This is a genomic window from Massilibacteroides sp., assembly GCF_028705895.1.
In the GTDB taxonomy this organism is placed as follows: domain Bacteria; phylum Bacteroidota; class Bacteroidia; order Bacteroidales; family Tannerellaceae; genus Massilibacteroides.
On record NZ_JAQWCQ010000029.1, the window covers coordinates 1 to 44,730 of the forward strand.

70 protein-coding genes are annotated in these 44,730 nt (G+C 34.1%); 9 read left to right on the plus strand and 61 right to left on the minus strand.

Annotated elements, in window-relative coordinates; genetic code table 11:
* Positions 1-279: 279 nt before the first annotated feature.
* The 7 genes from PHT93_RS08660 to PHT93_RS08690 all read left to right on the plus strand — a co-directional run bounded on the left by PHT93_RS08660 (position 280) and on the right by PHT93_RS08690 (position 3,840).
* The gene (locus PHT93_RS08660) at positions 280-531 is read left to right on the plus strand and encodes a hypothetical protein (RefSeq protein ID WP_300241850.1); all 252 of its coding nucleotides are present in this window, start codon (positions 280-282) and stop codon (positions 529-531) included.
* Positions 532-869: 338 nt separating this feature from the next.
* On the plus strand, positions 870-1,436 hold the full coding sequence (locus PHT93_RS08665; RefSeq protein WP_300241852.1) for a hypothetical protein: 567 nt from the start codon (positions 870-872) through the stop codon (positions 1,434-1,436).
* Positions 1,433-1,741, plus strand: a complete 309-nt coding sequence (locus PHT93_RS08670) for a hypothetical protein (RefSeq protein ID WP_300241854.1) — start codon at positions 1,433-1,435, stop codon at positions 1,739-1,741. The genes PHT93_RS08665 and PHT93_RS08670 overlap by 4 nt, the downstream gene beginning before the upstream one ends.
* Complete coding sequence (locus tag PHT93_RS08675) at positions 1,731-2,288, plus strand: D-Ala-D-Ala carboxypeptidase family metallohydrolase (RefSeq protein WP_300241856.1); 558 nt, start codon at positions 1,731-1,733, stop codon at positions 2,286-2,288. The genes PHT93_RS08670 and PHT93_RS08675 overlap by 11 nt, the downstream gene beginning before the upstream one ends.
* A gap of 125 nt (positions 2,289-2,413) precedes the next feature.
* Positions 2,414-2,662 (plus strand): hypothetical protein, encoded by a 249-nt coding sequence (locus PHT93_RS08680; RefSeq protein WP_300241858.1) that lies wholly within the window; start codon positions 2,414-2,416, stop codon positions 2,660-2,662.
* 193 nt (positions 2,663-2,855) lie between these two features.
* On the plus strand, positions 2,856-3,512 hold the full coding sequence (locus PHT93_RS08685) for a hypothetical protein (protein WP_300241860.1): 657 nt from the start codon (positions 2,856-2,858) through the stop codon (positions 3,510-3,512).
* Positions 3,513-3,579: 67 nt separating this feature from the next.
* Positions 3,580-3,840 carry a hypothetical protein gene (locus tag PHT93_RS08690; protein ID WP_300241862.1) on the plus strand — a complete coding sequence of 87 codons (261 nt, stop codon included), beginning with the start codon at positions 3,580-3,582 and terminating at the stop codon, positions 3,838-3,840.
* A gap of 324 nt (positions 3,841-4,164) precedes the next feature.
* Here the strand turns inward: PHT93_RS08690 and PHT93_RS08695 are convergent, their stop codons facing one another.
* From PHT93_RS08695 to PHT93_RS08995, 61 genes are all read right to left on the minus strand, one after another.
* Positions 4,165-4,977: a hypothetical protein gene (locus PHT93_RS08695; RefSeq protein WP_300241864.1), complete on the minus strand. Its 813-nt coding sequence runs from the start codon at positions 4,975-4,977 to the stop codon at positions 4,165-4,167.
* A gap of 50 nt (positions 4,978-5,027) precedes the next feature.
* Complete coding sequence (locus PHT93_RS08700; protein ID WP_300241866.1) at positions 5,028-5,372, minus strand: hypothetical protein; 345 nt, start codon at positions 5,370-5,372, stop codon at positions 5,028-5,030.
* Between the two features lie 15 nt (positions 5,373-5,387).
* Positions 5,388-5,837: a hypothetical protein gene (locus PHT93_RS08705; RefSeq protein ID WP_300241868.1), complete on the minus strand. Its 450-nt coding sequence runs from the start codon at positions 5,835-5,837 to the stop codon at positions 5,388-5,390.
* Positions 5,834-6,364, minus strand: a complete 531-nt coding sequence (locus PHT93_RS08710) for a hypothetical protein (RefSeq protein ID WP_300241870.1) — start codon at positions 6,362-6,364, stop codon at positions 5,834-5,836. The genes PHT93_RS08705 and PHT93_RS08710 overlap by 4 nt, the downstream gene beginning before the upstream one ends.
* A gap of 7 nt (positions 6,365-6,371) precedes the next feature.
* Positions 6,372-6,950, minus strand: a complete 579-nt coding sequence (locus PHT93_RS08715; protein ID WP_300241872.1) for a hypothetical protein — start codon at positions 6,948-6,950, stop codon at positions 6,372-6,374.
* On the minus strand, positions 6,950-8,536 hold the full coding sequence (locus PHT93_RS08720) for a collagen-like protein (protein WP_300241874.1): 1,587 nt from the start codon (positions 8,534-8,536) through the stop codon (positions 6,950-6,952). The genes PHT93_RS08715 and PHT93_RS08720 overlap by 1 nt, the downstream gene beginning before the upstream one ends.
* Positions 8,536-8,901, minus strand: coding sequence for a hypothetical protein (locus PHT93_RS08725; protein ID WP_300241876.1), 366 nt, complete (start codon positions 8,899-8,901; stop codon positions 8,536-8,538). The genes PHT93_RS08720 and PHT93_RS08725 overlap by 1 nt, the downstream gene beginning before the upstream one ends.
* Positions 8,902-8,929: 28 nt before the next feature.
* Complete coding sequence (locus PHT93_RS08730) at positions 8,930-9,394, minus strand: hypothetical protein (RefSeq protein WP_300241878.1); 465 nt, start codon at positions 9,392-9,394, stop codon at positions 8,930-8,932.
* 9 nt (positions 9,395-9,403) lie between these two features.
* The gene (locus PHT93_RS08735; protein WP_300241880.1) at positions 9,404-9,838 is read right to left on the minus strand and encodes a hypothetical protein; all 435 of its coding nucleotides are present in this window, start codon (positions 9,836-9,838) and stop codon (positions 9,404-9,406) included.
* Positions 9,835-11,601 (minus strand): hypothetical protein, encoded by a 1,767-nt coding sequence (locus PHT93_RS08740; RefSeq protein ID WP_300241882.1) that lies wholly within the window; start codon positions 11,599-11,601, stop codon positions 9,835-9,837. Before PHT93_RS08740 ends, PHT93_RS08735 begins: the two co-directional genes overlap by 4 nt.
* Positions 11,598-12,740, minus strand: a complete 1,143-nt coding sequence (locus PHT93_RS08745) for a hypothetical protein (protein WP_300241884.1) — start codon at positions 12,738-12,740, stop codon at positions 11,598-11,600. The genes PHT93_RS08740 and PHT93_RS08745 overlap by 4 nt, the downstream gene beginning before the upstream one ends.
* Before the next feature lie 38 nt (positions 12,741-12,778).
* On the minus strand, positions 12,779-15,535 hold the full coding sequence (locus tag PHT93_RS08750) for a hypothetical protein (RefSeq protein WP_300241885.1): 2,757 nt from the start codon (positions 15,533-15,535) through the stop codon (positions 12,779-12,781).
* Entirely contained in the window at positions 15,504-16,439 is a 936-nt protein-coding gene (locus PHT93_RS08755) for a hypothetical protein (protein ID WP_300241888.1), read from the minus strand. Before PHT93_RS08755 ends, PHT93_RS08750 begins: the two co-directional genes overlap by 32 nt.
* Positions 16,420-16,920, minus strand: coding sequence for a hypothetical protein (locus PHT93_RS08760; RefSeq protein ID WP_300241890.1), 501 nt, complete (start codon positions 16,918-16,920; stop codon positions 16,420-16,422). Before PHT93_RS08760 ends, PHT93_RS08755 begins: the two co-directional genes overlap by 20 nt.
* Positions 16,921-16,967: 47 nt before the next feature.
* Positions 16,968-17,195, minus strand: coding sequence for a hypothetical protein (locus PHT93_RS08765; RefSeq protein ID WP_300241892.1), 228 nt, complete (start codon positions 17,193-17,195; stop codon positions 16,968-16,970).
* Positions 17,196-17,205: 10 nt separating this feature from the next.
* Positions 17,206-18,090 carry a hypothetical protein gene (locus PHT93_RS08770; protein ID WP_300241894.1) on the minus strand — a complete coding sequence of 295 codons (885 nt, stop codon included), beginning with the start codon at positions 18,088-18,090 and terminating at the stop codon, positions 17,206-17,208.
* Between the two features lie 13 nt (positions 18,091-18,103).
* Entirely contained in the window at positions 18,104-18,634 is a 531-nt protein-coding gene (locus PHT93_RS08775) for a hypothetical protein (protein ID WP_300241896.1), read from the minus strand.
* Complete coding sequence (locus tag PHT93_RS08780; RefSeq protein ID WP_300241898.1) at positions 18,634-19,158, minus strand: hypothetical protein; 525 nt, start codon at positions 19,156-19,158, stop codon at positions 18,634-18,636. The genes PHT93_RS08775 and PHT93_RS08780 overlap by 1 nt, the downstream gene beginning before the upstream one ends.
* Positions 19,158-19,757: a glycosyltransferase family A protein gene (locus PHT93_RS08785; protein ID WP_300241900.1), complete on the minus strand. Its 600-nt coding sequence runs from the start codon at positions 19,755-19,757 to the stop codon at positions 19,158-19,160. The genes PHT93_RS08780 and PHT93_RS08785 overlap by 1 nt, the downstream gene beginning before the upstream one ends.
* Positions 19,730-20,083, minus strand: coding sequence for a hypothetical protein (locus PHT93_RS08790; protein WP_300241902.1), 354 nt, complete (start codon positions 20,081-20,083; stop codon positions 19,730-19,732). Before PHT93_RS08790 ends, PHT93_RS08785 begins: the two co-directional genes overlap by 28 nt.
* Before the next feature lie 30 nt (positions 20,084-20,113).
* On the minus strand, positions 20,114-21,169 hold the full coding sequence (locus tag PHT93_RS08795) for a hypothetical protein (protein ID WP_300241904.1): 1,056 nt from the start codon (positions 21,167-21,169) through the stop codon (positions 20,114-20,116).
* A gap of 11 nt (positions 21,170-21,180) precedes the next feature.
* The gene (locus tag PHT93_RS08800; protein ID WP_300241906.1) at positions 21,181-22,095 is read right to left on the minus strand and encodes a hypothetical protein; all 915 of its coding nucleotides are present in this window, start codon (positions 22,093-22,095) and stop codon (positions 21,181-21,183) included.
* A 66-nt stretch (positions 22,096-22,161) separates the two neighbouring features.
* Positions 22,162-22,398 (minus strand): hypothetical protein, encoded by a 237-nt coding sequence (locus PHT93_RS08805; protein ID WP_300241908.1) that lies wholly within the window; start codon positions 22,396-22,398, stop codon positions 22,162-22,164.
* On the minus strand, positions 22,385-24,133 hold the full coding sequence (locus tag PHT93_RS08810) for a hypothetical protein (RefSeq protein ID WP_300241910.1): 1,749 nt from the start codon (positions 24,131-24,133) through the stop codon (positions 22,385-22,387). The genes PHT93_RS08805 and PHT93_RS08810 overlap by 14 nt, the downstream gene beginning before the upstream one ends.
* A gap of 389 nt (positions 24,134-24,522) precedes the next feature.
* Positions 24,523-24,738, minus strand: coding sequence for a hypothetical protein (locus tag PHT93_RS08815; protein ID WP_300241912.1), 216 nt, complete (start codon positions 24,736-24,738; stop codon positions 24,523-24,525).
* A 59-nt stretch (positions 24,739-24,797) separates the two neighbouring features.
* Entirely contained in the window at positions 24,798-25,028 is a 231-nt protein-coding gene (locus PHT93_RS08820) for a hypothetical protein (RefSeq protein ID WP_300241914.1), read from the minus strand.
* A gap of 9 nt (positions 25,029-25,037) precedes the next feature.
* A complete protein-coding gene (locus PHT93_RS08825; protein ID WP_300241916.1) occupies positions 25,038-26,330 on the minus strand; it encodes a phage terminase large subunit in 1,293 nt (430 codons plus the stop codon).
* Positions 26,314-26,724 carry a hypothetical protein gene (locus tag PHT93_RS08830; protein ID WP_300241917.1) on the minus strand — a complete coding sequence of 137 codons (411 nt, stop codon included), beginning with the start codon at positions 26,722-26,724 and terminating at the stop codon, positions 26,314-26,316. The genes PHT93_RS08825 and PHT93_RS08830 overlap by 17 nt, the downstream gene beginning before the upstream one ends.
* 10 nt (positions 26,725-26,734) lie before the next feature.
* A complete protein-coding gene (locus PHT93_RS08835; protein WP_300241919.1) occupies positions 26,735-26,983 on the minus strand; it encodes a hypothetical protein in 249 nt (82 codons plus the stop codon).
* A 3-nt stretch (positions 26,984-26,986) separates the two neighbouring features.
* On the minus strand, positions 26,987-27,754 hold the full coding sequence (locus PHT93_RS08840; RefSeq protein ID WP_300241921.1) for a glycosyltransferase family A protein: 768 nt from the start codon (positions 27,752-27,754) through the stop codon (positions 26,987-26,989).
* Entirely contained in the window at positions 27,751-27,942 is a 192-nt protein-coding gene (locus PHT93_RS08845; RefSeq protein ID WP_300241923.1) for a hypothetical protein, read from the minus strand. Before PHT93_RS08845 ends, PHT93_RS08840 begins: the two co-directional genes overlap by 4 nt.
* Positions 27,939-28,532, minus strand: coding sequence for a hypothetical protein (locus PHT93_RS08850; RefSeq protein WP_300241925.1), 594 nt, complete (start codon positions 28,530-28,532; stop codon positions 27,939-27,941). Before PHT93_RS08850 ends, PHT93_RS08845 begins: the two co-directional genes overlap by 4 nt.
* The gene (locus PHT93_RS08855) at positions 28,522-30,408 is read right to left on the minus strand and encodes a hypothetical protein (RefSeq protein WP_300241927.1); all 1,887 of its coding nucleotides are present in this window, start codon (positions 30,406-30,408) and stop codon (positions 28,522-28,524) included. Before PHT93_RS08855 ends, PHT93_RS08850 begins: the two co-directional genes overlap by 11 nt.
* A 299-nt stretch (positions 30,409-30,707) precedes the next feature.
* Positions 30,708-30,893 carry a hypothetical protein gene (locus PHT93_RS08860; RefSeq protein ID WP_300241929.1) on the minus strand — a complete coding sequence of 62 codons (186 nt, stop codon included), beginning with the start codon at positions 30,891-30,893 and terminating at the stop codon, positions 30,708-30,710.
* Positions 30,894-30,971: 78 nt separating this feature from the next.
* Positions 30,972-31,616 (minus strand): hypothetical protein, encoded by a 645-nt coding sequence (locus PHT93_RS08865; RefSeq protein WP_300241931.1) that lies wholly within the window; start codon positions 31,614-31,616, stop codon positions 30,972-30,974.
* Between the two features lie 31 nt (positions 31,617-31,647).
* Entirely contained in the window at positions 31,648-31,896 is a 249-nt protein-coding gene (locus PHT93_RS08870) for an HNH endonuclease (protein ID WP_300241933.1), read from the minus strand.
* Entirely contained in the window at positions 31,877-32,077 is a 201-nt protein-coding gene (locus PHT93_RS08875) for a hypothetical protein (RefSeq protein WP_300241935.1), read from the minus strand. Before PHT93_RS08875 ends, PHT93_RS08870 begins: the two co-directional genes overlap by 20 nt.
* 1 nt (position 32,078) lies before the next feature.
* Positions 32,079-32,336, minus strand: coding sequence for a hypothetical protein (locus PHT93_RS08880; protein ID WP_300241937.1), 258 nt, complete (start codon positions 32,334-32,336; stop codon positions 32,079-32,081).
* Between the two features lie 115 nt (positions 32,337-32,451).
* Positions 32,452-32,673, minus strand: a complete 222-nt coding sequence (locus PHT93_RS08885) for a hypothetical protein (protein ID WP_300241939.1) — start codon at positions 32,671-32,673, stop codon at positions 32,452-32,454.
* Between the two features lies 1 nt (position 32,674).
* Complete coding sequence (locus PHT93_RS08890) at positions 32,675-32,905, minus strand: hypothetical protein (protein ID WP_300241941.1); 231 nt, start codon at positions 32,903-32,905, stop codon at positions 32,675-32,677.
* Positions 32,902-33,285: a hypothetical protein gene (locus PHT93_RS08895; RefSeq protein ID WP_300241944.1), complete on the minus strand. Its 384-nt coding sequence runs from the start codon at positions 33,283-33,285 to the stop codon at positions 32,902-32,904. The genes PHT93_RS08890 and PHT93_RS08895 overlap by 4 nt, the downstream gene beginning before the upstream one ends.
* A gap of 99 nt (positions 33,286-33,384) precedes the next feature.
* A complete protein-coding gene (locus PHT93_RS08900; RefSeq protein WP_300241946.1) occupies positions 33,385-35,235 on the minus strand; it encodes a BT4734/BF3469 family protein in 1,851 nt (616 codons plus the stop codon).
* Positions 35,235-35,891: a hypothetical protein gene (locus PHT93_RS08905; protein ID WP_300241947.1), complete on the minus strand. Its 657-nt coding sequence runs from the start codon at positions 35,889-35,891 to the stop codon at positions 35,235-35,237. The genes PHT93_RS08900 and PHT93_RS08905 overlap by 1 nt, the downstream gene beginning before the upstream one ends.
* A gap of 35 nt (positions 35,892-35,926) precedes the next feature.
* Complete coding sequence (locus PHT93_RS08910) at positions 35,927-36,130, minus strand: hypothetical protein (protein WP_300241950.1); 204 nt, start codon at positions 36,128-36,130, stop codon at positions 35,927-35,929.
* Between the two features lie 197 nt (positions 36,131-36,327).
* Positions 36,328-36,633 (minus strand): hypothetical protein, encoded by a 306-nt coding sequence (locus PHT93_RS08915; RefSeq protein ID WP_300241952.1) that lies wholly within the window; start codon positions 36,631-36,633, stop codon positions 36,328-36,330.
* Positions 36,630-36,899 (minus strand): hypothetical protein, encoded by a 270-nt coding sequence (locus PHT93_RS08920; RefSeq protein WP_300241955.1) that lies wholly within the window; start codon positions 36,897-36,899, stop codon positions 36,630-36,632. Before PHT93_RS08920 ends, PHT93_RS08915 begins: the two co-directional genes overlap by 4 nt.
* 262 nt (positions 36,900-37,161) lie before the next feature.
* Positions 37,162-38,559 (minus strand): hypothetical protein, encoded by a 1,398-nt coding sequence (locus PHT93_RS08925; RefSeq protein WP_300241957.1) that lies wholly within the window; start codon positions 38,557-38,559, stop codon positions 37,162-37,164.
* The gene (locus PHT93_RS08930; protein WP_300241960.1) at positions 38,556-38,777 is read right to left on the minus strand and encodes a hypothetical protein; all 222 of its coding nucleotides are present in this window, start codon (positions 38,775-38,777) and stop codon (positions 38,556-38,558) included. The genes PHT93_RS08925 and PHT93_RS08930 overlap by 4 nt, the downstream gene beginning before the upstream one ends.
* 1 nt (position 38,778) lies before the next feature.
* Positions 38,779-39,396 carry a DUF5758 domain-containing protein gene (locus tag PHT93_RS08935; protein WP_300241962.1) on the minus strand — a complete coding sequence of 206 codons (618 nt, stop codon included), beginning with the start codon at positions 39,394-39,396 and terminating at the stop codon, positions 38,779-38,781.
* A gap of 48 nt (positions 39,397-39,444) precedes the next feature.
* On the minus strand, positions 39,445-39,699 hold the full coding sequence (locus PHT93_RS08940; RefSeq protein ID WP_300241964.1) for a hypothetical protein: 255 nt from the start codon (positions 39,697-39,699) through the stop codon (positions 39,445-39,447).
* Positions 39,696-40,076, minus strand: a complete 381-nt coding sequence (locus PHT93_RS08945; RefSeq protein ID WP_300241966.1) for a helix-turn-helix domain-containing protein — start codon at positions 40,074-40,076, stop codon at positions 39,696-39,698. The genes PHT93_RS08940 and PHT93_RS08945 overlap by 4 nt, the downstream gene beginning before the upstream one ends.
* Positions 40,076-40,498, minus strand: a complete 423-nt coding sequence (locus PHT93_RS08950; protein ID WP_300241968.1) for a hypothetical protein — start codon at positions 40,496-40,498, stop codon at positions 40,076-40,078. Before PHT93_RS08950 ends, PHT93_RS08945 begins: the two co-directional genes overlap by 1 nt.
* Positions 40,495-41,157: a hypothetical protein gene (locus tag PHT93_RS08955; protein WP_300241970.1), complete on the minus strand. Its 663-nt coding sequence runs from the start codon at positions 41,155-41,157 to the stop codon at positions 40,495-40,497. Before PHT93_RS08955 ends, PHT93_RS08950 begins: the two co-directional genes overlap by 4 nt.
* Positions 41,144-41,716, minus strand: a complete 573-nt coding sequence (locus PHT93_RS08960; protein WP_300241972.1) for an ERF family protein — start codon at positions 41,714-41,716, stop codon at positions 41,144-41,146. Before PHT93_RS08960 ends, PHT93_RS08955 begins: the two co-directional genes overlap by 14 nt.
* A gap of 19 nt (positions 41,717-41,735) precedes the next feature.
* Positions 41,736-41,897, minus strand: coding sequence for a hypothetical protein (locus PHT93_RS08965; RefSeq protein ID WP_300241975.1), 162 nt, complete (start codon positions 41,895-41,897; stop codon positions 41,736-41,738).
* 5 nt (positions 41,898-41,902) lie between these two features.
* A complete protein-coding gene (locus tag PHT93_RS08970; RefSeq protein WP_300241977.1) occupies positions 41,903-42,238 on the minus strand; it encodes a hypothetical protein in 336 nt (111 codons plus the stop codon).
* The gene (locus tag PHT93_RS08975) at positions 42,238-42,456 is read right to left on the minus strand and encodes a hypothetical protein (RefSeq protein WP_300241979.1); all 219 of its coding nucleotides are present in this window, start codon (positions 42,454-42,456) and stop codon (positions 42,238-42,240) included. The genes PHT93_RS08970 and PHT93_RS08975 overlap by 1 nt, the downstream gene beginning before the upstream one ends.
* A complete protein-coding gene (locus PHT93_RS08980) occupies positions 42,453-42,641 on the minus strand; it encodes a hypothetical protein (RefSeq protein WP_300241981.1) in 189 nt (62 codons plus the stop codon). Before PHT93_RS08980 ends, PHT93_RS08975 begins: the two co-directional genes overlap by 4 nt.
* 10 nt (positions 42,642-42,651) lie before the next feature.
* Positions 42,652-43,005, minus strand: coding sequence for a nucleoside 2-deoxyribosyltransferase (locus PHT93_RS08985; RefSeq protein WP_300241984.1), 354 nt, complete (start codon positions 43,003-43,005; stop codon positions 42,652-42,654).
* Positions 43,002-43,355: a hypothetical protein gene (locus PHT93_RS08990; protein WP_300241986.1), complete on the minus strand. Its 354-nt coding sequence runs from the start codon at positions 43,353-43,355 to the stop codon at positions 43,002-43,004. Before PHT93_RS08990 ends, PHT93_RS08985 begins: the two co-directional genes overlap by 4 nt.
* A gap of 11 nt (positions 43,356-43,366) precedes the next feature.
* A complete protein-coding gene (locus tag PHT93_RS08995) occupies positions 43,367-43,768 on the minus strand; it encodes a hypothetical protein (protein WP_300241988.1) in 402 nt (133 codons plus the stop codon).
* 329 nt (positions 43,769-44,097) lie between these two features.
* Between PHT93_RS08995 and PHT93_RS09000 the strand changes: the two genes are divergently transcribed.
* Complete coding sequence (locus PHT93_RS09000; protein ID WP_300241990.1) at positions 44,098-44,280, plus strand: hypothetical protein; 183 nt, start codon at positions 44,098-44,100, stop codon at positions 44,278-44,280.
* A gap of 67 nt (positions 44,281-44,347) precedes the next feature.
* On the plus strand, positions 44,348-44,608 hold the full coding sequence (locus PHT93_RS09005; RefSeq protein ID WP_300241862.1) for a hypothetical protein: 261 nt from the start codon (positions 44,348-44,350) through the stop codon (positions 44,606-44,608).
* Positions 44,609-44,730 lie beyond the last annotated feature (122 nt).

Consider the following 44,730-nt stretch of genomic DNA (forward strand, 5'->3'; position numbering starts at 1 on the left):
GCTAACGTAAATAATAAATGCAGTAATTATGGAACAGAAGATATTTAACATACTGGCACGAATGCTTAATAAACGTACTAACATTGATGATGCAACAGACCAATTATTGCATTTATTTAGTGTTAGCAAACGTTTTAATTTTCCAAACTTCATCGCAGGGGTAATGGTTGGCATACTGATATACACTCTAATATTAGAGTTAGCTTCCTAAATGTTTGCTAACGGTACGCAAGTATGTTGTCGGTTTTTTACGAATTTGAAACACTAAAAATTAATTATATGACAAAAGATGAAATTATAGACCAAATGATTGACGAGATGCCATTCAATTTGAGTGAAAATATTAGACCTTATGTAAAAGAGGCAATGGATATTTATGCACAACAGGAAGTAAAAAACTGCAATATACTTGCTGTTAGCAAACGAAGTGAACTGTTGTTTGCTTTTATCAAAGAGTGGAAAGAAGAGTTTAAAGACGAAAATTGGGATTACCTTGATTTTGTTGCAGAACGTGTTTTAAGCAAACAATAGTTGCTAACGTAAATAATAAATGCAGTAATTATGGAACAGAAGATATTTAACATACTGGCACGAATGCTTAATAAACGTACTAACATTGATGATGCAACAGACCAATTATTGCATTTATTTAGTGTTAGCAAACGTTTTAATTTTCCAAACTTCATCGCAGGGGTAATGGTTGGCATACTGATATACACTCTAATATTAGAGTTAGCTTCCTAAATGTTTGCTAACTATTGTATATATGCAGTTTTTATTTTTGCTACTAATATACTAATCTATTAACGTGTATTATACATATTCATAAATATAAATAAATACTAATTGTGTAACATATACCGTACAAAATGAAAAATATCTTAATTTATATCGTTGGCTTGGCCGTCATTATCCTGCTTATTTTGGCTTTAATCGGAATGTTTCACCGTGTCAATCGGATAACAGATAATTTTGAAACCGCAATCCAAAATCAGAATTCACAATATTACCACCTGACAAAAAAAGAGTTCAAGGAATTGGAGTCAACTTTATCGAATGCACTTTACGAAAAGATTAAAGACTCACTAAATTTAAAAGTAAAGCATATAGAGCGAACGATAACGCATGAGTATAGGTATGTATATGATTCTACACAATCATTGCTTATAACGCACGAAAATAGCCCTTATTTATATTTCTCAAAAGATTTTGATGATTGCCTTCATATTGAGGGACGGGTTAAAGATACCATTATCTATTGGGATGTGCCTGTAATTGATTATAAAGCAGAAACGGTGTTTTACTGGAAGCGGGTAAATAAGCACGACAAAGTGAGGCCGTGGCCGTGGCCTAAAAAGAACTTTATGGTTACTTTGAATAAATGCAAGGGTGCTAATGAATCGGAGGTTATTGAAATCGAAATAAATAAGAAATGAAATTATTTAAAAGAAAAATAAAAAGATGTGTTATTTTTGCCGAATATAATGACGGCATAATGACTTTGAAATATAATGATAATACCGAAGAACAATATAAAGGTAGTTCTACTGTTTGGTTTAAATTACCGTATATGATAAGACAGGGCACTATGATGGAATATTATTTGCATCAAATTTTTGAATACATTCAATATTGGAATGGTACATTTCCAAATGCTCATTTAAATAACCAACAGCCCGCCGGCGATATTGCCAACCAAGTCGAAAATGGGGCGGGCTTAAATTTAATCAATGAAAACTAAACAACTGCCGATACCGGCACGGAAAATATTAACCCAAATAATTAACGAAATGAAAATATCGGATCACATCTCATTGGCCGAGGCCACGAAAAGCATCACGGCGCAAAGGTTAGGAATTGACAATACCCCTGACGATAAGACAATAGATCGCATGAAACTTGTGGCAAATCACATCTTTGAACCACTAAGAAATTATTTTGGAGTGCCTATAAAGATTGAATCTTTCTACCGTTGTGAAACATTAAATAAAGTAATCGGAGGGGCTGTCGGAAGTCAGCATCTTATAGGTGAGGCAATGGATATAGATGATGATTTTGGTGAAATATCAAACCGTCAGATATTTGTATATATTGCACAATATCTTGAATTTGATCAATTGATTTGGGAGTTTGGGAATGACAATAGCCCGGATTGGGTACATGCCTCTTATTCTACTAATAACCGGCATAAATTGTCGGTTGCATATAAAAAGAATGGATATACAAAATATGAACATTTTACAAGTTTGGAATCATTATACATGTTTCTTGACGATTTATATAATTAACAAGGCCGCAAAAGGATTGCTAAGTTTCACGTGAAAGCGATTGAAATGGTAGTTAATGAGTTATATTAACGTTATGCTGGTATGACATCGGTTTTTTGCGGTATTAATAACTAAAACTTAAATATATGACAACAAATAATGAAATAACAGACAAAGAATTGAGAGAATTGTATGAACTACTCACAAAGGAACAATTAATTGAAGCACTTATTAAAAAGCACAAAGAATGTAGGGACATAGAAAAAAACTGTGTTATACCTGCCATTCAAGGCAATGAGCAAAAAAAGAAGAAATGTCGAGATTTAAAAATACCAAAAGGAGAGAATTGTCGTAAAGTGGATTTCCGTTGTGATGTGTATACTTTCTATAAATAGACATTTATTTTTTTTGCGGCGGTTTTCACGGCATTGCCTTGAACGTAGCGAGGCTACCCGCATTTGGCGAATAGCGGGCGTATTCACTTTATTACTTAGTATTAACTTTAAGCGGGCTGCACACGTCCAAAATCGCACTATTTCGCCAATTGTCGGGTAGGCGTGTGTTAGTAGCCGTTTATTCTTTATTCAAATGAAACAAAAATCAGATTTTAAAATACTTATCGCTTGCGAGGAAAGCCAAACGATATGTAAAGCGTTCAGAAAACAAGGGTTTGAAGCCTTTAGCTGTGATTTGTTACCGTGCTCAGGCGGACATCCTGAATGGCACTATCAACAAGATATTTTTGAAGTTCTTGAAAACGGAACAAAATGGGACTTAATGATAGCACACCCGGAATGTACACGTCTTACAGTAGCTGCAAATAAATACTATAAGCCTGAATATGCTGAACGTTTCCCGACTATTCACGAAGATAGAGAAAAAGCAGTAGAATTTTTCATGAAACTTGCAAATGCAAATGTTTATCATATTGCTATTGAAAATCCTATCGGAATAATGAGCAGTCGTTGGAGGAAGCCGGAACAAGTAATACAGCCTTACCAATTTGGAGACCCTGAACGTAAAGGAACTTGTTTGTGGCTTAAAAATTTACCGAAACTAATACCGACAAACATTGTCGAACCTGATATAATAACTCACAAATCTGGTAGAACAGATTCTAAGTTACATTTTGAAACTCTTAAACTTCCAAAAGAGGAGCGTAGAAAAGCAAGGTCAAAAACCTTTGAAGGTATCGCAGAAGCTATCGCAACGCAATGGGGGTCGTTTCTTTTAAATGGCTACTAACGTTGACGGTTGGCGAAGTTGCCGACTTAAAAGCACTTAATTATCAAACTATAAATAACTTAATAAAATGGAAGAAACTTTAAATACCAACGAAAACGGCAATTGCGCCAACCGTGTGTTAGCCACCGTTTTTAATAATGATGCTAAAATTGGATTTGCTAATTTCATGGCAGATAATACGTTTTTAGGTATGTCTGAATGTGAAAGATATGGAATGACATGGGGATGTGATACTGGATGTCCAGTGTTGAGGGATGGTAAATGCGAACTTCAAAACGATGATAATAAAGAATTGTATGCGGAATGGCTGTCTGAAAATGGTGGCTAACGTAAATAATAAATGCAGTAATTATGGAACAGAAGATATTTAACATACTGGCACGAATGCTTAATAAACGTACTAACATTGATGATGCAACAGACCAATTATTGCATTTATTTAGTGTTAGCAAACGTTTTAATTTTCCAAACTTCATCGCAGGGGTAATGGTTGGCATACTGATATACACTCTAATATTAGAGTTAGCTTCCTAAATGTTTGCTAACTAATGTATATATACAGTTTTTATTTTATTGATAACAGTATATTGTTATCATTCTACTGTATATAAATGTTAATATTTAGATAATTGCTATTTATGTAATAAATACCTTACAATTTAAAATAAGGATTCATTGTCATAAACCTATGTCTGTTATTTGGTCTGTCAATTTCAGGTGCTAATTTAAATTCAATAATTAAACCGCCAATAGGGCACATTCCAAGTGCCTTGTTTTGTTCAAACGTATCCCCTTCTTTAGCTTCATCGGCTGCCTTGTACGTTATACCGTTGGCAAAGAATTTATTTACATATTTCAAAGTGTGTACGTTGGTCAATTCTGCCGCCTTTATCGGAACGATAGTTCCCCTATGTGAATGCTCTGTAATCCACATGTCGGCTGTAGGATGCTCCCCGGCTAAAAGGTCAGCGGCAAGTGACCCTTTAGACCGCTTGCCGTTACTGCCTGAATTATGCTGAAAGTAAATCTTTTGTGAATGAGCATGCGGTTTTCCGCTGTCAAAGTTAAACACATAATACCCTCTCATTCCTAAACGTGGCGGGTTTATCCCTAATATCTGACAAACTAAATCGGTCAAATCCACATCGGAAAACTTCCCAAATGAAAGTTCATGATTGCCACCGTTCCACCCGATTATCTTATCTTTAAACGGGGTCAAAACTTTTACACCCAATTCTATCAATCCGTTAATGTAGTGCTTTCTTATTTCAGGGTCTTTTGAACTTGCCCGCCTGTCTCCGAATCCTTCCATGCAATCCCAAAAATCGCCACTGATGATTATCTTGTCCGCTTCTTTGCAATCCCTTATAAACTGCTCCCTTTTACAGTGAACCGAATCCATGTGAACATCGTTAGCCCATAACAGTTTGAATGGTTCAGCCTTTAATTGAATGACATTTATCATTTTTATAAATTTGCAAACAAAATTAATATAATAATTTGATTTTCACAAATTTATTTTTTTAATCCGACTAAATAATTACTAAATTCTTTAAAAGCCACCGTGTTATTTATTACAACGTCTTTCAATTCAACTGCCATGTCCACAAGTTTCTCGTTGGTTATGGCTATTGTTCCGATTTGCTCTTCATATTTTTCTTGTAATTTCTCGAACTTTTCATCCTGAGTTTTTCGGAGTATTTTATCATATTCCACCCGGTCGGATTCCCGTTTTGAAAACCAACGGCCAAAAATAAGGATTCCGATAATGAGAAGAATAATAATAGCACCAGGCGCGCCCCATTGTTGTAAGATAGTTTGTGCAGGTGCATCGATGTTTGGAGTTTGTAATAATAGCATAATAGTAGTTTAAGGTTATGAAATTCCTGTTGAGTTGTTATACATATTTTTAAGGTTGTCAAATTCAAATGCATTCAGGCAGTGATTTTTTCCGAAGACTTTATCCAAAAGTTTTCTAAATCTTTCGCCTTTTTTATTCAAAAAACCGTGCTTTTGCAAATGTCCGAATGAAGCGGATATAGTGACTTCAGAATTAAAGAAAAGTGTCTTATCCCTGAACGGTTTAAAGACAAAGAAGCGGCAAAACATATTACCTAAAATGACATTTCCTAATCGATCGATAATTACGGCTAACTTTTCAAACACGTCAAAAATAAGTTGAAAGATTTCAATCACAAAAAGCCATATAAATTGGTCAAGTTTCTTGAATCCTATGATTACATTATATATTAATGCAATCGGAAATAAAACGGCACTCAACACAAGGGCTGCAATCAGTTCAAAGAGTTTCTTGATGTGTTTCATTTTTCAATCATTACATTTGAATCAGCGGCTAAAAGTGCTTCATGTTCCTGAAGTAAGGCTACAAAATAAAGGTAAACAAGCCCATTTTTTACATAATAATAAGCCCTGTTTAATTCCATCAATCCCTTCACATGACTTACTAATCCGATATAGTTCATATTTGAGAAAACAACACCCTGCGGAATTGTAACCCTAACCGGTAAATTCAATCCGTTATCATGCCAAGTCAAATCCGACATAATCTCAAAATCGCTATCTGTTAATCCGTGTTTTTCTTTCAGATAGTTTACAAATTTTGTCAAATTAATAATCGGGTTATCATTGAAATCTGATTGAAAATCCCTGAATGTTTCATCTATAACGTACATAGGACTTTCGTTTGCCTGCAACTTTTCGTAAAAGTCCGCAAAATTAAACGTCATTGCGTTGTTATTTTCTAATACTATCAATAAATCATCGGCATTTCTTGACAATTTATTCAGCTTAATTCCTTTGCCTTCATTGGCATTTTTTATTTTTATATACATATTATTTTTATTGAATTGTTTCAGATAATGAACCTAATCTATCTTTTTTTATATGACAGTCTATAAAGGTAATATATACCTCGCTTGCGTATTCGTTTGCCGAAGCTGCTATTCTTGTAAGCCTACATTTATAAACGGTTGAAACGGTTGTATTGACTGCCGGTATTGAGCCTACCTCAAAATATCTGTGATAAGTGTTATCGTTAGTTGCTACGGTATGCTCATGACTGAACGGGCTGCCGGTCGGAACCGCAAAAGCCGCATCGATAGGGGCTGCAATAACATCCAATTTAAATTTAAATTTATCCCCGATATTGGTCGTATTCGGTAAGGTATAATGAAAATGCACATCTAAAGTTGATGAAAGTTTCATTGAATGGGTACTTTGAATATCAAAATCAATGTAATTATTCAAAGCGAATCCCAATGTGTTAAACGTAATTCCACCACCTACTCCAAATGCATACGCGCGCGCGTTAGGATAATTTGCAGCCGGTAATTTTACGGTATTAATCCCGATTTGCAAATCATCGTAAACCGTATCAGGTAATAGAATTTGTCCAAATTTCTCTATTTTTTGAGCCATTATTTTTGCCTCCAAATTTTAGCCGTATTATCGGCCACGATTGTTAATACTTCATTTAAAGCTGAGAAAGTGAATGTCCCGGTGCCGTTGTCAAACACATCTGAGCCGGTGCAAATCAATGTCGGTACGTTTGCAAAGTTAATTACTTTGAAATAATATTCCTGTCCGTCATTGGTTGCAGATATTGCCGGCAAAGTTCCATCCACGCCGGTAGAAGTGCAATCAATCCAAAAGCCGTCATCTATTGCTGTTATTGTGTAATCGGCTGTTTTGGTTGAGTATGCTTTTCGGTTTCCGAAGGTTCGCAAAGCCCCGTTTATTTGGAGCGTTTGTGATGCTTTGGTTGCGTCAAATGTGCCTACAATAAGGGAGTTTGCAAGTTCACCGGATGTATTAGTACGCCCTTGATTGTCAATTATCAATTTATTACCTGTTGATGGTGTTTGATATCTACCACTATAATATCCGATAAATACATTACCGCTTCCTGTTTGTATAGAATTACCGGATTGCCTTCCCAAAAAAACATTATTATTTCCAGAAATTAAATTTAATCCACAATTTCCGATAATTGTATTTGACGTCCCGTCTTTAATTGTACCCCCTGCATTTATACCTACAAAACAATTATATTGTTCGGTTGTTGCAGCAGTATGTGAGTTCATAGTCCCTACATAAGTTGAATTTCTGGAGTTATTATATAAAGCATATAGGTTATTATACTTAATTGCCCCGTTCCCATCCACATGAAAACACTTTACCGGTGTTCCAGTCCCCTCAAACAGCTGAAAAATATCGTTTGTCCCTGTTTGGGTTGACTTGCCTTTTATCACCCCCGCAACCTCGTCAGTATCTACATAGGTAGTGCCGGCAGTATCTTTTATTTCGGCATGTGAATGGCTTGTGATCGTTCCGGTCAACACGCTTTCAATTGCCGCTTTAGTGACGTAATCGGTAATGAGAAAAAGGTTTGTCCATGCAATATCGGTATCGTATTTCCATTGAACATATCCAGAATCTACCCGCAATTGTACTTCTTTTCCGTCCGTTCCGTTAGTCCCGTCATCCCCTTTTAAATCAATTTTGGCATTTAGAATTGTGATCGTGCTTGAATCATCTTTTACAAAAACCAAATCATCCCCAACAAATGAAGCACTGACAGGGGTCGCCCCGTCATCTCCATCCGTTCCGTTGGTTCCATCCGTGCCATCCGTACCGGGATCACCTTTTAAATCTATCTTTGCATTTGTTAAGGTTACCGTACTCGAATCATCCAAAACAAATACCATATCATTTGAAACGAAAGAAACAGAAACGGCTTGCGCACCCGTATCACCTTTATCTCCGGTATCGCCTTTATCACCTTTATCTCCGGTATTACCTTTTACTCCCTGTATTCCTTGTATTCCTTGAATGCCTTGTATACCCTGAATACCTTGATCGCCTTTATCACCTTTGGCACCGGTTGCACCGGGATCACCCTTTACACCCTGATTAGCCACGACAATATTAACTTCTTCCTGAGTTTCGGTTACTCCGATATTGACCTGAGCGGGTTGCGTTATTTGAATGATTACTTCTTCCATTATAGTTTAGATGTATCGTTTACGACATTCATCGTGCCCCCAAAGTAGGTATGCACTTCACCGCTTGCAAAAGTAATCTGACAATCATAATAATATACTCCTACCGGAAATGAGCAAAGAAAAGCAGAAATAGTGAATTTCCCGCCGGCTGCATCCGTTACCGTCATTCCTGAGGTTGTAGTGATTGTCTTTATTACCGTTCCGTTCGCATTGCCAACCCTGAATTGAATCAAAAAGGTGGCACTGACCAAAGATATTGCAACCCCGTCCTCATCGGTCAAAGCGAATTGCCGAGCCGAAAAAGTATCGCCTTTAAGTTGGTTAGCGAAGTTATAAATCTTGAAATATTTAGTTTCTTGTATCATAGCCTGTCTGTTATTGTAGTTGTTGCCATTATCCTAAATTAGTAGATGAAAATATTATCCATTTTTTTATGGAATTAATTGCCACAAATAAATGCGATGAATGCCCTGTAATACTATATGTGTTTACATTTGATGTTTCAAATATAACATCTGACCCAGTACGATTTACCGTTATAGTACCTGCATTAGCATTTTTAAAATATAATTGCATACCGTCATTAGATTCTGAAATTGCCGGTAATGTTATTATTACCTCATGCGCTGCTAAAATATGATAATATCCTGATGTACTGGGTGTAAATGATTCATCATTTATATAATTAACTGACATTGATGAATCACTACCTCCGATTAATAATTGCAATTGGCTCAAAAGCAGCCCGTAACTCCTTTTATTCAAGTCGCTTTCTTTGCCGATTTCAATTGAATAATCCGTAAGGTCGGTTATTTCTGCCGCTGTTTTTTTGGCAATTTCAGGTATCCTATAATTCATTTTTTTGGTTTATGTTATTCGTAAATTTCCTAATTCGTCAATACTTCTATATACCGGCATATTTACAGATATGTCAAAAAATAAATCCGTATAATAAACCGTTCCGTCAACGTCTATTTTATATCTGTATAGTTTATTTATTTCACCGAGCGACTCAGGAGATGCCTGTTTAAGTGCGTATGTCATTCCGTTCCCATCGGCAGTCACAAATCCTGTTATCTCCGTAGAACTGACCACACTTATAATCCCATTGCCTTTCAATTGATTGGTATCCAATTCATCGAGGTATACGGTTACAGTCGTACCGGTTGCATCGAGATTGAATCCAGGTAGTTTTTTGCCGTTATCGTATAAAACCAAAATAGAAAAATCAAAGTTATTTCGATATCCTGTTTTTTGGCTTTCTGTCTGACTTGATGTGTATATTTTTAAAAATCCGTTCATGCTTTTAGAATTATTTCGCCTATTGTATTTGGGGCGTTCATTGATATTTGGTCTATTTCCGTATCTTCATCAAAAATTGAAACGTAGTCTGTAAAATCAAAATCTGTTATGATATTGTCAATCGGAATTGTTAGCTTGTATTTGTTTCTTTTTTTCAATCTGTAAGCCGCCGCCGTTGTAGTTCCACCGTTAACCGTCATGTTTGAATCCGGTAAGTCGCATAGATAGTACCTTGCTATATAAGACCATGATAACTCGGTATTATTGGAAGGTGCTCCGGTTACTATTCCATTTGGATTCCTTACATAGTCTTTGCCGCTTGTCTGCATCGCCGCAATTATCACGATGTTATTATTGTCGGTTTCTGAATAAACATCATGTCTACGGTAAGCGATATCGTCAAGGTCAACAAATACCTGATTATCCCGCCATTCTTTTACGGCATCTGTTGTTAATATATCGGGAAAAACTGCATCCGTACCGACAAAATCAATACTCCTGCTTTCGTTTTCGTTTCGTATTATCCTACATTCCGGCGGGTCTTTTTCGTAAAGATTAGCCCATCGTGAAAAACAATGTCCCTTATAATTATTAAGGTCAGGGTTTGAAGTTCCAAATGTCCGTTGGCTTTTGTGTTCAACTTTAAGATAATATGTTCCTGAGCGGTTTTCGAGATACCAAAAGAAGCCCCTTAACGAAAGAAAATCAAAGATGGTTTTTAAAGATACCATAGTAACGGATGCCGGTACGTCTTTTTGAGTTCCGTCTACATCGGGTACGAAATCAGTTAAATTCATGACAAGCAAATGTCCATATAGTTTATCAGATGTAGTGCCGTTTTTTGTCATAGATTCACCGGTCATTGACTTGAACGAATAAAAAGTATCTGTTGAAGTGCCAGAATTATCAACAGAGTAAGTCACGCCCATCTGTCCGATTAGATATGTGATAACTTGTGTTATTTTTCTTGTTACCCCGGTATATTCAATAGGTGCGTTATAATAAAGGTTTGAACTGTTAACGATTGAACTCCACGGTTCGGGTGCGCCGTTATAAGTGTATGTATTAGCACCTGACGGCCTTGTAAATATCGGATAAGTTACACCGTTAATGACTTCATCCTCTTTATATGTCCAACCCGAATCCGTTGTAGGTTCATAAGCAACTGAATCTATATAAAACCCTTTTCCTTTTTGTCTTAAATATATACAGTTCCCTTCATAATACCAATTTCCTGAGCCTATAGGGTCTTCATATGAAAATGATATCGAAATAGATGAAATATCCCACCCCGATAATCCTAAATTGGCATTTACGGCAGTATTGTTATTCAATCTTTTATCTGTATATGCTACGGTCTGAGTTTCATAAGTAATAAACGAAGGCAAAAAATAAAGGTCATTTGATTCGGTTGTTATCGTAGTGATATCATATTCCTTATCGTAATTTTCCCACCCGGCCGCCGTGTATTCGGTTTTAGCCGTAATTTTTAAGTCAATTTGTCTTAATGATATATTTTCCTTACTTACTTCCGTAGTTGTTTCATCACATGTGAACATGGTAGTACCGGCACCGTAGCAGGTGATATCGTAGGTTGTCGCCGCTTTAAAAACATCGTAATCCGTACCCATCAGTTTTAACACCCCGCCAACTGAAAATACAGCCTTCCCGTCATTATTTTGATTTGAGAATTTCAAATCAGAATAATCGGGATTAAGCCATGTGGTCGTACTTCCAACTAATATTTTAAATTTCAAATTCATCTAAAAACGTTAACTGTTTTATTTGAGTACATTAGATTTATGTCAAATTCATACAAGTCAATAAGATTGGTATTTTCAACAGGCGAACTAATCCCGCCCATCTGCATCGGTGTGTAAACTGTCGTACCGTCAGAAAGTGTGAAAGTCACTACGTTAGCTTTTGCATATTGCAGAAACTCTATTTTCCAAAGTTCTGATAATGTTAGCCAAATTTTAAAATATGCCTTGTTTTTTGTGTTTATTTTTTGATTTTCGACTAATCCGTCTTCTAATTGAATCCCTTCAACCGGTGTTAACTGTTGGGATATTATCGGATTTATGAAGGTATAAATATTAAATGTCCACGTTAAGTCTGTAATACCGGTACGAGTGCCACGCCAGTCTGGCTCAAAGTCTATCAAAACATTATTCAACGTATAAATAAATGGAGGCGATTTATCAAAATCAAAATAAAAATAGACATAATCACTATCTTTATTATAACATATTAATTTATTTGGATAATTATGTGTATATAATGCATCAAATGTAGAATTATCAGTATGAACATAAAAAGCGTCACTAATAGCTACATTCGCATTTATTCCGTCTAATGCAACCTTAAATGCAACCCAATGAGTTCCTGAATCATTATAATCATAAGTAGTTACATTTGAATATGCAAATGCAGGATTGACAACTTGAAAAGATAACGTATTGACCTCTGTGGATGTTTCAGTGTTATAAGCCAAAACATTGTCGCTTGATAAATGATTGACTATTTCAGTATCATCATACCTATAAAATTGAATGGTATAAACCACATTTAACGTGCCTTCTATTTTCTCATAGCTTACCGAAATATCACGTGCGACAAAGTTCTCGCCTGCCGTTGTGGTGATTGTCGTATAGGCCAAAGATAATATTTGAACGTCAATATTACGTGCCATTATCACCTTGACCGAATAATAACGCCTTTTAATTGATTGGATTAACCTTGTTGAACGGACATTATCATATGTAATCCCGAATCTTTGCGAAGTCGCTTGTGATTCCCACTTTGCCGGAAGTTCGGTAACTTCTTGTAAAAGTACCAAATCATCCTCAAATAAGAATGAACCAAAAATATCGGGTATGTATTTTATTTTAAAAACATCCATGCTACAAAGTTATAAAATTATTGTTATAAAACAACTTTTTAATTGTAAAATATCAAATGATTTCCCTTAGATTCTTGAATTATTTTTCCGTTTGAATCCCTAATAATATCCCGTGACGTGTTCTTTTCAATACCCTCTAAGTGTTTTAATGCTTTTGGATTGTCGTAAACCATAACACTATTCCCGTTAGTATAAGCCATTAAAGCGGCCGGTAACATTTCGGTTTTCCATGTCGGCATTATCTTTCTCATTTTAGCGGTTGTTTTAGCCGGGATAATCCCTTCACCTTCATCAGCCCAAATCGGAATAGTATCGGTTCCTTTTGGATTATTTCCCCTTTCAAGATATTCCGTTCCGGTTGCATATTTTGCGCTTGAGATATTGGATATTTGAACCGCTCCTAAAGCTGCCATTGCTATCGTTTGCGCCAATTTTATCCAATAATTACCCCCATCCTGTGACCATATCTGCATGATTGCGCTTGCAAGGTTTATAGTTGCCTCAATTTTTGCCATTCTTTGAGCTTTCTCTTTGGCTTTCTTTTGTTCGGCTAAATTCTTTGTTAGATATTCTTGTTCTGCTTTCAATTGGTCTTCTAATGCTTTTTTTCTTGAAAGGTCGTAAGCCTGTCCACTTGCCTGAACTTCTGCAATCCTATCTAATTCGGCTTCTAATTCTCCCTTAATTCCGTCAATCCGTTCTTCTGACTTACCGACTAATTCATCATATTTATCTATTTGCTTTTGAAGAAAATCATTGTAAACAGCTGAGAATTGCGCCCATGTTTCTGTCAATGCTTTTGCCGCTTGTTCTCCTGTTTTACCACCTCCAAAAAGACGTTCTAATAATGAACCGTCACCGTTTAATAATTGATTTATGTAATTTTTAAATTTTGTTGTTTCGGTTCCGGTTAATTTTTGTAATTCATTAAACTGTTTTTCGATATCATCTTTTAATGGAATTATTGTATTTCTTATTTCAGGTGCAGAAACAGATAACAATCTCTCCCCTCCCTTCCCGAATACGTTTTCTTTCTCTTGTGCAAAGTCTTCGATGCTTTTTGTGGCCTTTTCAAAACTATCAGCCATATCGTTCACGTCATCGCCAATATCTTTAAATGCGCTTGTTTGCGCTTCTTGAATCAATAGATTAAGAGCAGTTGCAAAGTCGGTAGCTGAAATTTCGCCCTTCTCAAATTGTGATTTCAGTTTATTAAAATCCTTTAATACTCCCGCCTTTGCTTCATCTGATAATGCATTGAAAGATTTAGTAAGTTCGTCAACTCTTTCACGTACTTTGCCGGCTCGTGCCGCTTCTTCACTTTCAAGAATACCTAAGAATCTGAGTATTTCCCTATATCCTTTTATTAATAGAGAATTGTATGAAATCAAAGCCCTTAACGGACTAATCATTTTCTTTAATGAATTACCGACTCTATCTAACCATCCTGGAGTTTCTTTAGTCGTGTCGTTTGTTGATTTAAAAGCCTTTGATAAATCCATTACCAATTTAATCGGCTCTGCTAACTCTCCGACAACCGACCCTAATTCTTTAAAAGCCGCCAATGAAATTCGTTTAAACGAAACCATTATCGGGATGAGGTCTTTGCCTATGTCCTCTTTAATGTTTTCGATTTGGTTTTCCATTATTGTCATCTTGCCGATATCGGTTTTAGCTAATTCGGCATTCATGTCTCCAACCCTATCCTTAATAATCTTTGTCAATAATGCAGCCCGTTGTGATTCATCCCCAAATTTCAACATTTTACTTTCGAAATCTGTCAAAGTTACACCCATCTTTTTTAAAGCCGCATCGCTTCCGTTCATCGCCTTACCTAACGCCTTTGAAAGTGCAATTGCATCCTCTTCGGTTGCGTTATATCCTTTTTGTTGAGCCAATAAGTCACCGATTGCCGGGATGAGTTGCTTTATAGTTCCGACCCGCTTAACCGATAATGAAAGTTGTTGCGCCCCGGCCACCAATACATCCCCATCTACAACACCCTGCTCTTGTGTAACATTTGCCAAATCTATGACTGATTGAACTTGTTCTTTTGTTGCACCCGTTCGCTTTTGTAGAATTACGGTTAGTTTTTCTTCTTGTAATATGGATGTTTTGGCAAGGTCAATATATTCTTTTGCCGCTCTAGATAGGCTTCTTATTGCACCGATTGCCGCTGATAATCCGACAAATCCCAAAGCAAAAGATTTTAAAGAGGCTAATCCTTCTTTAAGTGAATATGTGTAACCCCCGACTTCTTGACGTGTATCTCTTACAGCCCGACCGTTTTCAATCAATTTATTATTGACGGATGCAAGTTCACTCGTTATCTTTTTATATTTATCGGAAGTCGTATCTAATGTATTGCGCAAAGCTGTTAACGCTGCCTGTTTTTTGCGCAAATCGTTTATAGATTTTGCTTCTAAATTGGCATATTTTTCAATTAATGCATTTTGTTTTGCCTGTTGGGAAATCTCTTTTTGTTGTAATTTTAAATGTTCGTTCTTTGTTTGAATTTCTAAATTTAGACTTTTGTTTATCTTATCTATTCTTTCAGCTTCTTTCTTTTGAAATGCCTCTTTTTCTTTCTGAATTCGTAATACTTCTTTTTCAATGTCAGATAATTTTGCATTTTTAACACCTAACCCCTCTAATTCTTTTTGAAGAGCTTCAATCGTTATTTTACCTTTTTCAAATTGTTCAAATACACTTCCTGATGCCGATTTTAATTTATTAATCGAATCCTTTAGTTCATTGCTTCTTTTAATTATATCGTCCCATTGAATGAGTGCCATTATGCCGGATTTGGTTATTGTTTTTTTCTTTTGAGCGGTCGGCTATTTCCTTAGTCATTTCCTGATAGCTTTCGTATTCCGCTACCGATGTCTTTTTAGTGTCAATCGGAAATCCTATTATCTTTGATACGGATGCAACCTCGTCAAATTGTGAGCGGCTTTCTTTTGCTTCGCTTTTCAGGTTGTTTATATCAAAAAGTGCCTTCCTTACAAATTGGTATTGGTCGTAATACTGATTCTCTGAATAAATATCCAATAGATAAGAATCCATTTTTATAATTGAATCGAGTTTAATTTTTCGTTCCAAAATGAACCGTTTCTTAAATTCCGGATGAATAAATGCAAATGAAATTTCAAATCTTGACAGGAAAAAAGCGTACTCATCCCACGTATAAAATTTGATATTTTTGAACTCGTTTAATAATTTCCCGGTTTCTTTCAACTGGTCATGATTGATGATCCCTTTTACATCCTTTTCTCTAATTTCGGCACACATCAAAGCATACTCGTTTATGTAATCGGGATTGAAATAATATTCCGTAAATTCAAAATTTGTATAGGTTTTGTCGATTTCTTCCAAATAAGCCCTGAAAGTCTTTTCCAATTCGATAACTGTATAATCATTTGCTTTGTCAATTATCCGTTCAATCTTTTGATTCAATAGATTTGCCTGGTGTTCAGTCAAAAGAACAAGCCACTTTACGTAATTCTCAAAAAGTGCTGAATTTACATGTTTCAAAGTCTTTAAAATTTCCATGTATTTGTTTTCTGCTTTTGCTTTGTGTTTGTCTTTTAGTTTGTCAATGGTTTCGTAATTTCTACACAGATAAATACCGTCACGGGTTTCATTATACATAATCCAATTAAATAACGGCAAATTATATTTATCTCGAAATAATCTCATTAAGTTTGTTTTCAACTTGTTTATAAATTCGTAATGCTATTTCATCCAATTCGTCAGGTGTTAGGCTTTCTACATCGTTATAAAATTCATCTGCATCGGCATACATCTCTGTAAAGTTTGCGGCAATTTCTGTATCATACTTTGAAGCCGTCCAGTTAAATTCTGTTTCAAATCCGATTTCTTTTAACGTGACTTTAAAAGACTTATGTAAATCACCATCGGAATAAAGATCAACGTGCGAAGCCTGTTTCCCTTTTCGCTCCCTTAACATTTCAGTAAACATCGAATATGCCTGAGTGCCTTGTTGTCTGGATCGGTCTGTCTGTAATTTCTTTTCGCTTCCGGTTATCCCTTCTTGACGTAATCTATTTAAAATTGTTTCCTTTACATACTGCTGAATATTTGCGGCACTAAAAGCATCCGACATTATTTTGTTAATGTCTATTGATTGAATCGCTTTATTTAGTGCTGCTATCGGCATATTGATAAAAAGGCGGGACTTTCACCCGCCCCAAAACATGAAAACAATTACTTTTTATACTTATAAACCTTCTCGACTTTAGGTTTGTAAACCTCCTTAATAACTACCTTTGGAGTAATTCCCAATAGTTCGTTATATTCGTCAATCGAAAGGTCTTTATCAAATTTCAAAGCCTCGTTATAGGTAATCCCGGTACGGTGAAACATTACACCCTCTTTAGATATAACACCCGCCCCGATTACTATAATTTGACCGTTTTCCTTTGAATAGTTCATAGTCCTGCGATTAAGATGCCGCTATCGTTGCGCTGACAGTAGCCGTTAAATCATAATATTCACTGGTTGCGCTCGGTTCTTGATATCCTACCGTGATAACATCGCCAACGGTTTGGGCTGCGAAATTAAGCGTATATACACCTCCGGAACGTGTGATGGAAGTAACCGTAACGGCTGCCCCGTCATTTACGTTGTAAAGTGTGAAGTAACCTGCCCCACCGTTTGCAGTCGTGCTTAACCCGGTAATTGCAACCTTATCAAAGTCTTTCGCAGTAATTGGGATTTGTGTCGGTTTGGTAGTTCCTACGGTAAAGGTTATCATTTGAACCGAACTCAAAGCGGTAACGTCAAAGTCGGGATTAACGGCATTCATGTAAGGTTCCCAATCTTCTAAAGGTTGAATATAGAGATTAACAAAACCTGCCGAATCTTTGGTAGCCTCAGAAATCGAAGCGTAAATATTTACCTTTATTTGTTCGATCGTATTCGCCGTTACTTCTTTACCTTGTATGAAACCTTTTGAGGTTACCCTCCAAATGTACATAGTCCTACCGGATGTGAAGTCTTTTAAAAGCGTTTTAGCGGCTGCCATTGACATAATTAACTTATGTGTATTTGTCGCTAATTTGGTATAGAGAATAACAGACGAGCCGTTATCAATTTCTTGTTGAACGGTTTCTCTTTCCGCAAATTCGTTAATGTCAAAAGGAATATACATTAATCGGTTCGGCATGTCCGCCTTTAAAAGCGTTTGCCACGTTGCCAAAAGTGCCGCATTTGTTTCTGTTATTGCGCTTAATTTTTCCTCACTCATCAAAACGCCGGTCATATACCCGTGCTGACAGATATCTCCGTATGATGGTGTGTTTGTTAAGCCTCCGCAAGGATTTGCCATTTTTTCTAATTTATTAAGTTAAACATAATTCTGTAATCGTAAGGTCTGTAATTGTAATTTTCATACAGTCCACAGGTGTAGAGAGTGCAAAGGCAGTCCCTTCCATGTATGGAATGTAGGTTTCTTGTATAATAAGTTCATATTCAGAATGTTTTTTCAATCTGTATAAAAAAGCATCCGTCAATGCTATTAATGTCGGTTTTTTGTTGTCGTTTCTCCATTGTGTGGACTTCTTTTCGTCAGTTTCAACAAAGAAATAAAGTTCCAAGCTGTTAAGTCTGTAATACTTCGAGCCTGTGGTTACATTCTTTTCTACCGTTACCGGGAGCCTTAAAAATATTAAAGGGAATCTTTGACTTTTATAAGTATTCGATTTTCCTTTCTCTATTAAATTCTTATCAATCTCAATCCATGAGCCGTAATCAAAATAAGGTGCATCGTTTGGGAAATTGTAAAGGTTTGCCGTTGCTTCGGCTTGTCCTGCATTTAAAAGGTCGGCTTTTACCTCATCTATTATCCCGCTTATTATTTCTATGATATGCATTATTCGATACTCCTTTTAGTTACGATTCCTTTTGTTTTTTCAAATTTAAAATAATCCTCAAAGTCCGTATAAGTACTTTCGTAAGCCTCCAAATAGTCATAACATTCTGCTAACCTGTTTACGAAATCATTCCATGCCACATATTTTAAATCGCTTCGTCCAAACTCGCTTGCCGCTTCAGAATTCTCATATTTTGGTTTTACCGTTCCGTTTTGAACTTGTTTTAGTGCGTTGCAATCTACCCATTTTGAGTAAATGTAAGGCACTAACAAATATTTTAGCCCTCGCCAATTTCGGACATAACCACATGCATCTGTATACCCGGTTACTCCATCCCTTAAATTTACCCATGCTGTTGTCGTTGGTGCTGCATTGTAAGTGTTGTAAAGTGATTCGCCGATTATGTTTAAAAGTAGGTCGTATTGTTCATCTGTTATGAAGTCGTTAAAGTTTTCTTCACCTATATCAGAAATAGCAAGCGAGTATCTCCCTTTAAAGTCAGCGTTGGTTACGATATTATCCATTAATAGTCTATTAAATCGGGTACATGACAAACCAAATATCCTGAATCCCCGATGTGTTTATAACTGTAATTCATTAACTGTTTAATAAATTCAAAATCATGTTGATATCCGTCAGTCCATTTTACCTCCAACCCGTTTTTATGACAAATGTTTGAAGTCTTTGCGCTTCCGAATGTCAGTGTATTGTTTTGTGGGTATTTGGTTCCGTTAAATTGTGAATCGTTAAAAAATACCCAGTCGTAATCATCTAATTTTTCGGCAATTCTTTCCATGTGGTCGGGTTCGTACATGTCGTCAGAATCGAGATAAATGATATAATTACCTTTTGCAAACCTTAAACCGGTATTCCTAACTTCACCTGAAAAAACAGGACGTTTGTTGATGCTTACAACCCGCAATCTTTTATCTTCTATTTCACGGCATAAATAAACCGTATCTTTACATCCGTCAGCAATTACAATAATTTCAAAATCTTTATACGTTTGATTTAAAACCGAATTAATTGCACGTTCCAACTTATACTTTCGGTTGGTAGCACACCCGTTATAGTTACCCAAATAAGAGGGTATGATTACCGAGAATTTAATATTTGTATGCAATTTATTCCGTTATTTATTAAATATTTGCCTAACATTTGATAGTCTTTGATTTCATAAGGGCATTTTTTAAGAATTTCAACGGCTTCTTTTGATACCGCAAATGTCCCGAATGGTTCAGATACATATCTGACCGGATAATTCTTTTCGTTCTTTTCTGCAAATACCCGCCCCTTAGAATCCAAACACGTCAAATAACTTTTACACCCTGTTTTAAACCAATCCACTAAAGAATCATCAAACGTACTCCCGTCATACATCACGTAAACGTTTTCTTTTAAGTCAATGAAATCAATGAACGCCTGTATGTTATTTGTCTGCAAAATCATAAAGAAAGGGAGGAGTTAACCTCCCTTAATTTAGATTGTTAAAATTTGATATTTGAAAATTGGTGTTTCATTTGACGTTGAAATCGGTTGTTTTGTCAATGCATAGTTCAATGTCAATTCTACCGTATTTACTGAGTCTTGAGTTGCACCACCGTCATTCGTAGTATCAGCGCAAGAGTTTTTAATAAACACATCGTAAAAGATACCTGGAAAAAACATTGATTCCATAATTGTCCATTCACCTGCCTCGTCTTTATTTCCGTTTCTGTTTAAAGGATCATTCCAGAATAAAGCTGCCACCCCGCCTTCAGGAATTACATAATGGGTATACTTATTATATCCTGAACTTGTCACTAAATTAGAAGGTACGAACTCAATTCCTGCCGGTATGTTATCGAATTGATAAGCATAGTTGGTAGAGTTTGCAGCACCTTGACTTGAATAGTAACCCATTTGAGCCATAAACCAAGTATTACCAATGTCCCAAAGTTTACCGGTATAGTTGTTCACGGCCATGTCTGCCTGCATGTCGTTCCAAAATCTTGCCATGTTTGCATTCGGGACGGTTACATGATAAGAAGCTGCACCTACCCATGTATTTGTAGAGCCTGAAGTCCCGTCTGATAATGCGTTTACTTGGGTTCTATTGGTTTCAAGATATGCCAACATAGCTGCATCCATACCGCTTGCACCGTACCAAATAGATTTTTCAGCGTTATAAATGGCATTTGCCAACGCTTGAATTCCTGTCAGTTCGTTACCTTGAAATTGTTTTTTGTTAATCTTTACAGCTGCTCCCTTTTGTGCCCATGTCAGGGTAGCTTTATTTGAGCTGCCAACTTCACCTGATGGAGTACAAGATTTTGAAGTGTTCACTGTATAAGCCTTATTCTCCAAATATAAAGTGGAGGTTGCACGTGTGGTTGCACTCTTAAGAGCTGCCAAATCGGGTATATAGTTTTGCCCGTCCAAAAAGACCTTTTGAATTTGCGTTAACGCTTTTCGTTGGTCGAATTTTTCCCGCATCCTATCTTGCTGCCACAAACGAGCCTCAAGTAATACGGTATTTGCAAATGTATCTGCCATTTTATTTTATTTTAAGATTGTTGTGATTTGAGCCATTCGGAGTAATATTTGACGTAATCATTTGACCCTACAACGATTCCTTTTTCTTTCATAATTTCGTTAAACTGCTCTTTTGTTGAACCGGTGAAATTATTCGTTATTCTGGTTCCGTCAGGTCTTTGGATAGTTCCGTTGCTCTGAATGTTTATGTTCATTTTTTTAGCGAAATCAATTGCGAACTCGGCATTGTACTTAACAGGATTGAGAAATTTATCTTTCAAAACTTCCCCATTTTGCTTGATAACTATCGAACCGTCCAAGGTGTCAAAGTCATACATTGATTTAAGCAACGTTAAAAACTTTATATTTTCCGTTTGCACGTACTTAGTCTTTTCTTCATTGCTTATCAGATTTTTAGGTATGTCAAAAGGCAGTTGAATAGATGCTATTTCCTTACTGATGATTTGATTCTTAACTTCCATTTCTTTGGCCGATAACTGTGACTTATAGTCCGTTTCAGTATCTAACAGCCGTTTTTGAAGTAATTCTACTTCTTTGGCACGTTCGTCAACTTTACTCAATAATTCTTTCACCTTACTGTCTTTTTCGCCTTCAAATGCTGATTTGTATTCCTCTGACTTTTTCTTTTCAATTAGTTCGATTACCTCGGCATGTGTTTTTATCCCTTCGGTTACAATTCCATATTTATCGGATGCGAATTTCTTTACTTCTTTTAAACTCATTTCATCCCCTGCCGTTTTGCCTTTATGATATTCTTGATTGGTCAGGTTTTTAATATAAGTGTCGAATTCAGATTTTTCGTAAACCACTCTTTCTGGTAGTTTCAATTCGGGTGCATCCGCTTTAATAATCGCATTGATTAATGCTTCCTTGTCCATTTTTAGTTCGGCTGACAAAACCTCTAAATTTTTATTATTTAGTTCCATTTTGTTTAAATAAGATTATGACATTTGCCCGGCTGTCAATTCACCAATTCCTATATATGTTTACAATTACAGACTTTTCTTAGGCCGTCCCGATTTCTTAACAAGCACGACTTGTTTAATCGCCGTCTTTTCAATCACTTTTACTACCGGCTTTTGAACTTCAACCTCTTCAACAATCGGAGGTTCTTCTACTACATTTTTATTTACGATTTCTAAATTTGCGAAATCCTTTGCTAAATTGAAAAGAATTTCATTATCGAATGTCAATTCTGTTCCGTTGTCTTTATTTCTAACTAATATCATTGTCGTCAGTTTTATTGTTATTTTCTTTTTGTTCTTCTATTTTAACGTATGTTTCAAATTCTTTGTTTATTTCGTCAACTGTATAGGTCAGTATGTTTCCTTTGGTCAGTTCAAACGTATGGATATATTTATCAAGATTCTTTTTTATGTCCAATTCATAATCGTTCATTATATCCTTAGCCTCAAGAATTGTATAATGAAACAACGGAGTTAATAGTTTGATTTTCCTTTGACGTTCCAATTCGATAGGATTGTTTTCATATTCGCTCACTAAATAATCATCCCAAATCTTATCTAATTGAGGATCGGATGCGAGCCCCTTCTTTGATTCAAGATACAAAGCCCTATTTTCCGTTGGCGAAAGCATTATAAACTGTTCATTCGGGCTTATAATAACCCCTCCGAAATCATCAAATGAACGTTCCCCTATTAAAGAAATAATGGCTCTCTTAAATGCAACCCGGTTTTGTTCGATTCTGCGAAGTTTGTCAATTTTGCCCTCATTCCTTACTGATACCTCAAATGCCGTTGTATTTGTACGTTCTTTGGAAACTGCCGAACCCTGCCCCCAAACTATCTCGGCAAGGTCAAATTCCAACGCGTCCAATTCAGAAAGCAATTGTTTTTGAATATCAACAGGAATAGTAACCGTTCCGAACGGAGGCACGTTGTTTTGTGTTTCTTTGTCTAAAACGTCAAGAAGCATCACATCTGTAAGGTTCCTTTGTAAACCTTCTCCGGACCCGTGACATATAGGACATTCGGTTAATCTTTTGCCTGTTTCATCATCTGTACTATGAATTTGCCCAGTTCCTCCGCAATTCTTACAGCGTGTTTTAAGTTCCCAAAATCTCGGTATTCCTAACTTCTTTTTATAGATTCTAAAATCAGTGTAATCATTCAGATAGTCCTTTGCAATAATCATCGCCTCGGCGCAATAAGAAGTAAATGATTTGTTTTCTGTCTTTTTGTCTACTTTGTTTGAATTGAAAACACCCGGGACTTTTCCGAATCCGTGCAAAATTAAGGATGCTTCGACTTGTTCGATTATCTCGGTGTTATTTTTCCAAATGTAGATAACGTCTTTTTCTTCATCGATAATCCTAAATAACTTATCATGATTAGCATTTTCACCTAATTTAAGAATCAGATAATTGATGTTGTCAAAGGAATGATAGTCTATATCGTGGAAGTTTTGAAAGATTTTTCCGTTCAATCTTTCATATGGTGAAATGTATTCAAGTTTAAACCGGTCTGTTTCCTGCTTATAAATTCCTGTTTCGGTTTCTATATCCTCATAGACTTTACCCACCAAAGTAACGGCCATAGGATCAATCCAAATACCATAGTCTAACCATATCTGATTAATGAAATCCTGTAATCCGTAACCTCTGAAATTAAGGTTTTTTACGGTTTCTTTTAAAATGGTTTCTTTTTTCTTATCCGTATCTGATCCAAATTCATAAATAACAGTGCCTCCCTTTGCGCTCTGGATTTTGTCTTTAGGTCTTAAGACTTTTTCAAATGCCTTTACCGTTATGGTATTGGATAATTTTTTCTTTACCCGGATATAGTCTTTATCTTCCACCCCGTCCACCGTAGTTAGGAACTCATCCAGACCGTGACCGGCTAAATGCAATTCATGCTCTTTCTTCATTGATATCAGATAGTCAATGAGTACTTTGTTTTTTGGTGAGCGGATTAATTCTTTAATTTGGAGGTCAGATAATACCATATTTTAGATATATGCTACAAATATATGTATTTTAACAATACAAAAGTTGTTTTATAACAATTATTTTTTAACTATTTATTAACAACAAAAAAGACTGCTATTTCTAACAGTCTTTAGTTGGTGTTGTCTATTACCTATTTTTATATCCCGGCAGGGTTCGTACCGGTCACTAAGTCAAATTGTTTATTATGAAGAAATCAAATGTAAAAATAATATCAATGTAATTCCCCACCCTAACAATGCGAGAATCATCCATGTTAATTCGTTTCTTTCGTTATCCATTGTAGGCAATTTGATTGTCAGTAATATAGCGCATATATAACCTATTACAAGGTCAATCCCAAATAAAATCATTAAAATAATGTAGTTCGTTTCCATGTCTCTTTTGTTTAGTCGTTTGATAATGTGATTGAGCCTGTGAAGGGATTAAACAGATCTTCGTGAAAATCCACTCGATATTCTCCAATACGCCAGTATACGTTATTTGTTTTTAGCACCGTTCCGGCATTTTTGGTTGCAAATAATACCCATAATATCCCGTCATAAATTCCTATATATGGATATTCGCGTCTTATGGATTCAGATTCTTTAATTTCTATTTTCATGTTATTTAATTTAAAGTTTCAACAAATATACAACTTATTTCAATACAAAAAACATGTTATTAAACATATCCGGATGCGTTCGGTTTCGGTTCGTCTGTTTCTTGCTGAATATCTGTTATTTCCTTATATCCTTCGCTTACAAGTTCACCGATAACCTCTAAATATGGGAATAAATTTCTGCAAATCTCTTCGGCTTGCTCAAATGATTCGGCTGTAATTGTCGTACCGCCCCAGCGTTTCAGTTCGCCGTCTGTTGTGTCAATTGCTTTAAAATGGGTTACGAATAACATAGTTTTATTTTAGCCTGCAAAATTATTTCCTTTAACTTCAAAATACATTCTCATTAACAGCATGTCCAAATAGTCCGGTGACCGGTTAATGGTTTTTTTCATTAAATCTTTTGAGATTAGTTTCTTTTTTTGGATATCGTTATAAGTATTATCCCGTTTCAAACAGGATGAAACTTCTTGAATTATCTTTTCTTTTTGCGCTTCGGTGCAAATGATTTTTATTTCTCTTTTATTTATTTTCTCAGCCAACAAGAAACCACATTCATCTTTTAAATGGTCGTACTCTTTCTTGTTACGGGGTGAAGCCCCGCCGTGAAATGTCTTAATGTTTTTTATATAACTTTCTAAATAAGCCCCTAACCCGTCAGAATCGGCAACTATGTTTGAATTACCTACACCATTTCTCATCTTCATCTCGTTTAAGAGCGTTTCAATCTCTTTGCCGGTACTTTTTGCCATGTCGATTTCAATCGTACATATAAACCCGTCCCAAAAGCCTGCAATGAACTTATCCCTGCCTTGCATGGCTAAATCCGCACTGATGTATCTTTGACCTGGCTTTGCATGGTCATTTGTAAACATGTCTATTATCGCATCGTACTCGCATAATTTTGCCGGATCATCGTCATAATTAAAGTTCCCAAATAAAAGCCGCTGTTTTGTTGTTTCATCCGAAATAGAAAGAAGGTTACGTACATAATCATCGGGTAAAAACGGATTATCTGTATAAAGTGCCGGGATGAATCTTGTATCTGTCGCCTCCGTACCTTGTTCAAACGGTCTGTAAAACGTATAATCTACCCATGTCTTTGAAGGGTTAAAGGTGCAAAGTATCTTTGATTTGATTTTAAATTCTTCATTCAACCAACGGCCTACCCTCGTTTTAAGAATATCAAATGCCTTAAAGTGAACCGGTGCAGCTTCCTCAATCCATCCGCAGGTGTATTCTTTTGACCCGAACCGGTCGTAGTTTGGATCCTTTTGTGGATAGAATGAAAGGTCAAGAAATTCAATTAAAGATCCATTGTTATAGATAATTTGATTATCATTATATTTCCATTCTTTAAAGTCTAATTGTTTTGCAAGTTTTCGGAATGTCTGCAAAACAGACTCCCGGGTATCTTTCAATGAATCCCGACCTATGAAGTATTTAGTCCCTGGTGCATAAAATGCCAACTGCATAAGCCAAAAGCACCCTAAATAAGTTTTACCACCACCCGCCCCGCCACCGTACCCGATGTAAGAGGTTTGTGAATCGGTCAAATACTTTAGGGCTGTTTTCTGTTTACTGGTCGGTTTCATCAATTTCGGAGTTATCCCTAATCTGTTTGAACGGGTCTACGTTCATATGCATATCCACTTTCGTATCCACTTCGGTTTTATCTTTCCAATTAAAGTTGTTTTTTAGCCCAAATATTGCCATTGTAGGGTTGATTTTGTTCTTTGCCCCTAAGACATACATCCGTGTTTCAAGAATATTCTCGAATCTGTTTTTTATTGTGTTAAATACTTCGTCATCAAATTTCTCAAAAAGGTATCCGTAAAGCTGTCTGTATTGCTTTTGAATTGCCGCAACCTCACCGGCGCAAAACAATTCTTCGTTATCCATTAAAATCTGAAGTGCTTCTTCTACTAATTCAAGAGCCTTTTCTCTTGTCCATGTTTCGGCAAACTTATTGCCTTTTGGTGCTGCCATATCTTAAAATTTATATATTGCTATACATATTATTTGTATAAATCCATTCCTTAGCCGTTTCTCTCTCAATCATCATATACTCTGCATATTCATAAGCAGTTTTACACAACTCTTTTTTAAATAGAGTTAATTCATCTTGATTTATATTTTTACCATATTCATTTTTAGAATCAAAAAATGGAGACTTTGATATAAGTGCGTTTAATGCTTCACATGCAAATTTATCCAATAATTCTATTAATTTTTCGTTTGTTTCCATATCCTATAATTTAAATGCTTTTGTCATAATATTGTTATCTATTAACCTTAACTTTTCAGATTTCAAAGCCTGAATATCTTCAATCGTGTTTATGTTTCTACCTGTCTTAATATCCACAATATACGGGAAATCACCTGAGTTTATTACTTTCTGATTATATCCGTTTTTTACCAGCTTGTTACCAGAGTTCATATCTAATCCTCGCATCCTGTCATTATCATAAAAAAAACCTTCATTTTCAATTATTTCTTCTAATGCCGTTTTGTGAATCATCCGCCCGGCTCCTATAGGGTGCTGGACTAATATCTCTTCTTTGTTTTGTTTCACCCGTGTTAATAAATCAGGCTCAAAGTGATAGAGTTCATCGTTTAACGAATCATGAATCAAATATGAGTTAATCCCGAAGGTATAATATCCAGAATCAATGTAAGGTTCGTATAAATCCATGATGTTAGGATGAATTAAATCATCACTACCCAAATTCATTAGATAATCAAATTCGTAGTTCATTGCCTCTGTAATTCCTTTGTTCATTTTTAGCCCTAAGAAGTCATTTTTCTCAAATACCGTATGAGAATAGAAATCAACTTCACTTATCAATTTTCCGATACTTTCAAGTTCCGGGTCTTCTTTACTGAGTACAAATATAACATTAAAATCGTAATCTATTCTTTGATAAATAAAATTATCGAGTTGTTTCATTACTTTTGCAAATACCTTTGAACGTCCGAATACCGGTATCATTATTACTATTTTAGTCAGTTGTTTCATTTTTTAGTTTTATTATAACAGTCTAAAATTGCATCAACAGGCGTATTCCCAACTCCCCAAACTCCATTATGTCCATAATCTAAATCTAACGGAACATTGCAAGCCCCGTATCTTTCTTTATTAGTATCAAAACGGATAACAGAATAACCTTTGAATAATATCAGATATATTGCTTTAATTATTTTCATTTCCTTTTGAATATGTAAAAATCAGAAATCGAAGTATTGATAGGGTCTTTTGGATTATACGGATATTTGTTGTCTATTTTTTGCATCAATTCAAACTCTTTAGGAACGTATGTCAAAAACTCCCTATCTTTTACATGTACGTTTGAAGTTTCCAATTTATCCCCGTTTGATGAGTAAATTATGACATATTTCGATGCTATTGCAAAAAGATTGTTAATGTATGTTTCAAATTCTTTTTGGTTGGTTAAGTGAAAGATTACATCCAATGAAATAGTCAATTCAAACTTATGCCGAACATTTGCCAAACTGTTTAAAAAATGCCATTTTCTACTCCTAAATTTAGGATTCGAATTGTGGGCTAATATCATTTTTTCGCTTATGTCGTACCCAGTGTAATTCTCAAAGTTGAATAATCCTATTTGATTTCCATCCCCACAGCCATAATCAAATACTGATTTAATCTCTTTTTCTTTCACAAAATTATTGATTATTTCAGCTTTGTATTCGGCTAAAATTCCATAAGAGCCCGCTCCGGAAGTGCCGCCTTTTAAATATCTATCCTTCCAATATTGATTACTGTCAAATACCATATAATGCGAATTTATTGATTTTACTTAATACTTTTTTATGATTCTCATGAAGGTTTGTTCTTTGCTCAAATAGTGTATCGGATTCGGGAGGCAAAATGTAAGTCAGTTCGTTTGCTTCATGCTTTCTACAAATGCACGGGATTTTATTTTTCTGTAAATAATAAGCCATCCAAAGATCCGCCATTCCATGATATTCAAACATATTCACCGAAATAGTGAACTTTGAATTATCAAATGCCATTACACCGGTGCCGGGATTATTAACCCAAACATCCTCTTTGACTTCTTTTAAACAATGATAATTAGAAATACAGTCATTAAAAGCGGTCGGTTTCTCATTCATTACTTTTCCGTGCAAAGAAACAAATATTTCGTTATCGTATTTTTGTAAAGTTTCTAAATGTCGGATAAAATATTCTTTCGGATAAATCAAATCATCATCTATGGTAAAATAATACTCATTCTTGTTTTCCATTGCCCAAAAGAACTTACCCGAGTCTTTTAAGTCTTTTCCGAATTTATAAATAACTTTATCTTTGGGCAGACCTTCTGGAATTGACTTGTATTCGTTCATATAAACCCGAATCACATCTATAAGGCTTATCTTTGACAGATTCTCTAAAACTGTTTTGAGTTGTTCTAACCGTGCCGGATAGGTGGCTAAATTTACAGAAATACTCTTATCTTTTATGTCATTTCTTCTGCCCATATTTCCCTTTTGTGTTTGGGTTAAAATTTCATCTTTGAAAATAGGTTCGTACTTTTTTGAAAGTGACTTTATAAAATCATAATCCCCCCCCCTTTGAGGTTTCCATTCTTGAAATTGCGAACTATGAAAAATAACACCTATTCCCGAAATGTCATTTAAAACGATTTTACCAAAATTCTTATTATTTGGAATGATTCTATTTCCTATATCTACCCTGAAAAGATAAAACTTTGATTTATCTTTCTCAAATTCCGGATTAATACATAATTCATCATCATCATCAAGAAACATACACCACCCGTCTATGTATGGCATAACCACGTTGAAATAATAGTTGTAAATAAACGGAGGCCGTTCGATCGGTATATTTTTGCAAAGGTTTGAAATTACTTCTTTATTTACTTCATAAACGACATAATCCATACCATCGCATGTTTCATCTATATAATCATTTTGACAGTCTGAAATGATATGCAATTTTACATTTATACCCGTTATTTTAATAGAATCAATACATTTAGAAAAATATACCGGCCGGCAGGAGGTTCTGATTATGATATTCATTTCTTTTCTTCTTGTGATATTATCGTATGTTACTATGTCATTGCCTCCGATTTGATTTCTGAAATAGTTAGCATCTGAGTCAATTGTTTCTGATTTATCTGTCAATATCTTTGCCCCTCTTATTATGCCTCTTTTTTTTGCACAATCAAAAAGTATTTTATCACCGTACCAAATTTTAAGATTATCCGGTAAATATTGATACTTTCGAATGTACATAAAAGTCCCGTATGAATTATTCGGAAATTGCCCCTGTACTTCTGTTATTCGTAAATTTTGGTCTTTTCTAAGGCTCATCCCGATAATGTCAAAATCAGATTTTTCAATCAGTTCGCAAATTTCATCAAAGTTAAGTATCAATAAATCATCATTTACAAGCAGTATCTCATTTTCACATTCAGAAGCGCCTAAATTCCATGCCGGATTCACATATATATTCCTAAAATTGCCTAATTCTTTTACTTTTTGGTACTTTTCTAAACTTTCAGGTTGTTCTGCATTATTTATGATTATTATCTCGCCAACGTGTTCGCTTTGTTCGTAAATAGGAAGCATTGAGAACAGTTTTTCGCTTTTGTACATCGTTGGGATAATAACACTAAACATATCTTATATTAAATCTCCGGCCTCTTCAATCAAGCCTTTGAAGTTGTTATTCATAGTTTTCTGTTTCGCTGAATTTCAAAAAGTTATTGCACTCCGTAACCTTATCCACCAATTTCAGATATTCCGGATAATTGCATTTATAAACCTTGTTACAAATTTCATCACCATACTCACAATATTTACAGATGCTGTCATTCATTGGAATAAGTCTAAAATATCATTGTCTGCAAAAATGTAGTCTTCGCGGACTGATTTTTGCGGTTCCATGTAGGCATATTCGTCATTAGTAGGCTCAGGGCTCATTTTATCCGTTCAAGTTCGTTAACAATAAGCATTATCAATTCGTTTCGGTCACACGTTGCGCATTTTGTCCGCTGTTCTTTCAATACCTTTAATGTCGCCTCAAGTTCTTTGATTCTTTCTTCAATCGACAACTTCCGCCCATTCTTGAGCTTTTCGATTATCTCTTTCGTATCTTGTGCCATATTCAGAAACTAAAATTAAAATCAGTATTGCAAAGATAATTGAAATAATTAAATAAAACAACTGTTTTAAGATATTTTTCATTTATTAATATTGCTTTTATAATTACCTATTTTAATAGGCTTATCAATTGCATCTTCAACAGAATACCCCCTTTTAATTCTTTTTAAAATAGCAGCATAATGTTCTTTTAATCCTAACTCAATTAACAGTAATGAAAAACTTATATATCTATTTTTATATGTTACATAAAATGTATTTCTGCTGTTATTTCTATTTTCCAAAGCTGTTACAAATCTGCAATTATCACGGCTATAACCTTTGTAATTATCAATTCTATCTAATTGTAAATTATCTTTATATCCATTTTCTAATGCCCATTTTTTAAACTTTCTATAATCTTGAAATTCATCAGATACATCAATACCACGCTTAAAATAAATATGTGAAGCAAAGTAATTTTCTTTACATCTTGTCATCATAGCGTGCCATGATTTATATAATCGTGTATGTGATTCATTATCCCTTATTTTATAAGAACAACCACAACTAATTATTCTACCGCGTATTAAATGCGGAAGTAATACTTTTACTTCTTTTCCACATTCACATTTACATAAAACTCTTCTAATTTTTTGACCAGATGGTATTTGCAATCTTTCAATTTCTTGAATTATAGTTAACCTGCCAAATACATCCCCGTTGTTTACTATTATTTTGTTCATATTACAATATTTTCTTGCAATATTAACATTATTAATTCAATTTACCAAATTTATTTTCGTTTATTTTTTTTAATCCTTCATTAAATTCACGTGAATCATGCGCTTTATTATGACAATCCCGGCATAAACAAATAAGATTCTCAATATTATCTTTGCCTCCGTGACTTTTGAAAATTATATGGTGAATATCAATACCGACAGCCCCGCAATATTCACATAATATTTTATCCTGAATACAGTAATTGAAATGCTTTAGATAATTAGATATGTGTTTCTTCATTTACCGGCTCTTTATATTTTTCATCTATCCATGTTTGAAGTTCATTGCATTCGGTTTGCTTATGCCTGTTTACACAAACAACTTTCCATCCGTTATACGCTTCTTTGTGAAATTCGGCATCGGTTTCGGTTAGTCCTAATTCGAGAGCTTTTCGGCTCATTGTGTGTTGGAAATGTTCCATATCAAAAAGGCAAATCTCGTACATCCTCAAATTCATTCTTTGCCGGTTTCTCTTTATCCGGTTTCCATGTGTTCACTTCAACAACGTGAGTCTTTCCGAATTTATCCGGCTGTTTCATTTCTTGTACCTTTAACTTAATGTACTTTTTGCCCTCGTACTCAAATATATGTTCTTTCGGAAGGGTTGAAAGACATACGTTAATTTCAATTAATTTGACGTCAAATTTTGACGTGCCTTTGCCTACATAAATTTTATCCATTATTTTATATTTAGTTTAAAACATTTGTCTATATACTCCCAAATCTCACACATCGAAACCTTGCCTTTCTTATAGCCGTCAATCATTTCGGCTAAATAGTATTTTTGTTGTTTGCTCATTTGAATAAATTAACTAAAGACCACCGCTTTGCATTCGGGAACTTATCTTTATACATTTGTTTAACTAACTTTCTTACCGTGTCCTTAATTTGCTTATCGTTCATCCATTTTAAATATAGACTGAATCTAACCTGAATAATTATATCGGCTTCTTCTTTCAATAAAAATTCATGTCCGTTTTTGAAATAATAAAACCACTTTTTAAATTTTGTGCTCATTTCAAAATAATTTATTTTGGTTCATATTCGATTTGTGCAATTCCAAAGCCTTCTTTATTTTTTCTGCTTGCTCTATGATTTTTTTGATATCTTTCAATTGAGATTCTACCGCCTCCGATTCTGTCAGTAATTTAACACCTGTCATTATCGGTTCGTAAGCTAATTTAAGACGTGGATAATAGATTAATCCGCCTTCGATGTTTATATATGCCGGTTGGCAGCTGAATTTCATACTGGCCACTGATTTAATGCTATTTTTTGACCTCTTTTTTCATTCAATATTTTTATGGCGTGTTGTTCATCTTTGGCATAGCAATACATGTAAATATTCTTACGAACATCGAATGAAACTATGTCTATTGAATAATCTGATTCACCTAATTTTACCTCTATCACATTTCCATCTTTTGCCATTCTGACAAAATACAATTTATACCCGTTCGATAATTCAATATCATACGGATTTAAGGTATATTTTTCAATTTGATAATCATCAATTTCATGTGATTTTATAGAAGCAATAAATAATTTTGCCTTCTTTTTGGTAGAAAATACCCCACAAATATGATAATCCGAATATTCTCCTTTTGTTACTACAAATATGTTTTCCATGTTTTCTATTTATTTTACAAAAATACAAATTAATTCAATACGATGTACTTTTTTTATAACATTTCTATATTAAATTCGTTGTCTATAAATTTCTGATACCTAAAAATCTATGTCCGGAATATCATTAAAATTCAATTCATCCGGATTCAATTTATTTATTTTTTCTGTTTCTAACGGATTATAACCCTTTGAATCCTTAAACCGGTTGCTCATTATATCGAATGACATTTCAATCATCCCCGGAACTCCAACCAATTTACGCTTTTTTATTTTCTGTGACATCCAATTACAACATGGATTACCAGGTTGAGATGTTGCAAACGGCCTATGATAACAAAGTATGTTGTCCGCTTTATTGTTCCACATTGAACCGCCGGCATAATCATATACTTTCGGATATTCATAATCCCCGTGTTTATCCCTTGATAATTTTGCACCTATCGGGTGGCCGACAATGATCTTATATACGTCATATTTTTGAGCAAATGATTTTTCTGTTGTCAAAAATTCGGAAATATATTGGTCATCCCTGTTATATTTTTTCCAATCATTATCAAGCTGGTTAAACGGATCAGTTATGCACCCGTCAATTTTATGCTTATTTATAAGGACCTCAAAACATTTATTGATATATGCCGGTGTCGGGCTGTCATTTTCTGGATGAACATAAAAGAAATGATCCTTTATAAAATCCATTCCTTTCTCATATTCCGCAAAAGTCATTTGATTCGAGTGATAAGGCTCCGTACTTTTTCCGATATACATGTGGATTAAGTCATTATATAAATCATCGGCCGGGTCTTGTTCAGGTGAAAATATCCCGAACTTTTCACCGTCAAAAACAGCCCTTAATAAAGCAAGTTGTAAAACCCAAATACTTTTGCCCATATTACCGATACCTGAAACAAAAGTTACTTCTTTTTTTCTCCATGTCCAGTGTTTATCGAAGTCCTCAAAATATGTAGTTTTACCACGTGCCTTTCCGGTGTGAAAACCTTCTATCATTGATTCTCGTACATTATCTAAATAGATAATATCCTTTGATGCTATTTCAACTTCATTAAAAAACCGTTCCGTTAATTCTACCTTTGTAACCGTATCATAAGCTAACCCTGATTTTTCAAAATGTGAGATGCCGTTTTGATGCGAGTAATTAGAATAAACGTCATTTACTATTTTTTCAATGTCATCTGATTTTACGAAAGTAGCTTTATTTTGATAAGTGTATATTATTTTTTGAGACGCTGAAACACGTGGAATTCCAAAACGATTACATGCACCGGCCAACTTAACAAGGTATTTGTGTTTATTTCCGTCTGTATAAACATCTGATTTATCTAACCATCCTGTTAATTTATCAAATATCACATCATAGTCCGATTCATATCCGACATTATCAAATCTTTTAACAGTCTTTTGAACGGCTAAACTTGTGAATATTTCCGATTGATGATTCATATAAATTTCAGGATCATAGGAAATATAACAGACCCTTGCAATATCTTCAAAACTATCTAATTTTTCATTCTTATAATATTCGGCCAACGCTTTACATGATAAATGATGTGTTTTAATTTCGGCCGGTATTTTTACAACTATTTTAAGGCCGTCACCTGAAGGGCTGCGAAAGGCTAAAAATGTGTATTTATCTTTGATAATCTGTTTTCTAAATTCATCGTAATTATCTAAATGGTCGAAATCAATAGCTACTAACCCTGAATGAGATTTGCAATGATTATTACCTCTTTGGTCAAATATACCCGAAAAGCAAATAGAAGGAAGTTGTTTTTTAAATTTATCCCGTTCCGATTTATCTTTTATAGTTCTTATTTTTTCAACCAATTCTTTATGCTTGCCGGTTCCTATCCGTTCAACTATGTTCTGAATTGAAATATAGTGAGCATTTTTAGAATCTGTTATGTCCTTAAAAATAGTTACTTTCCTATCCATTACCAGCCCTCCTTTATTTCAAAATGTGTAGGCCAAAGAGTTTCTTTTTTTTCTTCTTTCATTATTCCTTTGTCAAAGATATATTTTAAATTGTTTATTAATTTAGATTTCCAGTTTTTTATTTTAACATCATTTCCATCTTTCCATCCTGCTAACACCCATGCGTCAAATTTCTGTTTCAAAATAGATGTATTAAAAATAAAACCATACTCTATACATTTATCTTTAGCAAAAATTTCAAAATCATCAAAAGAAGGTATTTTATTATTATTTTCTTTCTTTACTTTCTTTACTTTATTCTCTGTTGTTGTTGGTTTGTTGTTCGTTTGTTGTTCGTTTGTTGTTCGTTTGTTGTCAGTTTGTTGCTTGTATTGGTATTCATCATATTTACAAATAGTTATCTTTGTTAGTTTGCTTGTTGATTTTACCACTATCATTCCATCATTTTCACATAATTTTAAAAATGTTCTTATTTTCTGAATAGATGAATTATTAAGGTCTTTTTGTAATTTTTCCAAAGAAGTTATAAATTCACCTCTTTTTAAGATATGAAAGTCGGATCCGATCAATACTTTATTTTCCTTAAAATTTGCCCGAAATAACAGATAAGAAAACCATTGATAATATTCAGGTTTTTTCCAAAGCCAATTATCCATAATTTTACGGTGCAAATATATAAACCCGTCACACATTATTCCATCTCATTTATAAGTTTATCTATCCTATCTCTAAATGATAATGCCGTATCTTTATCAATATAAATATACATTGGTAATTCTGCATCTGGATTGTAGATTTCAATAAATAAATCATTATCTGCATCAATAGAACATTGCAATTCGGTTTCATGTGTTTTACTCATCTCTGTACCGTAAAAAATAATTTTTGTTGCCATAGCTTATAAATTAAAATCCGGAGTCAAAATACAAAATGCAGGCAGACGGCCAAGTCATTTCCTGCATTGTATCCGATTCCGGATATATTAATATTTGAGTTATTTCTAAACATCTGTGGCCGTCTTATTTAATGACTCTGCAAATATATGTATTTTTCACGACTCTACAAAGGATTTTCCGATGTAGTTATTAACTTTTAATTAACACGTTCGTATTCATTCCCGTTAATAGTCATTTTTTCAGTCCAAAACTTATAATAAAGCGTATCTCTTTTCGTGTTATCATATTGGATGTAAATCCATTCATCATCAAAAGTATAATCGAACTCCCAGAATTGAGTATTGACATTATCCTCAAAAAGCGCATGACTTCCGTCATATTCGTTAAAGACATATATTTCTTCAAATTCACCCCAATTTAAATACCATTCTCCGATAATCGGGTTAATCTGTTCTTTCTTGCAGCTTGCAAAAATGACTAAAATGATCAGTAGTTTTTTCATCTGTTTTCGTTTATTTCGATTTTTTGTTCTAAATATTTAAAAATGTCGATATCATAATGGGTGGCGAAATTTAGACAGACAAGAATAATATCGGCTAATTCATAAAACGTATCTTCATGAAGTGAAAATTTACGGTGTTCAATTACCAACTCTATATACTCATCGAATATTTTATTAATAAATTCTTCAGGGGTGGTTTCTTTTTTAATAAGTCCACGTTTTACGGTAGAATTATAATTACGTTCTAATAGTTCTTTTATATTCATGTGAATAATGTTAATTGTGGGTTATTATAATTTATTATTGACAAATTGCAGCAATCATTTTGGTTATAGTTTACGTTTTGTTTAAAATATTTGTGGTGTTCTTTTACATATTCCCCTACCGATTTTTGAAATTTATCCGATATTTTATTTACAAGTTCGATTTTCTTGTTTAATTCCAAATTTAAATGACCTCCGTATTTATGTGTATATTCTGAATAATCAATATCAAAATTTCTTTTTATATACGGGCTTTTATATTCCATTACAAACGTCCTATCGGTGGATAAAGGCTTTTTATTTTTGAAATATCACCTTTGTAAAACACTAATATTTTTTGCTCACGTTTTGGAAATTTACGATAATTCAGGGTTATTTTTGCCTGTGCAAGCCTTGTAAATTCACATTCCAAATAAACAATTTTGTTATAAATATGCAAACCTTGTTCTTTGAAAAACAACTCATGTTCAGCTTCACATCCATAATAAGCCCCGTTTTTATCCCGGCTATCACCTGTCATAATAATAAAAAAACAATTATCATTTAAAGCTGCTATTCCCTTTTTATAACCCTCAAATAACGTATTTCTGAATTCTTCATACGTTGGTATTGAATTTAATTCACCTTCAGGCGGGTTTCCGTCATAGTCTAAATATTCTTCTACCTTATAGTAAGGAGGACATGAAAAACAAAGATCATATTTCTTTTCAGGCATATATTTAGAGCTGTCTGATTTATGCCATTTAACATTTTTGAAATCGCTGCAAATAGCATTATTAGCATCGCATTGGTTTTGTCTTATTTCAGAAGAAAGATATTCATACCCATACCAACCTGAAACAAAACCGAATTGAACACCTCCCCCAAATGGATTATAAACACTTTTTCCCTCGGTTGGCATAAAGAATCTTAGTATAACTTCACATGCAACCGGGTCTAAAACCGATGCGTTACCGTTAAATGATTTTCCTTTTTCGTGTTTTATTTCATCATTCGTTATTGTTTGTTTTGACAAAACCACGTTTGACATACCGCTCCCCCCTTGCCAACACCCGTCACGTGATGCAAATTTAGGATTTTCAATGTTATGTTTTACGCCGGCTTCTTCAATTCTTTCGTTCCATTCTTTTTTCATCTTTAACCAGTCGGCACGGGTTGTTGTCCATGCATTTGTCATAGTAGCATGTGCAAGACGTTTCATTCTTATTTGTTCAAACGTGCCGTACACCATGTAAGCGTAACCGCTCAAATCTAAATAGGTTTTAAATCCTACATTTTCAAACACCTTTGGATTTTCTAAATCGTGTTTTGTTGAAACAGTCATTATCATTGGATAACCGTATGTGTTTTGTTCTATTATTTTTTCAATCATCTTTGAATAAATGACTTTATCTTTTTTATTCAAGTCCATAGCCGATTGGAGTAAACAAAATTCCTTTGCTTCATGGTTTACCTGAAATGTAAAGAACCCGCTAAATTCATCGTTAATTTTCAAAATAATAGCTGAATGTATTTGCATGTTTTTTCTTGCAGCTCTGTATGCGACACCGTCTTTAATGGCTAATTTAGCTACATCATTTTCATAACCTGAACCTATTACGCTTTGAACGTAAATAAATTCTGTTTTGTCTTCAAATAATTTTATTTGTTCTATATTACTCATATCGTTTCCATATAAAGTGATCTAAAATACTCTCTTTCATCATTCGTGTAGATGAAGTTTAATAAAAAGCTTTCAAAAAGCTGTGCATATGTCTTATCGATTTCTTTCGGTTCGATGTTATCTTTCATCGCTTCCAAATGGTTCAAAAGGATTCTTTGAATTAATCCTACCGTTCTGGATTCTATTAGGTTTTTGAGAAATTCGTATTTTGTTTTCATGTCAGTTATTATTTACAGCGATTTGCCTGTCAATAAAAAAGTGAATACCTGAAGAACATTCATTCCATCTGTTGGTGTCAAAGTCGGATACTTCCACTATTTCCCCGATTTTGTAGATAAATGTTTCATCATAATCGGATGAGATTTCCGACAATACCGATGCAGACCCATCAATATTTTCAATTCTCAAAACCTTTGCCTTCGAGCATCGGCATTTCTTTGTTGTAGCCGAACTTCTTAAAGAATCTGGCTTAATTTCGATTACAACTATGTTATTTTTGGCTTTCTTATAACCGATAAAAGCACCTTCTTTGGGACATTCATAAATAATTCCATGTGTGCATTCATTTACTATATAATTAAGATTTGCCCTGTCGAAGTTTGCCCCGTTGAAGTTTGCCCCGTCGAAGTTTGCCCCGTCGAAGTTTGCCCTGTAGAAGTTTGCCCCGTTGAAGTTTGCCCCGTCGAAGTTTGCCCCGTCGAAGTTTGCCCAGTAGAAGGTTGCATTTTTACAATCTAATTTACGATTTAAATAAAACCGATTGAATAATTCAACTCCATTACTGCCATTTTTAAAGAACTTATTTATCAGTTCTTGATTTGTTTTCTTTGTTTTCATGTCTTTTTTTGTAAAATTATAATTTATTTTTGAATTATTGTAACAAATTTACATGTTATAAAGCATGATTATTTGTTTGTGGTTTTGATGAAACCGGTTAGCTTTTCGATTCCAATAAGAAGCGTGTGATGCTGTTTTTCCAAATTCTTTCGCAATATCTTTCAGCGTGTATCTTTCTTCTTTCATTATCCGGGTGTAAATTCCCCTTGCCTCCGTGCAAATCGCATTTGAACAAGTCATGAAGTCTTTTTCTGTAATGTCGTAATAATTCAATATTACGGATTTTAGTTTTTCATTTTTCATTGTAACAGTCCTTTAAATTTATGTAAATAAACATTATAATTATTTGTTTTTTCAATCAAAATCGGTTCATATGATTCGTTTAATCCGATTACAACATCAATCTTTAAATTCAATTGTTTAATTTCATTTGCATAATCTGAATAATATTTCATTCCGTTCTTCACCTCGTTAACGGCATAGCATACGCTCGCATGATTGTCATAATGAATAGCTTCGGCACATTTCATTAAAGAAAGCATTGTTTTTTGTCTTAAAAAATATGCGATTGTTTGCCGTATCAAAGGTAATGGTTTCACCCGTGATTTATTGCTGATCATCTTTTTTTCAATTCCGTAGAATTTACAGATTTCTTCGATTATTATGTCTTTACGATCCATTATGTTTGATTTTGTATTTTTGAATATTCCGATTCATGTTTTAAATGTGAAATTCTTTGAGTGCATAGTTGTATCAGAAGCCTTGCATCCTGTCTTAATAAATTAAGTTTTTGAGCAATCTCATAATATTTTACTTCGATTTCCCTTTGCTCTTTTGCTTCGATTTCAGCAAGGTTTTCGCAATCCGACACATTTTTATTTGTGTTTCTAAAATTCATTTTATTTGTCGCAAAATCGTATTTCCTTTGAATATAAGAAAGATTGTAATTCTGGCTAAATTCTGAATATAAATCCGATAAATTGAATAATAAAGTGCAGAGTTTATCTTGAAAATCAAGAAGTTTATTAATATCACACTTATATGAATTATCCCGATACCATGTTGTTAATTTATTGATTTTATCAATTATTTCATCTTTCATAGCAACGAATTTATATATGATTGACATTGTGCAACTCTTTCGATTATCATGCTTTCAACTTCATCTTTCGGAATGTCAAATATCTTAATCTTATACTCATCCGTAATGTCTGTATAAGTCATTTTTTTCTTGAATACTTCAATCAGTTCGTTATCGCATTCCATACCGTTGTTTCTTGCATAAATGAACGCCTCTTTTTCAATTAAATTAATCGGGGTATCTGAAAGTACGTAAATTAATTTGGATTTCTGTATGCCCGTTAAAATCATATATGCTTGCATTTGCCAATAATAGTCTTTATTTTCAAGTTGTTTAGCAAATAACGGAAACGTGAAACAATCCCAAGAGTTCTTAACATCGATTATCAAATCTTTTGTTATCACATCAGGTGTGCAGGTCATGTAGTCATTTTCGAAAAACTTTTCATTTTTCAAAACGAATCCTAATCCTAATTTTTCGGCTAAAAAGTCAATCGAATTATCTTCCATGATTAAGCCTTTATCCATGTACTTTGTTTGAATTTCTTTCTTTCTGGCGTAGAGTTGTTCTTTTGCCCAAAGTTCGCAATACTTTTTTGCTGTTTCTCCCATTCCTTTACCGGAGCGGTCGTTTGTCATTATCTGACCGAGTGCGCTTGCACGAATCTTAAATTTTTTCATTTTCAAGTTTTGTTTTTAATTCAGATGAAATTGTGTATTTTTTTTCAAGTTGTTGCATAGTGTATCCGGAGTTCAAAGCTACAACACATTTTTGAAAGTTTTCAGAATCTGCTAAAAGTACGATTTTCCTTTCTTTTTTCGGTTCCGGTTTTTCTCTGTTATATTGTGAATCAAAATCGGCATCATTTTCAACAATCCCAAAAGCAACCATTTCAAGATACCTTTGTGTATAAGTAACCGCCCCGCCTATCTGTTGAGTTACATTGGTGGCTTTGATTTCCGGAATATCGGTAGCCATTTTAAACTCGATTGTTTCGGGTATAAATTCCTTTTCATCCGAAATTGTCATGATTGAAAGTATGCCTGTCAATCCGAATTGATCACGAATTAAATCGAACTTTGTCATTAGTCCGACCTCTTTACATGCATTGTAGACTAATTGAGAAACTTGAACGGGCTTAAAATAGTTATACTTTGAAAACTCGTTTTTGCCCTCTTTCTTGATTGTTTGGGATTTGATTAATTCCCGTGCCTGTTGTAATTTTTCGTAAATTTTCATGTTATTTATTTTGAATTGTTTAAATTGTTTCGTTCATTTGGTCGATTTGCCCCTGTATATATCCAATCATATATTGACTATTGACATAGTCCAAAATCATTTGAATCATACTCGCCTCAGAATAAGTGCCATTTTTATAAGCCCTCAAAAGGATAATCATTTTATCGTCAAGTTCTTTCATTATAGTTATATTTGATTGTTTATTTCTTTTTGGAGTTTTTCTAATTCTTTTTTCTTTTGCTCTAAAAGAATTTCATTTTTATATTTTCTTATTTCCGGAGATAATATATAATGTAATTTCTTTGCTTGAGTATCCGTAAGTTCAATATTCATAAAACTAATCATAGATTTATATATTTTTCTGGTTTCCGGAATGTTATAATTTCCTATCCATATATTAAATGTATATTCGCAGTCTATTATTAATTCTAATGTATATTCATTTATTGAGATTATTTTAAATTCACCTGATAAAAGTTTGTTTTTAAAATAGTTTTCTATTTCAGTTATTTTATCTTTCATTATCGTAGTATTTGAGTTGATAAATAATTTTGCACGTTTGCGTAATTTTCAGGTGTGCTTTCTAAATTGAAAGTGATTTCTATACAGTTGTTGTGTCCGGAGAGGCTGTTAATTTCACCGTCAAAGTCTTTTCGGAGTTTTAGCCATAATAAAGACAGCTTGTTTAATTCCGGCTTAATTGCCGTCAGGTTGATTCGTTCTTTGATTCTTGTTTTCATAAAAGTTCAATTATTTCGTTCATTAAAGTTTGATTGCACTGGAAAAAGTACGTAAAATCATCGTAGCCGTAATAAATTGCTTGGATTTCATGCTCGCCCCTATAACCTGTCGCCGGGTCTGCTTGGCTTGTTTCAAATTCGACAATGAAGTCGAGGCCGTTTAAGTTGATTGTTTTTGTTTTCATTTCGCCATTTTTAGTTTTTATTTTTATTCTGCCACTCATCAAGCATTTTAGGGTACGATTTACCTTCTCCATACTTCTCATTTTCAACAATAATAACCTTTTTCCCAAGTGCGAAAGAAACACCCATATCAAAATGAGTACCCTGCGAAGTACTATTATAAAAAATATGTACTTCATCTGATTCTTTAATTGCATTGGCATTTTCTGTACAAATATCATATCCTCTTGCATTTTGGTTTGTATCTCTATGCGGCAAATGTACCATTATACCATTTTTTTCTAATTCTGATACGTATGTTTCTAATTTTTTTCTGTACTCATTAGAAGCACCTCGAACGCTACAAATAATAAATACTTTTTTCATATATTATAAAATTTAATCATTAAACCTTTTACCAGTTCTACGTCCCTTCTATAGCTTTCAACCAAATAAACCATTTTTACTGTTGGTTCAAATTGTCTTGCATAGCTCCAAGGGTTTTCAATTTCTTTTACTTCAACAATGCCTTTATTAATCCAATGTTTAACCAATTCAGGCACATTTTCATAAAGCCTAATTCCGTATTTTAAAATGGAATTACAAAGTTTTACAGCTTCTTGGGCTTTGTATTGTTCATCTGTCAAAATAGGCTCAACAACTGCCTTTGCTCTTTTAGCACCGCCATCTAATTTGTGGCTGCCAATGTTTCTTTCATTTATTCTACCGTTTTTCATTGTGTTTGTTTTTAATTAATTTTTGAGCAAAAATAAACTGCTATTTGTCTGTAAAACCATTCTGTATTTTTTGTAAAAAATGTATCATCTGTTAATTCTACATCTTTTGGTTGATATGTATAATCTTCAAATGAATTTAAGCTGAACATGTCTAAATTGACTTCATATCCGCTTTCATGAAAATAATTGATAACTACATCCGCATGGGCAATTGAACGGGTACACATAGCATTGTGTGATGAAATTCTAAATTTATAAACACGATAATCATCTTCCATTACTTCCATCCATTTCAAAGATTCTGGAGCTATATATATATAAGTTGATGATTTGCTTTCTTTGTAATCCATAACATAATAGCCATCTGGTAAGTATTGATTCATTAAGTCGGTTATCATTTTTTCGTAGTTCATTGTGTTTGTTTTTAAATTCTATGTAAATATACGGCAGTTTTCCGACATAGCAAAATATTTTTTAAATTATTTTAATTTATTTTGTAATTTATAATCGTTCTAAATAAGCAATATTATACCAAAAAGCATATAAAATGGGCAAAATACTGCACTTTATATGTTTTAGTGTATAAAAAAACCGGCTCCAATCTCTCTAATAAATTGCGAACCGGCTAACCGAAATTTCATGAGCAAAGATAATTATTAAATTTTATCAAAATATGTTTTTAAACATATCAATTTTTTGTTTTTGTATTGTTTTTTAGTTTAAATTTGTAGAAATATTTGAAATGAACCAACCAGAAACATACACCCGGCTCGACATACTCCGAGAATTGATAGATGCTTATGAAATAGAGATTACGGCCGGCAAAATTGACATCGAAAGAATGCACAAAGCACGGTTGAACATTGAAACCGAGTTGAATTATATTGAAAAATTCTTATTGAAATCAGATGATTGTGAATTATAACGTTGACGGTTGGCGAAGTTGCCGACTTAAAAGCACTTAATTATCAAACTATAAATAACTTAATAAAATGGAAGAAACTTTAAATACCAACGAAAACGGCAATTGCGCCAACCGTGTGTTAGCCACCGTTTTTAATAATGATGCTAAAATTGGATTTGCTAATTTCATGGCAGATAATACGTTTTTAGGTATGTCTGAATGTGAAAGATATGGAATGACATGGGGATGTGATACTGGATGTCCAGTGTTGAGGGATGGTAAATGCGAACTTCAAAACGATGATAATAAAGAATTGTATGCGGAATGGCTGTCTGAAAATGGTGGCTAACGGTACGCAAGTATGTTGTCGGTTTTTTACGAATTTGAAACACTAAAAATTAATTATATGACAAAAGATGAAATTATAGACCAAATGATTGACGAGATGCCATTCAATTTGAGTGAAAATAT

What these genes read in the sequence shown, in the direction of transcription:
- PHT93_RS08660 (WP_300241850.1), top strand. Translation starts at nt 280, where the DNA reads ATGACAAAAGATGAAATTATAGACCAAATGATTGACGAGATGCCATTC.
- PHT93_RS08665 (WP_300241852.1), top strand. Translation starts at nt 870, where the DNA reads ATGAAAAATATCTTAATTTATATCGTTGGCTTGGCCGTCATTATCCTG.
- PHT93_RS08670 (WP_300241854.1), top strand. Translation starts at nt 1,433, where the DNA reads ATGAAATTATTTAAAAGAAAAATAAAAAGATGTGTTATTTTTGCCGAA.
- PHT93_RS08675 (WP_300241856.1), top strand. Translation starts at nt 1,731, where the DNA reads ATGAAAACTAAACAACTGCCGATACCGGCACGGAAAATATTAACCCAA.
- PHT93_RS08680 (WP_300241858.1), top strand. Translation starts at nt 2,414, where the DNA reads ATGACAACAAATAATGAAATAACAGACAAAGAATTGAGAGAATTGTAT.
- PHT93_RS08685 (WP_300241860.1), top strand. Translation starts at nt 2,856, where the DNA reads ATGAAACAAAAATCAGATTTTAAAATACTTATCGCTTGCGAGGAAAGC.
- PHT93_RS08690 (WP_300241862.1), top strand. Translation starts at nt 3,580, where the DNA reads ATGGAAGAAACTTTAAATACCAACGAAAACGGCAATTGCGCCAACCGT.
- PHT93_RS08695 (WP_300241864.1), bottom strand. Translation starts at nt 4,977, where the DNA reads ATGATAAATGTCATTCAATTAAAGGCTGAACCATTCAAACTGTTATGG.
- PHT93_RS08700 (WP_300241866.1), bottom strand. Translation starts at nt 5,372, where the DNA reads ATGCTATTATTACAAACTCCAAACATCGATGCACCTGCACAAACTATC.
- PHT93_RS08705 (WP_300241868.1), bottom strand. Translation starts at nt 5,837, where the DNA reads ATGAAACACATCAAGAAACTCTTTGAACTGATTGCAGCCCTTGTGTTG.
- PHT93_RS08710 (WP_300241870.1), bottom strand. Translation starts at nt 6,364, where the DNA reads ATGTATATAAAAATAAAAAATGCCAATGAAGGCAAAGGAATTAAGCTG.
- PHT93_RS08715 (WP_300241872.1), bottom strand. Translation starts at nt 6,950, where the DNA reads ATGGCTCAAAAAATAGAGAAATTTGGACAAATTCTATTACCTGATACG.
- PHT93_RS08720 (WP_300241874.1), bottom strand. Translation starts at nt 8,536, where the DNA reads ATGGAAGAAGTAATCATTCAAATAACGCAACCCGCTCAGGTCAATATC.
- PHT93_RS08725 (WP_300241876.1), bottom strand. Translation starts at nt 8,901, where the DNA reads ATGATACAAGAAACTAAATATTTCAAGATTTATAACTTCGCTAACCAA.
- PHT93_RS08730 (WP_300241878.1), bottom strand. Translation starts at nt 9,394, where the DNA reads ATGAATTATAGGATACCTGAAATTGCCAAAAAAACAGCGGCAGAAATA.
- PHT93_RS08735 (WP_300241880.1), bottom strand. Translation starts at nt 9,838, where the DNA reads ATGAACGGATTTTTAAAAATATACACATCAAGTCAGACAGAAAGCCAA.
- PHT93_RS08740 (WP_300241882.1), bottom strand. Translation starts at nt 11,601, where the DNA reads ATGAATTTGAAATTTAAAATATTAGTTGGAAGTACGACCACATGGCTT.
- PHT93_RS08745 (WP_300241884.1), bottom strand. Translation starts at nt 12,740, where the DNA reads ATGGATGTTTTTAAAATAAAATACATACCCGATATTTTTGGTTCATTC.
- PHT93_RS08750 (WP_300241885.1), bottom strand. Translation starts at nt 15,535, where the DNA reads ATGGCACTCATTCAATGGGACGATATAATTAAAAGAAGCAATGAACTA.
- PHT93_RS08755 (WP_300241888.1), bottom strand. Translation starts at nt 16,439, where the DNA reads ATGAGATTATTTCGAGATAAATATAATTTGCCGTTATTTAATTGGATT.
- PHT93_RS08760 (WP_300241890.1), bottom strand. Translation starts at nt 16,920, where the DNA reads ATGCCGATAGCAGCACTAAATAAAGCGATTCAATCAATAGACATTAAC.
- PHT93_RS08765 (WP_300241892.1), bottom strand. Translation starts at nt 17,195, where the DNA reads ATGAACTATTCAAAGGAAAACGGTCAAATTATAGTAATCGGGGCGGGT.
- PHT93_RS08770 (WP_300241894.1), bottom strand. Translation starts at nt 18,090, where the DNA reads ATGGCAAATCCTTGCGGAGGCTTAACAAACACACCATCATACGGAGAT.
- PHT93_RS08775 (WP_300241896.1), bottom strand. Translation starts at nt 18,634, where the DNA reads ATGCATATCATAGAAATAATAAGCGGGATAATAGATGAGGTAAAAGCC.
- PHT93_RS08780 (WP_300241898.1), bottom strand. Translation starts at nt 19,158, where the DNA reads ATGGATAATATCGTAACCAACGCTGACTTTAAAGGGAGATACTCGCTT.
- PHT93_RS08790 (WP_300241902.1), bottom strand. Translation starts at nt 20,083, where the DNA reads ATGATTTTGCAGACAAATAACATACAGGCGTTCATTGATTTCATTGAC.
- PHT93_RS08795 (WP_300241904.1), bottom strand. Translation starts at nt 21,169, where the DNA reads ATGGCAGATACATTTGCAAATACCGTATTACTTGAGGCTCGTTTGTGG.
- PHT93_RS08800 (WP_300241906.1), bottom strand. Translation starts at nt 22,095, where the DNA reads ATGGAACTAAATAATAAAAATTTAGAGGTTTTGTCAGCCGAACTAAAA.
- PHT93_RS08805 (WP_300241908.1), bottom strand. Translation starts at nt 22,398, where the DNA reads ATGATATTAGTTAGAAATAAAGACAACGGAACAGAATTGACATTCGAT.
- PHT93_RS08810 (WP_300241910.1), bottom strand. Translation starts at nt 24,133, where the DNA reads ATGGTATTATCTGACCTCCAAATTAAAGAATTAATCCGCTCACCAAAA.
- PHT93_RS08815 (WP_300241912.1), bottom strand. Translation starts at nt 24,738, where the DNA reads ATGAAAATAGAAATTAAAGAATCTGAATCCATAAGACGCGAATATCCA.
- PHT93_RS08820 (WP_300241914.1), bottom strand. Translation starts at nt 25,028, where the DNA reads ATGTTATTCGTAACCCATTTTAAAGCAATTGACACAACAGACGGCGAA.
- PHT93_RS08825 (WP_300241916.1), bottom strand. Translation starts at nt 26,330, where the DNA reads ATGAAACCGACCAGTAAACAGAAAACAGCCCTAAAGTATTTGACCGAT.
- PHT93_RS08830 (WP_300241917.1), bottom strand. Translation starts at nt 26,724, where the DNA reads ATGGCAGCACCAAAAGGCAATAAGTTTGCCGAAACATGGACAAGAGAA.
- PHT93_RS08835 (WP_300241919.1), bottom strand. Translation starts at nt 26,983, where the DNA reads ATGGAAACAAACGAAAAATTAATAGAATTATTGGATAAATTTGCATGT.
- PHT93_RS08840 (WP_300241921.1), bottom strand. Translation starts at nt 27,754, where the DNA reads ATGAAACAACTGACTAAAATAGTAATAATGATACCGGTATTCGGACGT.
- PHT93_RS08845 (WP_300241923.1), bottom strand. Translation starts at nt 27,942, where the DNA reads ATGAAAATAATTAAAGCAATATATCTGATATTATTCAAAGGTTATTCT.
- PHT93_RS08850 (WP_300241925.1), bottom strand. Translation starts at nt 28,532, where the DNA reads ATGGTATTTGACAGTAATCAATATTGGAAGGATAGATATTTAAAAGGC.
- PHT93_RS08855 (WP_300241927.1), bottom strand. Translation starts at nt 30,408, where the DNA reads ATGTTTAGTGTTATTATCCCAACGATGTACAAAAGCGAAAAACTGTTC.
- PHT93_RS08860 (WP_300241929.1), bottom strand. Translation starts at nt 30,893, where the DNA reads ATGGCACAAGATACGAAAGAGATAATCGAAAAGCTCAAGAATGGGCGG.
- PHT93_RS08865 (WP_300241931.1), bottom strand. Translation starts at nt 31,616, where the DNA reads ATGAACAAAATAATAGTAAACAACGGGGATGTATTTGGCAGGTTAACT.
- PHT93_RS08870 (WP_300241933.1), bottom strand. Translation starts at nt 31,896, where the DNA reads ATGAAGAAACACATATCTAATTATCTAAAGCATTTCAATTACTGTATT.
- PHT93_RS08875 (WP_300241935.1), bottom strand. Translation starts at nt 32,077, where the DNA reads ATGGAACATTTCCAACACACAATGAGCCGAAAAGCTCTCGAATTAGGA.
- PHT93_RS08880 (WP_300241937.1), bottom strand. Translation starts at nt 32,336, where the DNA reads ATGGATAAAATTTATGTAGGCAAAGGCACGTCAAAATTTGACGTCAAA.
- PHT93_RS08885 (WP_300241939.1), bottom strand. Translation starts at nt 32,673, where the DNA reads ATGAGCACAAAATTTAAAAAGTGGTTTTATTATTTCAAAAACGGACAT.
- PHT93_RS08890 (WP_300241941.1), bottom strand. Translation starts at nt 32,905, where the DNA reads ATGAAATTCAGCTGCCAACCGGCATATATAAACATCGAAGGCGGATTA.
- PHT93_RS08895 (WP_300241944.1), bottom strand. Translation starts at nt 33,285, where the DNA reads ATGGAAAACATATTTGTAGTAACAAAAGGAGAATATTCGGATTATCAT.
- PHT93_RS08900 (WP_300241946.1), bottom strand. Translation starts at nt 35,235, where the DNA reads ATGGATAGGAAAGTAACTATTTTTAAGGACATAACAGATTCTAAAAAT.
- PHT93_RS08905 (WP_300241947.1), bottom strand. Translation starts at nt 35,891, where the DNA reads ATGGATAATTGGCTTTGGAAAAAACCTGAATATTATCAATGGTTTTCT.
- PHT93_RS08910 (WP_300241950.1), bottom strand. Translation starts at nt 36,130, where the DNA reads ATGGCAACAAAAATTATTTTTTACGGTACAGAGATGAGTAAAACACAT.
- PHT93_RS08915 (WP_300241952.1), bottom strand. Translation starts at nt 36,633, where the DNA reads ATGAAAAAACTACTGATCATTTTAGTCATTTTTGCAAGCTGCAAGAAA.
- PHT93_RS08920 (WP_300241955.1), bottom strand. Translation starts at nt 36,899, where the DNA reads ATGAATATAAAAGAACTATTAGAACGTAATTATAATTCTACCGTAAAA.
- PHT93_RS08925 (WP_300241957.1), bottom strand. Translation starts at nt 38,559, where the DNA reads ATGAGTAATATAGAACAAATAAAATTATTTGAAGACAAAACAGAATTT.
- PHT93_RS08930 (WP_300241960.1), bottom strand. Translation starts at nt 38,777, where the DNA reads ATGAAAACAAAATACGAATTTCTCAAAAACCTAATAGAATCCAGAACG.
- PHT93_RS08935 (WP_300241962.1), bottom strand. Translation starts at nt 39,396, where the DNA reads ATGAAAACAAAGAAAACAAATCAAGAACTGATAAATAAGTTCTTTAAA.
- PHT93_RS08940 (WP_300241964.1), bottom strand. Translation starts at nt 39,699, where the DNA reads ATGAAAAATGAAAAACTAAAATCCGTAATATTGAATTATTACGACATT.
- PHT93_RS08945 (WP_300241966.1), bottom strand. Translation starts at nt 40,076, where the DNA reads ATGGATCGTAAAGACATAATAATCGAAGAAATCTGTAAATTCTACGGA.
- PHT93_RS08950 (WP_300241968.1), bottom strand. Translation starts at nt 40,498, where the DNA reads ATGAAAGATGAAATAATTGATAAAATCAATAAATTAACAACATGGTAT.
- PHT93_RS08955 (WP_300241970.1), bottom strand. Translation starts at nt 41,157, where the DNA reads ATGAAAAAATTTAAGATTCGTGCAAGCGCACTCGGTCAGATAATGACA.
- PHT93_RS08960 (WP_300241972.1), bottom strand. Translation starts at nt 41,716, where the DNA reads ATGAAAATTTACGAAAAATTACAACAGGCACGGGAATTAATCAAATCC.
- PHT93_RS08965 (WP_300241975.1), bottom strand. Translation starts at nt 41,897, where the DNA reads ATGAAAGAACTTGACGATAAAATGATTATCCTTTTGAGGGCTTATAAA.
- PHT93_RS08970 (WP_300241977.1), bottom strand. Translation starts at nt 42,238, where the DNA reads ATGAAAGATAAAATAACTGAAATAGAAAACTATTTTAAAAACAAACTT.
- PHT93_RS08975 (WP_300241979.1), bottom strand. Translation starts at nt 42,456, where the DNA reads ATGAAAACAAGAATCAAAGAACGAATCAACCTGACGGCAATTAAGCCG.
- PHT93_RS08980 (WP_300241981.1), bottom strand. Translation starts at nt 42,641, where the DNA reads ATGAAAACAAAAACAATCAACTTAAACGGCCTCGACTTCATTGTCGAA.
- PHT93_RS08985 (WP_300241984.1), bottom strand. Translation starts at nt 43,005, where the DNA reads ATGAAAAAAGTATTTATTATTTGTAGCGTTCGAGGTGCTTCTAATGAG.
- PHT93_RS08990 (WP_300241986.1), bottom strand. Translation starts at nt 43,355, where the DNA reads ATGAAAAACGGTAGAATAAATGAAAGAAACATTGGCAGCCACAAATTA.
- PHT93_RS08995 (WP_300241988.1), bottom strand. Translation starts at nt 43,768, where the DNA reads ATGAACTACGAAAAAATGATAACCGACTTAATGAATCAATACTTACCA.
- PHT93_RS09000 (WP_300241990.1), top strand. Translation starts at nt 44,098, where the DNA reads ATGAACCAACCAGAAACATACACCCGGCTCGACATACTCCGAGAATTG.
- PHT93_RS09005 (WP_300241862.1), top strand. Translation starts at nt 44,348, where the DNA reads ATGGAAGAAACTTTAAATACCAACGAAAACGGCAATTGCGCCAACCGT.